We start from the raw sequence: 54,424 nt of genomic DNA on the forward strand, positions 1-54,424 counted from the left end.
GGCATCGGCATCGCCCTCCCCCTCAACGGCGTACTGGGCATGTCGGTGGCGGCGGCCGTCCTCGCCCTGGGCGCGGCCACGTCCGTACGGGGGCTGCTGGCCGCCGCGCGGCACGGCTCGCCGCACCCCCGCGTGGCGTGAGCGGGAGCGACCGATAGCCTTCGGCCCATGACCGTTGCGTTCTTCTCCGGTAAGGGCCGTCGAATCGGCGTCGCTCTTGGTGCCGTGTCCGCGGGACTCCTTGTCCTGTCCGCCTGCGACAAGCCGACGCCGCTCGCGACCGTAACGGTCGGCGGCAACTCGGTGAGCATCGAGGCGTCCTGCTACAACGACGGCAAGGCTCTCAAGGAGTCCGAGATCCAGGGCTGCCTCAACAAGAAGGCGGAGAAGTCCGTCGAGGTCGCGATGGACGACAAGGTCCGCTTCGGCGTCGACCCGGAGATCGCGGACAACGGCTGGACCCTGTTCATCAACGGCCAGCAGGCCGAGCAGGAGCCGTACAAGAAGACCTACCGGTCCATCCCCGGCAGCGCCTTCTTCTCCAGCCAGACCGGCGAGACCACGAGCAACAAGACGCAGATCAGCATCGTGGAGACCAAGGGCAAGAAGCTCACGGGCATCTGGCACTTCGAGCTCAAGAAGACTTCCTGATCCCCTCCTGCCCTCGGAGGATTCCCCCGTGCGTGTGCTCGTCGTGACCGCTGTCCCCGCCGAACGGGACGCGGTCACGCGTGCGTTCGGGGACGTGTCCGAGGTGGCGGGCGTTCAGGCCCACCGCGTGACCGGCCCCGGCGGCTCCGTCCTCGTCGATGTCCTCGCGGGCGGCGTCGGCCCGGCCGCCGCGGCGGCCGCGACGGCTTTCGGCCTCGCCGCGCAGCCGTACGACCTCGTTGTCTCGGCCGGGATCGGCGGCGGGTTCGCGCCCGTCGCCCCGGTCGGCTCGGTCGTCGTCGCGAGCGGCATCGTCGCCGCCGACCTGGGCGCCGAGACCCCCGAGGGCTTCGTCCCCGTCACCGGTCTGGGCTTCGGGCGCGACCGGTTCACGCCACCGCCCGCGCAGGTACGGGACGTGGCCGCCGCCACCGGCGCGCTCACCGGCGAGGTCCTCACCGTCTCGACCGTGACCGGCAGCGCCGCACGCGCCGCCGCCCTGCTCGCCACCCACCCCCGGGCCGCCGCCGAGGCCATGGAGGGCTTCGGGGTCGCCGAGGCCGCCGAGCGGGCGGGCGTACCGGTGCTGGAGATCCGGGCCGTCTCGAACACCGTCGGCCCGCGCGACCGGGACGCCTGGCGCATCGGCGACGCGCTGGCCGCGCTCACCGGGGCGTTCGGGAAGCTCGCACCCGCACTGGAAGGTTGGACCCACCATGACCGACACGACTCATGACCCGTCGAATCCGTTGCACATCGCCTTCTCGCCGTGCCCGAACGACACCTTCGTCTTCGACGCCTGGGCGCACGGAAGGGTCCCCGGCGCGCCCGCACTCGATGTCACCTTCGCGGACATCGACCTCACCAACGGCATGGCCGCGCGCGGCGAACTCGACGTGCTCAAGGTCTCGTACGCGGTACTGCCCTGGGTGCTCGACGAGTACGCGCTGCTGCCGTGCGGCGGGGCGCTGGGGCGGGGCTGCGGGCCGCTCGTCCTCACGAAGGAGCCGGGCACGGATCTGACGGGGAAGACCGTCGCCGTCCCGGGTGAGCGCTCCACGGCGTATCTGCTCTTCCGGCTCTGGGCGGCCGACGTGGTGCCGGGCGGGGTCGGCGAGATCGTCGTCCTGCCGTTCGACGAGATCATGCCCGCCGTCCGCGACGGGAAGGTGGACGCCGGTCTCGTCATCCACGAGGCCCGTTTCACGTACCAGAACTACGGGCTCCACAACCTCGCCGACATGGGCCGGCACTGGGAGGAGACGACCGGGCTGCCGATCCCGCTCGGCGCGATCATCGCCAAGCGGTCGCTGGGCGCGGCCACGCTGCGGCTGCTCGCCGATGCGGTGCGCACCTCGGTCCGGATGGCCTGGGACGACCCGGAGGCGTCACGCCCCTACGTGCTGGAGCATGCCCAGGAGATGGACCCGGCCGTGGCGGACCAGCACATCGGGCTGTACGTCAACGAGTTCACCGCGGACCTCGGCGAGGACGGCTACGCGGCGATCCGCGGACTGCTGACCCGCGCGGCGGCCGAGGGACTGGTGCCGCCCCTCGGCCCGGACGCGCTGTCGTTCGTCTGAGTTCTGCGCGGGTCACACGTCGAGCTGGTCGGCGACCGCGCGCAGCAGGCCGCCGATCTTCTTCCCGGCCGCCTTGTCGGGGTAGCGGCCGCGCTCCAGCATCGGCGTGATGTTCTCCAGCAGGGTGGTCAGGTCCTGCACGATGGACGCGAGCTCGTCCGGCTTGCGGCGCTGTGCGGCCGCGACGGACGGGGTCGGGTCCAGGATCGCCACCGAGAGCGCCTGGTCTCCGCGCTGACCTGCGACGACGCCGAATTCGACGCGCTGTCCGGGCTTGAGTGCGTCGACGCCGTCGGGAAGCACCGAGGAGTGCACGAAGACATCGCCGCCGTCATCGCGGGAGAGAAAGCCGAAGCCCTTCTCGCTGTTGAACCATTTGACCTTGCCAGTCGGCAAAGCACGCACCCCATCTCAACCCGTATGCCGGAACAAGCCTCAGCAGGTCAGGCTATCCAGTGGTGGTGCTCCCCTGCTGGCAGCAGCCTCCCCAGGTGAACTACCCCTCGTCAAGCCTGGTCATCCGGACTGCTGTCCAGAAACGGTGCCTGTGTGGCGCACCGTCGGCCGTGGGACGGGTCGCCGACACCGGGAACTACCCTGGCGGGGTGAGTACTACATCTTCTGGCGCCGGTGACCGGCTGGTCCGGATCGGCGCGATCGTCTTCTTCGTCGGAGCACTGGCCACACTGGCCACGATGGCCCCGCTGTTCCTGGGGACCCATCCGCTTCCGTCCATCGCGTGGTCGCTGTGCATGCTGATGGGCGTCGGCTTCCTGATCGCCGCGGCGGGCGTGGTGCGGTCGGTGCGGGCGGGGGCGCCGAAGCGGTAGGGCCGGGGCGTCCGGCGGCCCGTTCCGGCCTCGCACCGGACGGGCTCGGTCCTCGGCGCGGGCCCGGCTCCGGACGGGCTTGATCTCGCCCGGTCCGCACACCCGTAGCCCCGCGCCGGCCATCCGGGGGCGCCCCGGCAGCGGATGCTGGGAAACTACAAGCATGCCGATTGCCGAAGTCTCGCCCGGGGTGTCCATCGCGTACGAGACCTTCGGTGACCCCTCCGACGCACCTGTCCTCCTCGTGATGGGTTTCAGCGCTCAGATGATCGCCTGGCACGAGGACTTCTGCCGCGCACTCGCCAGTCGTGGCCGCTACGTGATCCGGTACGACAACCGCGACTGCGGGCTGTCCACCAAGTTCGACGATCATCCCGTCGATACGGGCCGGCTCATCGCCGCTGTGAGCTCGGGAGACATTCCGTCCGCCCTCGCGATGGTTCCCTACACGCTTCAGGACATGGCCGACGACGGCCTCGACCTGCTCACGGCGCTCGGGATCGAACGAGCTCACGTGGTCGGGTCCTCGATGGGCGGAATGCTCGCCCAGACGATGGCCATCAGCCGGCCGACGCGGGTGCTGACCCTGACCTCGATGATGTCCTCGACCGGCGAACCCGAATACGGCCGGTCCAGTCCCGAAGCCCAGGCGGTGGTCTCCGGTCCGAAGCCGGCGGACCGCGAGGGATACATCGCAGCGGCGGAAAAAGACCTCGTATGGGCCTCCAAGCGCTATGGCGACCCTGCGGCCCTTCGTGAGCTGGCTGCCGGCAGTTACGACCGCGCGTACTGCCCGGCCGGAGCCGGACGTCAACTCGGAGCGCTGATCCTCAGTGGTTCACGCGCACCTGCGCTCCGGGAGCTCCGGGTCCCGACCCTGGTGATCCATGGCCTGGACGACACGCTGATCGACCCCGGCGGAGGGGAACGCACCGCAGCTCTCGTGCCCGGAGCGAAGCTCTTGTTGATCCCCGGTATGGGTCACGACCGCCCCCGCGAACTCTGGCCCGAAATCAACGACGCCATCGAGGCGCACACCGACCGCGAATGAACCATTTCAGCGGCAGTCCCGCCACGGTCACGACGCTCCGTCGTAGAGCGCCCGGAAGTGCAGCAGCGCCTGATGGTCCGGGTCGGACTCCGTAAGCGTGCAGTCGACTCGGTCTGCCGGAACTCGGTCCATGGGCGTGAGCGTCAGCGGAAGGACAGGACGGCGGCCTCGCCGCCGAAACCGGCCACCAGCCGTCCATCCCGGCGCCACCGTCGCGGCATGCACCGGCGGGGGGAACACCAGCGGCGGGCCGACCTGTTGGCCGGCAGCCAGGCCCCATACCCGCACCCTGGCTCCAACTCCGCCTCGGCATCCGCCAGGACAGGGCCGTATGACTGATCCAGTGAAATCGTGCCGAGGCGGGACACCGAGCCGTATACGTACAGGATGGTCTCCCCCGGATCCGGGATGGGCGCCGATAGCGAACGGGATTACCTGGACAGTGATGTGCTCCCGCTCACTCTGCTCAACCAGATGTCGAAGCTGGCTCCTGGCGACGGCAGGGCCGCCGACTGGCACACGGAGTGCAGCTTCATGAATGACTGCCAGTACGCCGGCGGCATTGGTTGGTCATTGGTCAGGGGGCCTGGTGCTGGAGTCGGCGACTCACTCGGTGCTCGATGTCTGAGCGAGAGAACTCCGGCACGACCTGCCGGAAGATCTCGCGGGCATGGTCTGTGGTCCGGAGAAGACCCGGGACATGAGACGTATGGGCAGACCGTAGCCCGGTCGCGTGGTGCTCCAACTCCGCTTCGAGGCTGTCCGGCGTTTGAGGATGGAACCGGGGCGTGTTCGAGGCCAAGGAACAATCCCCCGTCTGCTCGACTCGCGCTCCGAGCCTTCACAGTCTCCCCTTATGCCGCGAACGCCATAAATCACCCCATCCCCAACCCTCAGAACTGCTACCTTTTCAAGTCAAATAGTAATTTCGCACGAACACGGATAACAAGCACTTCAAACAACGTTCCCCTGGTGCGACAAACCGCAAATCTCCTTGCCCGAAAAGAGGACATGATGAGAAGGTAAAGAAACATTCACCCAGGGGGAGGATCCATACATATGAACCCGAGGATCGTCGGTCTGCGACTCGGCTCAATAAGCGGAATAGCTGCTGCCGCATGTTTCGCAGTGACGCCTGTAGCCAACGCCGCCGAAGTAAGTGCAGCAACTGACTCCGGAGTCGTTCAGCCCTACAACTGGACCAGCAAACTAGGTGGCGTCCTGACTGGCTTCCAGTCACACACGTGGGTAGACGAGTCGTATTCTGAAGTCAGGTTCAAGGATTGCGACACCAGTAGTTCTTCCGTTTCAGAGAGCACCACGGTCGACCTTCGCTGGCGCCGTTCTTTGCAACCGGACAAGTCCTGGGGAACCAAGCGGTTCACGAATTGCTTCAAGGGATACGACAGTGTCAGCTCCGGAGAATGGACTGGCCTCTCCCACGGCGATCAATTCTTCCAGATCAAGTACATCAATGACAGCGATTTCGGAAACAGCCTCGACGTGCGCGTAGTTGCCATAGATACGACTCAGGCCGACTAGGCAAAAAGCTTCACAGTTGCGGCAGGGCGTCCAAAAAATGGGCGCCCTGCACGGCATTACAACTTACCGAAAGAATTCATGAAATTCACGACACGCCTTCGCGTCAGCAGTGCATTGTGGGTACTCCCTGTAGCAATCGGCTTGATGCTCTTGTATTTTTTCAAAAGTTTCGCGATTGATTACAAAGTACCCGAATACCAACCCAAGTACGCGCCATCTGTCACATCGTCCGCACTGTTGTCATTCTATGCACTCTCCTATGCGATTGCCTCCTCGCTCTCCGCATGGGAAAGCGGAAGGCTAAGAAGAAATCACGTTTGGGAACTCGCACCATCACGCTCCCGAATCGGAATCACCTTCCACGCTCTAGCTCCAGTGATAGCCCTTTCCTGGCTCATGTTGATTCTTCCTGTCGGGATGGCGCTGGCCAGGGAGGAGACAACCCCGACCCTAGGAATCCTCCCTCTGCTGATCATGGCACTGCTCGTGGCAACAGCGCATGCCGTAGTGGGATTTGGAATAGGCCTACGAATTTCGCATCTCATCGCAACTCCAGTCCTTGCCGTGGGCGTTTTTTTCTGTGTAGCAGCCGCCTGGTCCTACGAGCCGTTCTGGATTCGCCATGTATCGGGGCAATTCCCCGTCGACCTGATGTTCGCAGAATCTGCAAGCCTCGTGTCGCTCGTACCCCATGTCCTTTTCATCGGTTCTCTTGCCGCTGGGGTCGCGATACTTTCCATCCCTGTTTACGGCAGGCGGTCTCGCGTCTTCATTCCCGCACTGGCTTGCGTCATATCGATTTCCGGACTGCTTGCATCGTACGCCACGGTTAAAAACTGGGGCGCCAACCCACCGCTGTCGACTGGCAACGTCGCAATGGAATGTTCTGGGCAATCCCCAAAGGTTTGTCTACCTGCGGGTACTGATACTCAAGTAGCCGTGGTGCAGGCCGAGGTGGCAAGCGTCCTAAGGAAGTTGGAGAAAGCAGGAGTGGCCTTCGAACCACCCCGAAGCGTGGTCGACAGCATGGTGAACCGCCGCTACCCCATTGCCTCTACTCGTTCTCGCTGGCAACTTCCGTTGATTGCCAGTCAGCATGAGGGCACCACTGGGCTCCAGACTGTTCGAAAGGCCACCGAGCTTCCCTGCCGGCACCCGTCCGAAGGCATCTACACCCGGAGCATCCTGCTATGGTCGGCGGATATCGTCGGCCAGAGAAAAACCTACTTGCGCCAGCAGCGTGTGGAGCTGAGTCAGTTCAGGAATCACGAAGAGGTCATAGCCCTGACAGAGAAGCGCGTGGCTGAAGTCCATGCGATGCCGACTGCAGCCCAGCTGAAGTGGTACGAGGATGAACGTAAGCGGGCTTGCAATCCGAAGCAGCAGTCGGGAGCAAACTAATGTGGTGGTGGATCAAGTGTCGCCGGGCGCACACGCTACTGCCATCCGCCCTCGCCTGCTTCATTTCCATCATAGCGATCATGCAGGGGAAGACGCTTTCTTTGCCTTCCATTCTCTCCGGCACGAGCAATCAATTCTTGTTCACGCTGATCGCTCCAGTACCGCTCTGCGCCGCTCTGGCAGCATCGCTTGAGTCCCGGATCTTTTCACCAGAAGAGACCGGCCTGCGAAACATCCCGCTTCTCGACGCGGGGTTAACTTTGCTGTCCACTGCGGTCGCGGCAGCCTCAGCGCTTGGCGTGAGTACAGCATTGAACTCACCTGCAGCGAGCGCAGCCGGGCGTAACGCGGCTTTCCTGGTCGGCCTTACGCTCTTCTCTCGAAGCATAATCGGACGACCTGCAGTCATGGTGCCCGTGGCATGGATCTTCTGTGTCGTATTTTTCGGTTACCAAAATTCTCAGCAACCTTATTTTTGGACTATCCTCCCGGAAAGTTCCAGCAATCCATATGCTGCTGCAGTGGCAGTCGTCGCGCTCTCTGCGGGTCTCGCCGCTCAGATCTTCTGGCCGCCACAACCGAACGAGACGGGAGAAGCATGAATCTAACAATAAACTCTTGCACCTACGGTTACCGACCTTGGTCAAACCCTGTGGTAGCAGACCTTGATTACAAAATGCCTCATGGAACGAATATTCTCCTGGGCCCCAACGGTGCTGGAAAATCTACACTCCTCAAGCTTGCCGCATCTGTAATCCACCCACGCAAGGGAACTGTTAAGTTTGGTGAACTTTCTTCTCGCGAGCGCATCTACCGCAGTAAAGTAGCGTGGATGCCGCAGCGAATTGTCGCCATGTCCACGCTCACTGCGCGAGAGCAGGTCGCCTATGTAGGTTGGCTTAAGGGCATGAATCGGCGGGATGCATGGGACTCCTCAATCACCGCATTGTCTCGCGTAGATCTCAAAAAGCAAGCAGACACAAAGGCTGCGCGTCTTTCTGGAGGTCAACTACGCCGGGTCGGTGTCGCGTCCGCTCTGGTACACGATGCCAGCGTTCTGCTTCTAGACGAACCCACTGCTGGAATGGATCCGCGACAGCGGAGAGTTTTCCGGAGTCTCCTCCGCCCCTTGGCAGAAGAGAAAGACATATTGATTTCCACACACGACGTTTCTGACCTGGCTGAAGAATCGGATCACGTCACACTGCTGGAAGCCGGAAAAATCACATTCACGGGAAGTACTGAAGACTTTCTAGCGCATGCACCCGCAGATGTTGCTGCCGGCAGGAAAGCGGAAGCCGCCTACACTGCACTGAACAAGAGTGAATTTTAATTCATACGGATGTAGCTGCCGTCGACCAGGTGCTCGCCAGGGAGCAGACGGCGGCGAGCCAGGCGGGTGTGGATGTCAGGCAGGACCTGAGTGTCGTACGTGGTGGTCGGGGTGGTGGCCACGTCCGTGATCACGTTCGTTTCGTCGGGAGTATGGGTCTCGGTGAGGTGGGCGAGGAATCCCTTCCATCGGGTGGTCTGCCCCCGGCGTGCGTGGCGGACTGTCGGGTCGTAGGGGAGACGATCGTCAGGGACGAAGGTGGCAGTCCGCCGCCGTCGGCGGTGCGTCAGCGCATGCGGTTCGCCGCGTTGCGGCAGTGGCTCTGCACAGGGATCTGCCGCAGGGCCTGGAGACGCGGGCCGTACGCGCGGCCTGCCCCGCGCTCGCGCAGGTGCTCCAGCATCCGGACGGCGTTTCGCCCGCGCGACCCGCGCAGTTCAGAGAGGGAACCTGCTCACCGGAACGGGGACGAAGGGACAACGGACACCTCAACAACTACATCGATCTGCAGAACGGCCCCGAGCACGCCCGTTGATCACGCTGTCGCACGGGAAACCCCCGAGATCCCCGACAGAGTCAAGTGGGAGTCTCGTCGTCGATTCCGGCGAAGTGGTCGAACTCGCCGGCCATGACGCCCTTGGTGAAGGCCTCCCATTTCGTCGTGGTCGTCGTCACGACGTTCTCGGGGTCGCCGGTCTCCCGGAGGTGGACGAGCTCGTCCGGGCCGAAGGCGATCTCGATCCAGGGACCGGGGCCCTCCTCGCCCTCCGGGGCGGCACGGATCCAGGTGAGGTCGGCGGGGATGTCAGCCATGGGCGCGGTTCTCCTTGACGGTGCGCACGAGGGCCGCCCAGGCGGCGGGTGTGGTGCGGAGTATCGCCCCGGAGGGGTCGTCGCTCTCGGTGAGTTCGACCGTGCTGTCGCGCGCGGCGACGTGCATGCACGAGTCCCCCTGGGCGCAGTAGGACGACTTCTGCCAGCGGTCGTACGTGGGCATGAATGCTCCCCTCACAGGTGCTGACTGGTGTGGTGGATGAGATCCCGGGTGGCTTTCGGCGACAGCGCTGCGTCCTCGATCCTGCTGAACAGGGTCCGGTAGTTCTGGAGTTGCGTATCGGCGTCGAGGAATGCGAGGCCGTGGGACTGGTCGAGGTGGACGGTGTCCAGCTCGGGGACTGGGCCGTACGCGTAGTAGATGGACTGGCCCGAGCCGGGGACGGCACCTGCCTTGAACGGGATGACCTGGATGGTGATGTGATCCTGCTCGCTCATGTCGAGGAGGTGCTGCAACTGCGACCGTGCCGTCTTGGGGCCGCCGACCTCGGTACGCAGCGCCGCTTCGTGGATGAGGGCCTGGTACGGGGTCGGCTCCGCCCCGCACAGCACTGCCTGTCGCTTCGTTCGGAACGAGACACGGTGCTCGACGTCCGAGGGCGCAAGCTCCGGGACGTGCTGCCGGAAGATCTCCCGCGCATGGTCGGTGCTCTGGAGCAGCCCGGGAATGTGTGCCGTGATGGCGCCGCGCAGCCGTTCGGCATGGTGTTCCAGTTCCGCAAGGTCCAGGAGAGGTGTCGGCAGGAGCTCCTGGTAGTCGGACCACCAGCCGCCCTTCCGGTCCTTGACCATGTCGACCAGGGCTTCGATGAAGGCATGGTCGGAGCACTCGTAGTTCTGCGCCATGGCACGCAGCCGCTCGCCGCTCACTCCGAACCTGGCGGTCTCAATGTTGCTCAGCTGCCCCTGGCCGATGCCATGCAGTCGAGCGGCCTCGGTCGCCGTGAGGCCGGCGCGCTCACGCAATTTGCGCAGCTCGGTGGCGATTCGGATGCGCCGGCCGGTGGGGGCCGATCTGCCTGCCACGTAACTCCTCCTTGGCGGGGTTGAGTTCGACTCATCACTCACACGAGGGGATCTGCATGCAGTTTCATGAATGCAGTGCAAATAGAACTTGCAGAGACTCTAGTCTCTGACCAGGCCACCCGCCCGGAAGTACCCCGCTCGACGGAACGGCCTCGTCACCGGGCACCCGTAGCGCAACCTCCAACCCCCTCCGTGAACGGAGACTTCCATGGCCAGTGCCACGGTATCCCCGACCTGGGCGTACACCCTCCAACTTCCGCAGGATCCCCGCGCTCCCGGCGTGGCCCGTTCCACCCTCCGCACCGTCCTGCGCGTGCACGGCATGCGCGAACTCACCGAAATCGCCGAGCTGTTGGCGAGCGAGCTCGTCACCAACGCGTACCTGCACTCCTCGGGGGCGTACTCCCTGCGCCTGCGCGACGCCGGACGCAGCCGTGTCCGGCTGAGCGTCCGGGACACCAACCCGCACATCCCCGCCCCCTTCAAGTGGAGCGCCGAAGCACCGGAGGAGCTCGCCGAGCGCGGACGGGGGCTGTACCTCGTCACCCTCTACGCCGAGGGCTGGGGCGCCCACCCCATGGGGACCGGGCTGCCGGGGCAGGGCGGGAAGCTGCTCTGGGTCGAGTGCGCGGCCAAGACAGAGGAGCGGGCCCAGGACGGGTGGGGCGACGAACGTGGGTGACAGCACACGCTCCCGCCGGAAGGCCCACACCGCGTTCGAGCAGCAGGCGGTACTCGGCCAACTGGGCCTCCGCGTCGATGAACACGGGCCCGTGCGACTGGTCGAGCTGCGCGGTATCGAGCATGGGCACCGGTCCGCGTACGTAGTACACGGATTGGCCCGAGCCCGGACAGTACGCGGCCTCGAAGGGGATCACGCGGACGGTCGCGTGGGGGAGCTCGCTCATCCTGAGCAAGTGCTGGAGCTGTCCTCGGGCAATATTCGGGCCGCCGAACGTCGTGCGTGGTCCGCTCGACTTCGTTGCGGCGCCGGTAGCGCTCGCGGTTGAAGCCGGTGGGTCTGCCGCCCCCGCTGCCCCGACGTCGACGGTTGGCGCGCTGATCCCTGGGCTCCGGAATGGTGTGCTTGATGTGGCGTCTTCGCAGGTAGCAGCGGTTTCGGCGTGAGCTGTATGCCGTGTCACCGCTGACGTGGCCGGGCCGGGTCCGGGGCCGTCCGCCCAGCGGGCGGGGGCACCCGGATCCGATCCAGGACCTCGATCATCTGCGGGGCATCGCCCCACTGGCCCGGCGTGAGCAGAAGGGCCAAGGGCGGCAGCCGCCTTCACCGGCGAGGTGGATTTTGCTGGTCAGGCCGCCCCGCGACCGTCCGACTCCCTCGTCGGGGGGATCGCGAACGGGGGTGGGCCTACGGCCCCGTGACGTAGGCGCTCCAGATCCGGAGCGGGAAGACGTTGCCGCGCCCCGAATCGGGTCCGCCCACGCCCTGCATTCCCAGCAGTTGAGGGGTGCCCGGCTTGCTGCGGAACATCGTGACGGCCGTGGTCAGCCCCTTGCTGTGGCCGATGAACCAGGCCGACTTCATCCGGTCGTCCTCGCCGGTCGCGCCCGCCGAGAGGTCGTCGGCAGCCTTGGGCCTGGCGAACGCGGCGAACTTCCCGTCCCGGCGCAGCCGCGTCCAGGCCACCATCCCCAGGGTGTTGTTCACATCGTTGGCCACCGAGGCGTCCATCGCGCGCCGCAGCTCGGGCTTCCCGAAACCCTCGACCACCTCGCCGTCCCGGGTCACCCTGGTCACCGAGTAGGGATCGGCCCTCATACCGTCGTTGCTGAAGGCGGTGTACGCGTCCGCCATCCTGACCGCGCTCGGTGTGGACGTGCCGAGGGGAAAGGACTTGTCCAGGCGGGCCAGGCTCTCCTCGTGCAGCCCGGCCGATATCGCCAGTTCCTTCACCTTCTTCAGCCCGATGCCCTTGCCGAGCAGCACGAAGGTTGCGTTGGACGACTTGACCAGCGCATCGCGCAGGGGCGTCGGCGCCGTGACCATCACCTGGCCGGGACCGGCACCCGGCGAGGCGGGGAGCGCCGCGTAGGGACCGCCCTTGATCAGACGCCCCTCACTGTCGTAGCCGCTGTCCAGGGTGATCCCGTCGCCGTGCTGAAGGGCCGCTGCCAGCACGAAGGGCTTGAAGGCCGAGCCGACGGGGACGCCCGCGGTGTCGGCGTTGTTGGCGAAGTGGGTGACCGCGTCGGCTCCGCCGTACACCGCGACCACGGCCCCGTCGGGCCGCACGGATGCGGCGCCGACCTCGACGTACTTGTCCTCGGGGCGCTTCTTGGGGTCGAGGTCGCGCTCGCGCACGCTCCGCACGGCCCGTTCCAGCTGCCCCACCCTGGCCTTGTCGAAGGTGGTCTGCACCCGGTAGCCGCCCCGGAAGAGGTCCTTGTCGGTGAGGCCCGAGCGCTTCTTGATGTACTTGTTGGCGATGTCGACGAGATAGCCGGTCTGGCCGCCGAGGCTGGTCGGCTTGGCGGCCGGCCTCGGCTCGGGGAACTTCCGGTACGCGGCCCGCTCGGCCTTCGTCATCGTGCCGATCTCCACCTGCCGGTCGAGGATCCACTCCCAGCGGTCGACGGCGCGTTCGTGGTTGCCTTTGCCGCCTGCGGGGTCGTACTGCTCCGCCCCCTTGAGCAGGGACGCGAGCAGCGCCGCCTGGCTGGGGTCGAGGTCCTTCGCGGGAATTCCGTAGTACGCGTGCGCCGCTGCCTGGATGCCGTAGGCGCCGCGGCCGAACCAGCTGGTGTTCAGATATCCCTGGAGGATCTCCTCCTTGCTCTGCTTGTTGCTCAGCTTCAGCGAGATGAAGAACTCCTTGAACTTCCGGGTGGCCGACTGCTCCTGGCTGAGATAGGTGTTCTTCACGTACTGCTGGGTGATGGTGGAGCCGCCCTGGGTCTCACCGCCTTTGACCATGCTGACGGCCGCGCGGGCGATCCCCTTCGCCGATACCCCCGAGTCGGAGTAGAAGGTCTCGTTCTCGGCGGCGATGACCGCGTGCTCCACCGAATCGGGTATGTCGGCGAGCGTGACGTTCTGCCGATCGACCGCGCCCACGCTCACCATCTGGCTGCCGTCCGCCCAGTAGTAGACGGTGCCCTGCCTGCGCGCCTCGGCGTTCTCGTCCGGGATGTCGACGGATGCGTAGACCACGGCGAACAGCCCGGCCAGCGCTCCGGATCCGAGCAGGATCCCGCTCAGCGCCTGCCGCCACGAAGGGACCCAGCGGCGCCAGTTGCTTCTCCCCCGGCGGGGGTAGTCGACACGGAGCCCGCGAAGGCTGATCGGGCGGATGGGGCGTCGGACCATGCTCCGGCTCCTCGTTCACCGTCCCGCACCGGTGTGGTGCGGGCTTGCGGTAGGAGATGTTCCGGATCGCGATCAGGTTGTCTCAAAGCCCCGTCCGACATGGGTGGCGAACCGAGGACGAAGCACAACGGCCGTCGCCAGCCAGGTGGATCGGGGTCGTCTCAGGTGGATCGGGGTCGTCAGCCCGCCGCGGGAGCGTCCGGAGGCATGGTCGCCCGGCGCTCAGTGAATCCGCCCCCGCCGAAGGCCCTGCGCCGCATCCCCGTCCAGGTACCCGCCCAGCCATGCCGGGAACTCCGTCAGCGACGACAGCACGATGTCCGCGCCCGCCGCCCGGAGTTCCTCCGCGTCGCACGGGCCCGTGGTGACCGCCACCGACAGCGCCCCGGCCGTGCGGGCGCCCCGGACGTCCCCGGTGTGGTCGCCCACGTACACATGCGCCCCGTGCTCGCGCAGCGCCTGCCCCTTGGCCTCCGCCCACAGGCCGCCGATCACCGCGTCGGGCTCGATCCCGAGGTGGGCCAGGTGGAGCTCGGCGCTCGGCCGGTGCTTGGCGGTGACGACTATCGCCCGGCCGCCCCGCTCACGGAGCGCCGCGACCGACTCCCGCGCACCCGGCAGCGCGAGGCTCGGGGCGATGGCGTGTGTGGGATAGATCTCCCGGTAGCGGTCGGCGGTGGCGGCCACCGCATCGGCCGGAAACCAGTTCCGCAGCTCCTCGTCGACCGGCGGCCCGAGCCTGCTCACCACCAGGTCCGCGTCGATCGGCGTGCCCGTCTCGGCCGAAAGCGCCAGGTAGGCGGCCTTGATTCCGGGCCGGGTGTCGATGAGCGTCATGTCGAGGTCGAAGCCGACCGTCAGGGGGTACGAGGGCATGGAGTCCATTGTCGCGGGGCCGGACACGGAACCGGAACGTCGCGCCCGTCCCGGTACGGGCCTCGGGCCCGAAATCGACGGTGCTTAGACTTAGCCAAGCCTAACTTTGCTCCGCTTTCGATTGGGTCCGATGTCAGCCGCCGCACCACGCCGCTCCAGACGCGCACTCGCGACGGCGGCGGCCGTCGCGGCGCTGCTGGTGGCGGTCCTCCTCAGCCTTGCCGTCGGGGCCCGTTCCATACCCCCGTCCGAGGTGATCGACGCCCTGCTGCACGGCGGGCACTCCGACGCCGCCGAAGTCATCCGGAACATGCGGGTGCCCCGCACCCTGATCGGGCTGATGGTCGGCGCGGCACTGGCCCTCGCGGGCACGGTGCTCCAGGGCATCACCCGCAACCCCATCGCCGACCCCGGCATCCTCGGCATCAGCCAGGGCGCCACGGTGGGCGTGGTGCTGGCCATCGCGTACGCCGGAATCCACACCCTGACGGGGTATGTGTGGTTCGCCTTCGCAGGGGCCGCGATCGCCTCCGTCGCCGTGTACGCCATCGCTTCCGGCGGCCGCGGGGGTGCCACCCCCGTGAAACTCGCCCTGGGCGGCGCCGCGATCAACGCGCTGCTGGTGTCGGTGACGACGGCGGTGCTGACGACCAAGGCGTCCGCGCTGGACGAGTTCCGCTTCTGGCAGGTCGGCTCGATCGCCGGGCGCGAGGCCGACGTGGCGCAGCAGATCTGGCCGTTCATGCTGGTCGGGACCGTGCTCGTGCTGTCCGTCGCGCGCGGGCTCGACGCGCTGGCGCTCGGCGAGGACGTGGCGAAGGGCCTCGGCCAGAAGGTCGCGACGGTGCGGATCGTCGGCGGGATCGGGGCCACGGTGCTGACCGGTGTCGGCGTCGCCGCGGCGGGCCCGATCGCGTTCATCGGGCTCGCCGTCCCGCACATCGCCCGCGCGGTCGTCGGCAGCGACCACCGCTGGGTGCTGCCGATGGCGGCGCTGATCGGGCCCGTCATGCTGCTCGTCTCCGATGTCGTCGGCCGCATCGTCTTCCCGCCGAGCGAGGTCCCGGCGGGCGTGATGACGGCGCTGATCGGCGTTCCGTTCCTGGTCACCCTGGTACGCCGGAAGGCGGTGCCCGCATGAGCGACACCACGGTCCGGGTACGGCCCGCCGGGTACCGCGTCGTACGGATCGGGGCGCGGGGCAGGTTCCTGCTGCACCGGCGGGCGGCCGTCGTCGCCGCCGCCCTCGTCGTCCTGCTGGCCGCCGTCTGCGTCGCGTACCTCTGTGTCGGCGAGAGCTTCGTCGCGCCCGGCGAGGTCGTGAAGGTGATCCTGGGGCAGCCGTCCCCCGACGAACTGGTCGTCGGCACGCTGCGGCTGCCGCGGATGGTCGTGGGGCTGCTGGTCGGTACGGCGTTCGGGGTGGCCGGTGCGCTGATCCAGACCGTCGCCCGCAATCCACTGGCCAGCCCCGACATCATCGGCATCAGCCAGGGCGCCGCCGTGCTCACGGTCGGCGCGATGACTTTCGGCGTCACCTCGTACACCGTGCTGCCGTATCTGTCCGTCGTCGGCGGGGTGGCCGCGGCGGCCCTCGTGTACGTCTTCGCCTGGCGCGGCGGGCTGCACGCCACCCGCTTCGTCCTCATCGGCATCGGCTTCGCCATCGCGCTGCGCTCGCTCACGACCCTGTTCCTGACGAAGGGCGACTATCTGGTCGCCCAGCAGGCGCAGATCTGGATGACCGGCTCGCTCAACGGCCGCGGCTGGTCCGAGGCCGCGCCGATCGGCTGGACGCTGCTGGTCCTGCTGCCGGCCGTCCTGTGGGCCGCCCGCGCCCAGCGCACCGTCTCGATGGACGACGACACCGCGACGGCCCTCGGCGTGCGTCTGGGACGGGTACGGCTGGGGCTCGTCGCCCTCGGCGTGGTCCTGGCGGCCGTGGCGACCGGGACGGCCGGCCCGGTCGACTTCGTGGCACTGCTCGCCCCGCAGATCGCCCGCCGGATGACCCGGACCGCGCAGATCCCGCTGTTCTGCTCGGCGCTGCTCGGTGCGGTGATCGTGGTGTTCGGGGACCTGCTGGCGCGCAGGCTCTTCTCGCCCACCGAACTGCCGGTGGGCGTACTGACGGCGGCGGTCGGCGCCCCGTATCTGATCTGGCTGATCGTCCGCGGCCAGGGCGGCCGCCGCGGCCGTAGTGGAGGCACCGCATGAGCTCGACCCATACGTCCGGCACGTCCGGCGCCACGACGGCCCCGGCCGCGACCGGCCGGCTCACCGTGCGGGAGCTGACGCTCGCGTACGAGGACCGCACCGTCGTCCACGAGCTGGACCTCGCCGTTCCCGACGGCCGGGTCACCGTCATCGTCGGCCCGAACGCCTGCGGCAAGTCGACCACCCTGCGCGCGCTGGGCCGCCTCCTCAAGCCGCGCGGCGGAGCCGTGCTCCTCGACGGCACCGAGCTGTCGAAGATCCCGACGCGGAAGATCGCCCAGTCGATCGGGCTGCTGCCGCAGACCCCGGTGGCCCCCGAGGCGATCACCGTCTCCGACCTCGTCGCCCGCGGCCGCCAGCCGCATCAGCACTGGTGGCAGCAGTGGTCGGAGGAGGACGAGCGGGCGGTGACGGACGCCATGGAGCGTACGGACATCATCGCGCTCGGCGACCGGTCGGTGGACGAGCTGTCCGGCGGGCAGCGCCAGCGGGTCTGGATCGCGATGGCGCTCGCCCAGGAGACGGATCTGCTGCTCCTCGACGAGCCGACCACGTACCTCGACATCGCGCACCAGGTGGAGGTCCTGGACCTGGTGCGCCGGCTCACCGCCCCGGCGGCGGACGGCACCCGCGGCCGGACCGTCGTCACCGTGCTCCACGACCTCAACCAGGCCGCCCGCTACGCCGACCACCTGGTCGCCATGAAGGCGGGCCGGATCATCGCCGAGGGCCGCCCGGAGGACATCGTCACCGCCGGCCTCGTACGCGAGGTCTTCGGCCTGGACGCGGTGATCGTCCCGGACCCGGTGACGGGTTCGCCGCTCGTGGTGCCGGGGGCTCCTTGGCAGGCCGCTCCGGCGTCGTGAACCCGCGCCGCGCCTCCGCCCGGCCCGGTCGGCCGCCGTCCCGCCCGTGACCGACCACCGCAACCCCGACGAAAGGCAGGCCATGCCCCCCTTCACCCGCCGCGGCCTCACCCTCGGCGCCCTCGCCCTGACGGGCGCGCTCGCGCTCTCCGCCTGCGGATTCTCGGAGTCCGGCGGCAGCGCCAGCGGCTCCGGCTCCGACTCCGGAAAGGCCACGACACACACCGTCAAGACGGCCATGGGAGACGTCGAGGCCCCCGTGGACCCCCAGCGCGTCGTGGTCCTCGACTCCGGTGAGCTGGACTCCGCGCTCACCCTCGGCGTGCGGCCCGTCGGCGCGACGCACTCGGCGACGGAGGACAGTTTCCCCTCCTACCTGCCCGAGAGCCGGACGAAGGGCATCAAGGCGGTCGGCGAGATCGCCAACCCCAGCATGGAGACCGTCGCCTCGCTGAAGCCGGACCTGATCCTCACCAGCAAGGTCCGTGACGGCGACCGTTACGAGCAGCTCAGCGCGATCGCCCCCACCGTGATGACCGAGTCCACCGGAACCGCCTGGAAGGAGAACTTCCAGCTGCACGCGGACGCGCTCGGCAAGCAGGCGGAGGCGGAGAAGGTCGTCGCCGCGTACGACGCCCACGTCGCGGCCGTGACCAAGGCGATCGGCGGCAAGGAGAAGGCGGCCGCCACGGACGTCAGCTTCGTCCGCTTCGTCGAGGGCGCCGACATCCGCATCTACGGCAAGCAGAACTACATCGGCTCGATCCTCGCCGACCTCGGCGTGGGCCGCCCCGCGATCACCGACAAGGCCAAGGACGGCTTCTCGTACGACGTGTCCCCCGAGAAGATCGACCTCGCGGACGCGGATGTCGTCTTCACGTCCACGTACGGCGACCCGGACAAGGCGGGGGCGACGAAGACGATGAACGGCGGGCTGTGGAAGGGGCTGACGGCGTCCAGGAACGGAAAGGTCTTCAAGGTCGACGACCGCCTGTGGATCGCGGGCATCGGATACACGGCCGCGGACAAGATCCTCGACGAGTTCCAGGCGAAGATGACCGGCTGACACCCGGCCGTCAGGACCGTGGCCTCCGCGCCCGCCACACCAGGTAGAGCGCGGAGGCGACGGCCGCCCCCCGTACCACCCACGGCCACGTCTGGCCGATCGCCTCGCCCATCCGCCCGTCCCCGATGGGCTCGCCCCACCGGCCGTCGCTCCTGCCCCACAGCCAGACCAGGGCGCCCGCCGCGACCACGCCCGGCAGGCCCATCGCGGCCCACTTCGCCTCCGCGCGCGACAACTTGCGTGAGCCGTACGCGAGCAGCCAGCCGCCCGCCAGGGCCGGCCAGGAACCCAGCACGGCGCCCGCGACCAGCAGCGCGGCGGCGAGCAGCAGCAGCGGGTGGGAGAAACCGCGGCCCGTCGACTCGCGCGCGGCGCGGCGGCGCAGGCCCGGGAGCCGTCGGCGCCGCGGGGCGGCCTCCTCGGCACCGGCGTCCCCGGCCGGGCCACCGGACTCCTCGTCATCGTCCGGCGCGTCGTCCACCGGGTCGCCCGCTCGCGGGCGGGGCACGGCGTCCCCGGCCGACGGCGGCCGCATCATGGCCGGGATCTCGACACCGCCGACGAACCCCGGCACGTCCACCCCGTCGCCGAACGGTACCGGCTCGATCCGCCACCAGTCGGGCTCGCTCCCGGACGGCCCCAGCTCGTCCGTACCGGCCATGTGCGGCGGCGAAGGCACCCGCCCGGCGGCTGCTTCCGGAGCCGCCGCGCCCACCGGGCCCGCCGAACCCGCCACGCCCGCCGAGTCCATCGAACCCGCCGCGCCCGCCGAACCCGCCGAACCCGCCGAGTCCATCGAACCCGCCGAACCCGCCGCGCCCGTCGGGGGATCCGCCTCCTCCGGCTCCCCGGCCGATGCCCGCGCAGCCCGCGACGCGCCCTTGCCGGAACTGTCTTTCCTGAGCATCCCCCTGCGTGGACGGGGGATGCCGCTCTCCTCCCCCGCGGCGGGTTCCGGCCGCTGGGGCAGCTCCACCGTCCCGTCCGCCGACGCGGCCGCGGCGGCGACGAGTTCGTCGGGGGTGCCGAGCCTCCCGATGATGCGGCGGACCGCCGCCGGGCTGTCCGCGGGCTGCTTTCCGCGCTGCCGGTCGATCTCGCCCCGGAGGGTCGAAACGAGCCTCATCCGGGCGCCCGAGGACAGCTGTTGCTGCTGCGCCAGGTCCCCGACCCGGCTCAGATAGTCGTAGACGAGCTGGTCGCTCTCGATCCCCACGCGATGGTTCCCCTCTACCGCCCTGCCCCGACGGTAGCGCCCTCGGGCCCGTCCGGAGCGACTACCGTGGGACGGATGGGGATGACCACACCACCGCGGACGCTCGCCGAAGCTCTCCGCGCCCGGGACGACGAGTCGTTGGCGGGGCTGCTGCGCGCCCGCCCCGACCTCCTCACCCCCGTGCCGGGCGACATCACCCAGCTCGCGACGAGAGCCGGCACACGTGCCTCCGTCGTACGCGCGCTGGAGCACCTCGACCGGTTCTCCCTGCAGACCGCCGAGGCACTCGCCGTGGCCCCCGACCCCGCCCCGTACGAGACACTGCTCGGCCTCCTCACCGGCGACGGCCGGGACGACGGCGCGCACCGCGGCGACGCGGACACGGCGATCGTGGACACGCTGCCCGCCGCCCTGGCCACCCTGCGCGAACAGGCCCTCGTCTGGGGCGAGGACGACCGGCTGCGGCTGGTGCGCACCGCGCGCGAACTCCTCGCGCCGTCCCCGCAGCACCCGTCCCCCACCGGTCTGGGCCCGACCGTCGCGGAGGCCACCGCCGGAATGTCGCCGGGCCGGCTCCAGGAGATCCTGGCGGCCGTCGAACTGCCCGCCACCCATGACCCGGTCTCCGCCGTGGCGGCCCTGTCCGCGCTCTTCACCGACCGGGCCCGCATGGGCGAGCTGCTGGACACCGCCCCCGCCGAGGCCCTGGCCGTGCTGGACCGGCTGGTGTGGGGGCCGCCGTACGGGGAAGTGACCCCGAACCCCACGCCGCCGGTGAAATGGCTGCGCGACCACGGACTGCTGCTGCCCGTGTCGACCCGCACCGTGGTGCTGCCCCGCGAGGCCGCCCTGCATCTGCGGGCCGGACGCGCCCACCGTGTACCGGAGCCCCGGCCGCCCGCCGTGGAGGCGGTCGCGGTCCGTGATCCCCAGGCTGTGGACAGCGCCGCGGCCGGTCAGGCGTTCCTGGCGGTGACCACCGTCGAGGAGCTGCTGAAGAGCTGGAACGGCGGCGGCCCCGCGATACTGCGCGCCGGCGGACTCAGTGTCCGCGAGCTGAAGAAGACCGCCGCCACCCTCGACGTCTCCGAGCCCGTCGCCGCGTTCTGGGTCGAACTCGCCTACGCGGCCGGGCTGCTGGCCTCCGACGGAGAGGCCGACGAACGGTACGCGCCGACGCCCGCGTACGACGACTGGGCCGAACTCCCCGCCCAGGACCGCTGGGTGCGCCTCGCCACCGCCTGGCTCGCCGCCACCCGCACCGCCGGACTGGTCGGCGGCCAGGACGCCAAGGGCCGGGCCCTGTCCACCCTCGGCCCCGACCTCGACCGCTCCGCCGCCCCCGAGGTACGCCACCGGGTCCTCGCCCTCCTCGCCGCCCTGGAACCGGGCACCGCCCCCGACCCGGAGACCGTGCTCGCCCGCCTCCGCTGGGAACGTCCCCTGCGCGGCGCATCCGCCTCCGCCGGGGACACCACCGACCTGCGGTCCCGGGTCGCCCTGTGGACGCTCAACGAGTCCGAACTCCTCGGCATCACCGGGCGCGGCGCGCTCGCCTCGCCCACCCGCGCCCTGCTCGGCCCCGGGCCCGCCGACGCCGCCGCGCTGCTCGCGCCCCTCATCCCGGAGCCACTGGACCACGTCCTGCTCCAGGCCGACCTGACGGCCGTCGCCCCCGGCCCGCTGGAGCGCCCCCTGGCGGACACGCTCTCCGTCCTCGCGGACGTCGAGTCGAAGGGCGGCGCCACGGTCTACCGGTTCACCCCCGGGTCCGTCCGCCGCGCCCTGGACGCCGGACGGTCCGCGGCCGATCTGCACGCGTTCCTCGCCACCCACAGCCGCACGCCGGTGCCGCAGCCGCTCAGCTACCTCATCGACGACGTGGCCCGCCGCCACGGCCATCTGCGGATCGGCGCCGCCTCCTCGTACGTACGCTGCGACGACGAGGCCGTGCTGAACGAGATCCTCGCCGACAAGCGCTCGGCCACCCTGCGCCTGCGCCGCCTCGCACCGACGGCCCTGGCCGCCCAGGTCGACCCGGCCTCCCTGCTCGACGGGCTGCGCGAGATGGGCTACGCCCCGGCCGCGGAGTCCGCCGAGGGCGACGTCCTGATCACCCGCGCGGGCACCCGCCGCACCCCGCCCCGCACGGCCCCCGCCCCCGTGCCCGAGGGCCCTCCGGTCCCGGACGCCACCCTGCTCGGTGCGGCGGTACGGGCGATCCGCGCCGGGGACACGGCCGCCACGGTGGCCCGCAAGGACCCGGCCGACGCCCCCGCCGCCGCGGCCGGTTCCCTGCCCCGTACGGCCCCGGCCGAGACCCTCGCCACCGTCCAGGCCGCCGCGATGACCGGCTCGGCGCTCTGGATCGGCTACGTCAACGCGGACGGGGCGGCCAGCCAGCGCGTCATCGCCCCGGTCCGGGTCGAGGGCGGCTTCGTCACGGCGTACGACCACACGGCGGACGAGGTCCGCACGTACCCGCTGCACCGGATCACCGGCGTCGCCGAACTGGCGGACGACGCCACGGCGTAACCCTCGTCGCATCCCCATCCCCTCCCCATCGGCCACCGCCGGGCGCGGCAGTGCGTGCGAATCGGGGATGGGCCGGCCGGTGAAAGGGCACACTCTGACGTGTCCACGACGCTGGGAGGGGGAGGTCATGCGGCGCACCGAAGCGGCCAGACAGCTGGGGGGTTTCGTCCGCGAGCACCGTACCGACGGGGGCAGACGGCTGCGGCAGGCCGGAATCATGCTCGTCGTCGGAGCGGTGGGCACGGCTTTCGGGGTGCCGGTGGCCGTCGCTTCGATCGGCACCACCCACGGGGCTCCGGAGCTGGCCGGCCTGCTGCTCGGCGTCGGGCTGGTGGGGCTGGGCCTGGGGATCTGGCGGCTGGTCCAGGGGTTCCGTACCCGTGAGCAGTGCTTCGACGTCCACGAGCGGGGGCTGACCCACCGCGTGGCGGGCACCGCCACCCTGATCCCGTGGCAGGACATCGCGTCCGTCGGCGCGCACGGCGAGGACGGCCGGCCCCTGTCCGAGGCCCGCGGCATGGGCTTCACCTGCGACATCACTCTGACCGACGGACGCAGGATCCGCGTCGACTCCTTCACCGAGGACGTCCGGCTACTGGCAGGGACCGCCCACCGCGCCGTGCACCTGGGGCAGCTCCCCGAGGGACGGGGCGGCCGCCGGGCGGGCTGACCGGCGGGTCGGGCCGCGCCCCGGCACCACCGCGCCCGCATGCGGCACACTGGACGTTTGGCCGTTCCGGCCGTCTCCGCAGCAGAAAGGGCCGAAGCGCGTGACCGGACCCCTCATCGTCCAGAGCGACAAGACGCTACTTCTGGAAGTCGACCACGACCAGGCCGATGCCTGCCGTCGTGCGATCGCGCCCTTCGCCGAACTGGAGCGCGCACCCGAGCACATCCACACCTACCGGCTGACCCCGCTCGGGCTGTGGAACGCGCGCGCCGCCGGACACGACGCCGAGCAGGTCGTCGACGCGCTCGTGCAGTACTCGCGCTACCCCGTTCCGCACGCGCTGCTCGTCGACATCGCCGAGACGATGGCCAGGTACGGCCGCCTCACCCTCTCCAAGCACCCGGTGCACGGTCTGGTGCTGACCTCGACCGACCGGCCCGTGCTGGAGGAGATCCTCCGCTCGAAGAAGGTCCAGCCGCTGGTCGGGGCGCGGATCGACCCGGACACCGTGGCCGTGCACCCGTCCGAGCGCGGGCAGATCAAGCAGACACTGCTGAAGCTGGGCTGGCCCGCCGAGGACCTCGCGGGGTACGTCGACGGCGAGGCGCATCCCATCGATCTCGCGGAGGACGGCTGGGCGCTGCGGCCGTACCAGAAGCAGGCGGTCGAGGGGTTCTGGCACGGCGGCTCGGGTGTGGTCGTGCTGCCCTGTGGTGCGGGGAAGACGCTGGTCGGGGCCGGTGCGATGGCCCAGGCCAGAGCGACCACGCTGATCCTGGTGACGAACACCGTCTCGGCCCGGCAGTGGAAGCACGAGCTGGTGAAGCGGACCTCGCTGACCGAGGACGAGATCGGCGAGTACAGCGGTACCCGCAAGGAGATCCGGCCGGTCACCATCGCGACGTACCAGGTGCTGACGACCCGCCGCAAGGGCGTCTACCCGCACCTGGAGCTGTTCGACTCCCGCGACTGGGGTCTGGTGATCTACGACGAGGTGCACCTGCTGCCCGCGCCCGTCTTCAAGTTCACCGCCGACCTCCAGGCCCGGCGGCGGCTCGGCCTCACCGCGACGCTGGTGCGCGAGGACGGCCGCGAGTCGGACGTCTTCTCGCTGATCGGGCCCAAGCGGTTCGACGCCCCGTGGAAGGAGATCGAGGCGCAGGGCTACATCGCGCCCGCCGACTGCGTCGAGGTGCGGGTCAATCTGACGGACTCGGAGCGGCTCGCGTACGCGACCGCGGAGACCGAGGAGAAGTACCGGTTCTGCGCGACGACGGCGACGAAGCGGAAGGTGACGGAGGCGCTGGTGCGCAAGCACCGGGGCGAGCAGACCCTCGTCATCGGGCAGTACATCGACCAGCTCGACGAGCTGGGTGAGCATCTGAACGCCCCGGTGATCAAGGGCGAGACGAGCAACGCCCAGCGCGAGAAGCTCTTCGACGCGTTCCGGCAGGGCGAACTCAGCGTCCTCGTGGTGTCGAAGGTCGCGAACTTCTCCATCGACCTGCCGGAGGCGACCGTGGCCATCCAGGTGTCGGGGACGTTCGGCTCGCGCCAGGAGGAGGCGCAGCGGCTCGGCCGGGTGCTGCGGCCGAAGGCCGACGGGCACGAGGCGCGGTTCTACTCGGTGGTCGCCCGCGACACGATCGACCAGGACTTCGCGGCGCACCGCCAGCGGTTCCTGGCCGAGCAGGGGTACGCGTACCGGATCGTGGACGCGGACGAGCTGCTGACCGACAACTGAGGCCGGTGACCGACCCGCGTACGGCGGTCAGTCACTGAAGATCAGCAGCGGCAGCAGGTCGGCCGCGATCACCGCGTGCGGCAGCAGCGCGAAGGCCGCGGCCCGTCGACGGGCCGCGGTCCAGCGCGAGCGCCATGGCAGAACCCAGGTGACGAACAGGCCCGCAGGTGTCACGTACGGAATCGCTCGGGCGGCGCTCCACACGATGTTCCGGGTGGCCCTGGTGCCCCAGGAGCAGGCCGCCTGCGCGTCACAGCTGCCGGGCCCCATGAGGGCGAAGAGCACGATCGTCAGGGCGGCGCAGGAAAGGATCACCGCGGCCGCGGTGACGATGGCGGGGGCGATCCAGGCGTTCGGGCTGTGTGCAACGGCGGTGGGACCAGCGGCGACAGGACCGGCAGCGACAGGACCGGCGGGGGCGGGACCGGCGGGGGCGGGACGCATCACATGAACGTGGCTGTTCTCCATGCCGCTGCCCCATCGCGGGGCAGGGCCGGGACACCCCCGGTCGGATACTCACACCGGGGAGGTTCTGCGTACTCAGTGCTCGCGGTGGTGAACGCCTCGGTGGACGCCTCGGTGGACGCCGGCCTCTTCGGCGTACTCGCCGAGGACGACCACGCCGAACGCGGCGCGGACGTAGACCTTGGCGGCGCGCAGGGCGTCGCCGACGGGGTGGCTGTGCCGGTGACCGGTGGCCGCGGTCGCGCCGTGCGCGGGGCCGGTCCTGCGGGGGTTCAGACTGACGGTGCTCATGTAATCCATGGTCCTGCGCCCGCCCCGTGAAGGCATCGGCCCGCGGGCGGAATCCGGGAGCGGTGCGCGTAGGTCTCCGGTCGCATGCCGTCCCCTACGGGACGGACCCGGTGACGCACCGGCCCTGCACCGGCGTCGGACCGGCATCAAAACCGTTCGCCCCCGATGAAAGCGGTCGGTACAATCGCCGGTCTGCCCGCCTCCCGCACCGTGGTACCGGCCGTCGCCGGCAGCCGGGGGAGCGCCGCCGACCGGACGGAAACCGGCCGACAGCTGTACGTATCACCTGCGTACGTACCCAGTGATCGATCCCCGAGCGGACCGCATCGCCCCGAGCAGTGGCCGGGGGCGAGGTGCGGTCCGCCGTCCTGCGTTGAAAAGCCGGAGGCAACACCGTGCCCGCGCACGAACACGAAAGCGACACCACCACCACCGATCCCCTGGCTCGTGAACGCGCCCATCTCACCGCGTCCCGTTCCGCCTTGCGCGCCATGCGGGAGGACGCCCAGGCGCTCGACATCCGCGACGTCACCGCGAACTGGGTCAACGCGGCCGTGCTGCAGGCCCAGATCGACGAGCGCATCAAGTCCCTCGCCGATCTCGCCCACACCCCGCTCTTCTTCGGGCGGCTGGACTATCTGCACCACGTCGGTGCGGAGCAGGCCGAGGGTGCCGAGGGAGAGCAGTTCTACATCGGGCGCCGTCACGTCCACGACGCCGACGGCGACCCGATGGTGATCGACTGGCGCGCGCCCGTCTCGCAGCCGTTCTACCGGGCCTCCAGGAAGGATCCCCAGGACGTCGGGCAGCGCCGCCGCTTCGGCTACACCGGCGGTGAGCTGACCGCGTACGAGGACGAGCACCTCACCGACCCCACCGAGGCCGCGCAGACCAGCAAGCTCCTCCAGGCGGAGATCGAGCGGCCGCGTGTCGGTCCGATGCGTGACATCGTCGCGACGATCCAGCCCGAGCAGGACGAGATCGTCCGCAGCGGGCTCGGCGGGACGGTCTGCGTGCAGGGCGGGCCCGGTACCGGCAAGACGGCCGTCGGCCTGCACCGTGTCGCGTATCTGCTGTACGCGCACCGGGAGCGGCTCGCCCGTACCGGCACGCTGGTCATCGGGCCGAACCGTTCCTTCCTCCACTACATCGAGCAGGTGCTCCCGGCCCTCGGTGAGCTGGAGGTGAAGCAGGCGACCGTCGACGATCTGGTGACGGCGGGCATCGAGGTGCGCGGCGCGGACGCGGCGGCCGCGGCGGTCGTCAAGGGCGACGCCAGGATGGCGGAGGTGCTGCGGCGGGCGATCCGTTCGCACGTGACGCCGCCGACGGAGCCGGTGATGGTGGTGCGCGGCTCGCGGCGGTGGCGGGTGCCCGTGTACGAGCTGGAGGAGATCGTCGCCGAGCTCCTGGCCCGGGACATGCGGTACGGGGCCGCCCACGAGGCGCTTCCGCAGCGGATCGCGCACTCCGTCCTGGTCCGGATGGAGGAGGCGGGGGAGGCGCCCGACGACCGGGTGCAGAACGCGGTGGCCCGTACCCCCGCCGTGAAGGCGGCCGTGAAGGCGATCTGGCCGGCCGTCGATCCGGCCAAGCTGGTGCTGCGGCTGCTGTCGGACGCGGAGTTCCTGGCCGCGCATGCTGAGGGGCTGCTCACCGAGGACGAGCAGAAGACGATCCTGTGGACCAGGCCGGCCCGCAGCGTGAAGTCCGCGAAGTGGTCGGTGGCGGACGCGGTGCTGATCGACGAGGCGAGCGATCTGGTGGCGCGTACGCACTCGCTCGGCCATGTCGTGCTCGACGAGGCGCAGGACCTGTCCCCCATGCAGTACCGGGCGGTGGGCCGCCGCTGCACGACGGGCTCGGCGACGGTCCTCGGCGACCTCGCGCAGGGCACGACGCCGTGGTCGACGGAGAGCTGGTCGCAGGCGCTTCACCACCTGGGCAAGTCGGACGCGGTGGTGGAGGAGCTGACGGCGGGCTTCCGCGTACCGCGCGAGGTGATCGCGTACGCGTCACGGCTGCTCCCGGTGATCTCGCCGGGCCTCGCGGCGGTGGAGTCGGTGCGTGAGTCGCCGGGTTCGCTGGAGGTACGGGGGGTGGCCGGTCCGGCGGACCTGGACGCGGCGGTCCTGGAGGCGTGCGAGGAGTCGCTGACGCGGGAGGGGTCGATCGGCCTGATCGCGGCGGACGCGCGGATTCCGGCGCTGGCGGACGCGCTGACCGCCGCGGGGCACACGTATCTCTCCCCCGGTGAGGAGACGACCGCGGAGTCCCGGCTGACCCTGGTCCCGGCGTCGCTGGCGAAGGGCCTTGAGTACGACTACGTGGTACTGGACGAGCCGGCCGCGGTGGTGGACGGCGAGCCCGACGAGCGCACGGGGCTCCGGCGGCTGTACGTGGCGCTGACGCGTGCGGTCTCGGGGCTGACGGTGGTCCACGCGGCGGAGCTGCCGGGCGAGCTGGTGTAGCGGCGGGGGCGGGCAGGGGCGGGGGCGGCCAAGCGCGAGTGGGGGCGGGGCGGGTGGGGGCGGGCAAGGGGCACGGGGCGGGTGTGCACCCGCGGCGGGCCCGTTCTCTGCCCCGCCCTCCCCGAACCGGGGCTCCGCCCCGGTCACCGCACCCGGCAGCACCGGGCCCGTCCGGCGTTCGAGGACAACGCGGCCGGGGCGGGCCCGGCAAACCACTCCGCCCCGCCCCGTGTCGCCCCGACCCGCTACGCGTCGAGCACCGTCCGCCATTCCCGTACCGCCTCCACGTCCACCGGCCCCGACCATCCGTGCGGGCGCGCGGCGCCGCCGATGTGGACCGCGTCGATGCCCGCGTCCAGCAGCTCCGGGAGGTGGTCCAGGCGGAGCCCGCCGCCGACCAGGATCCGCGGTTCGTACCCGGGCTCTCCCTTGCGCGCCGACTCGACGAGCAGCGTCGGGATGCCGTCGTCGACGCCCTTCGGCGAACCCGCCGTGAGGTACGTGTCCAGGCCGGGCATGTCCGCCAGCTGCTTGCGCAGGGCGTCCCGGTCGGCGGCCCGGTCGATCGCGCGGTGGAAGGTCCAGCGGCAGCCGTCCAGCTCGGCGACGAGCCGTTCGACGGCGACCAGGTCCGGATGGCCCCCGGCGTCCAGGAAGCCCATGACGAACTCCTCGGCGCCCTCCGCCCGCAGCTCGCGCGCCTTGGCGACGAGCGCGTCGATGTCGCCCGCGGCGAAGCCGTCCTCCAGCCTGAGCATCACGCGCAGCGGGATGTCCACCGCCGCCCGGATCTCCGCGAAGGTCGCGCAGGACGGGGTCAGGCCGTCCGCCGCCATGTCGGTGACCAGCTCAAGCCGGTCCGCACCACCCGCCTGGGCAGCGACCGCGTCCTCCGCGTCGAGAGCGATCACCTCCAGGACTGCACGGTTGCTCATGGGATCCCAATCCTCCAGGAAGCGGCAATAGGTCTAGTCCAATGACCAGCCTACGGGGCGGTAGGCCGGAGGCGCAGCCTCCATGCGACGTGAAGATACGTGAGGTCAGACGCACTCCCGATGACCGGACGCACGCACTCCGAATCCCGGCGGCATATTCGCCCTTGCGTTTCATAGGGGTGGGGGGTATACCTGAACTTGCAACGCATACCCCCTAGGGGTATGAAACATCTCCGCCAGGGAGGACATCGTGTCCGCGCACACCGCCACAACCGGAACCGGCACCGGTCCCGGCACAGCCGTCGGCGCCACCGCAGAGGTCGAGCTCGCGATCGGCGGCATGACCTGCGCCTCCTGCGCGGCCCGTATCGAGAAGAAGCTCAACCGGATGGACGGCGTCGAGGCCACCGTCAACTACGCCACCGAGAAGGCCAAGGTCAGCTACCGGGGCGAGGACATCTCCGTACAGGACCTGATCGCCACCGTCGAGAAGACCGGCTACACCGCGCAGGAGCCCGCGCCCGCGGTGGTCGCCGAGGACGGCGGTCCCGAGGCCGCGGAGGCCGACGAGCTGCGGCCCCTGCGGCAGCGGCTGCTCACCGCCGTGGCGCTCGCCGTACCGGTGATCGCGATGGCGATGGTCCCGGCGCTCCAGTTCGACTACTGGCAGTGGCTCTCGCTGACCCTGGCGGCGCCCGTCGTCACGTACGCCGCCTGGCCGTTCCACCGCGCCGCCTGGACCAACGCCCGGCACGGCGCGGCGACGATGGACACGCTGATCTCGGTCGGCACCTCGGCCGCGTTCCTGTGGTCGGTGTGGGCGCTGTTCTTCGGCACCGCCGGGATGACCGGCATGACACACCCCTTCGAGCTGACCATCGGGCGGAGTGACGGCGCGGGGAACATCTATCTGGAGGCCGCCGCCGGAGTCACCGCGTTCATCCTCGCCGGGCGCTACTTCGAAGCCCGCTCCAAGCGGAAGGCGGGCGCCGCGCTCAAGGCGCTCCTCGAACTCGGCGCCAAGGAGGTGACCGTGCTGCGCGGTGGCCGCGAGGTGACCGTGCCGACCGCCGATCTCCAGGTCGGGGACCGGTTCCTGGTCCGTCCCGGCGAGAAGATCGCCACCGACGGCACCGTCGTGGAAGGCGCGTCGGCCGTGGACGCGTCGATGCTCACCGGTGAGTCCGTACCCGTGGAGGTCGGCGTCGGCGACGCTGTCACCGGGGCCACGCTGAACGCGGGCGGCCGGCTCGTCGTCGAAGCGACCCGGATCGGCGCCGACACCCAGCTGGCCCGGATGGCCAAGCTCGTCGAGGACGCGCAGAACGGCAAGGCGGCGGCCCAGCGCCTCGCCGACCGGATTTCGGCCGTCTTCGTCCCCGTCGTCATCGCGCTGGCTCTCGGCACGCTCGGCTTCTGGCTCGGCAACGGCGCGGGGCTGACGGCCGCGTTCACCGCCGCCGTCGCCGTACTGATCATCGCCTGCCCCTGCGCCCTGGGCCTCGCCACCCCGACCGCCCTCATGGTCGGTACGGGACGCGGCGCCCAGCTCGGCATCCTGATCAAGGGCCCGGAGGTCCTGGAGACCACCCGCCGCGTCGACACGATCGTCCTCGACAAGACCGGCACCGTCACCACCGGCCGGATGACCCTGCTGGACGTCCACACCGCGGACGGTACGGACGAGGACGACGTGCTGCGGCTCGCGGGCGCCCTGGAGCACTCCTCGGAGCACCCCATCGCACAGGCCGTCGCCGCCGGAGCCGTCGAGCGCACCGGCACCGCCCTGCCCACGCCCGAGGACTTCGCCAACATCGCGGGCCTCGGCGTCCAGGGGGTCGTCGAGGGCCACGCCGTCCTCGTCGGCCGCGAGCAGCTGCTCGGCGAGTGGGAGATCCACCTGCCGGTGGAGCTGGCCCGGCGCAAGGCCGACGCGGAGGCCGCCGGGCGGACGGCCGTCGCGGTCGCCTGGGACGGGGAGGCACGGGCGGTCCTCGAAGTCGCCGACGCGGTGAAGGACACCAGCGCGGAGGCCATCGAGCGGCTGCGGGCCCTCGGTCTGACCCCGATCCTGCTCACCGGCGACAACCGGGCGGTGGCCGAGGCCGTCGCGGCCGAGGTCGGGATCGAGAAGGTGTACGCGGAGGTCATGCCGGAGGACAAGGTCGGCGTCGTCAAGGACCTCCAGGCCCAGGGCCGTTCGGTCGCCATGGTCGGCGACGGGGTCAACGACGCGGCCGCCCTCGCCCAGGCCGACCTGGGTCTGGCGATGGGAACCGGCACGGACGCCGCGATCGAGGCCGGTGACCTGACCCTGGTCCGCGGAGACCTGCGCGCGGCGGCGGACGCGATCCGGCTCTCCCGCAGGACGCTCGGAACCATCCGTACGAACCTGTTCTGGGCCTTCGCCTACAACGTGGCCGCTCTCCCGCTCGCCGCGGCCGGGCTGCTCAACCCGATGATCGCGGGCGCGGCGATGGCGTTCTCGTCGGTCTTCGTGGTCGGCAACTCGCTGCGGCTGCGGGGGTTCAGGGCCGCGGCGTGACACCGGTCACCGATCCGCCCGCACGAACCGCACCCGGGTTCCCGGCACCGCCTGTGCCGCGCCCGCGAGTGCGGTTTCGCGCACGACGCCGACGACCGGGTGGCCCCCGGTCGTCGGATGGTCGTTGAGGAACACCACCGGGCGCCCGTCCGGCGGCACCTGGAGCGCGCCGAGGACCATTCCCTCGCTGGGCAGTTCGCCCTCGCGGGCCCGCGTCAGGGCCGGCCCCTCCGTACGCAGGCCGATCCGGTTGCCCATCGAGCAGATGAACGGCAACGCGCCTGCGGTCCTCGCGATCGGCATGCTCTGCGGCTTCTGCGGCACCCTGGTCACGCCGATGGCCGCCAACTTCAATCCGGTCCCCGCCGCTCTCCTCGAACTCAAGGACCAGTACGGCCCCATCAAGGCCCAACTCCCCACGGCGGCGGCCCTGCTGGTCCGCAACATCGCGATCATGGCCCTCTTCGCCTTCTGACCCGGGCCGCCCCGACCCGCCCCGACCCGCCCGCGGCCGCCCCCGAGCCACCCCCCGAGCCGCCCCGAACCCTTTGACCCGCGCCGCCACCCTTTGACCCGAGCGGCTCGTCCACCCCGTCTGGAGTGACCCCGATGTCCCCCGCGCTCCCCGCCCCGTACGCCGTCCCGTTCGCGGAGCTGGCCCTGGCCAATGTCGTACGCGAATACCCCAACGCCCCGGCCCATCTGTACACGGGCCCCGGGGAACTGATCGCGCCCCGCACACTGCACCCCGCGTTCTACGGGGCGTACGACTGGCACTCCACCGTGCACATGCACTGGCTGCTCGTCCGCCTGCTGCGCCGCTTCTCCACCACCGGCGACCTCCCTGCCGGTGTCACCACGCGCGTCCACGAGGTGCTGAACTCCCATCTCACCCCTGAGAACCTCGCGGTGGAAGCGGCCTACCTCCGCGACCGGCCGCACTTCGAACGCCCCTACGGCTGGGCGTGGCTGGTGGCGTTGGCGGCGGAGTGCCGGGCGCTCGCCACCCCCGAGGGCGACCGCTGGGCCGATGCCCTCGCCCCGGCCGTGGACACGGTCGGCGAACTCCTCACCGGCTGGCTGCCCAGGGCGACGTACCCGATCCGGCACGGGATCCACCCCAACAGCGCGTTCGGCCTGGGCCTGATCCTGGACGCGGGGGAACGCGCCGGGCTGCGCGGCTCGGTCCTCGGCTCGGTGGCGGACCGGCTGCGCACCTGGTTCGCCACGGACCACGACGCCCCCGTCCACTGGGAGCCGTCCGGCCAGGACTTCCTCTCCCCCGCCCTGACCGAGGCGGACGCGATGCGCCGGGTGCTGCCCGTCGCCGAGTTCCGTGCCTGGCTGGCCACGTTCCTGCCGGGCCTGACGGACTCCCCGTTGCTCGCCCCGCCCGTGATCTCCGACCACTCGGATCCGCAGATCGGCCATCTCCTGGGCCTCACGCTGAGCCGGGCGGCCGCTCTCCGCACAATCGCCGAGGCCCTGGGCGAGGGCCCCGCCCGCACCGTCCTGACCACGTCGGCCGAGGCCCATCTCGCCGTCGGCCTGCCCGCGGTCTCCTCCGGCGACTTCCATACGGATCACTGGCTGGCCACCTTCGCCGCACTGGCCCTGGACACACCGCCCGGCCACTGAATCCGCCCTTCCCCGCCGGAGCGGCGCCGGACCCCGCCCCGGTCACGGCGCCCGCCCCACCGGACGGCCATCGCCGCCCACACGACTCCCGTGCCCAGCCACGAAGACACCCCATCGCAAAAACGTGACACCAAGGCCCCGAAGTGTCACGTTCACCACCACCCCCACCCCGCCGGAGCGGCGCCGGCCCCCGCCCCGGCCGCGGCGCCCGCCCCACCGGACGGCCATCGCCGCCCACACGACTCCCGTGCCCCGCCGCGAAGACACCCCCATCGCAAAAACGTGACACCAAGGACCCGAAGTGTCACGTTCACCACCACCCCCACCCCGCCGGAGCGGCGCCGGACCCCGCCCCGGTCACGGCGCCCGCCCCACCGGACGGCCATCGCCGCCCACACAACCCCCGTATCCAGCCACGAAGACACCCCCATCGCAAAAACGTGACACCAAGGACCCGAAGTGTCACGTTCACCACCACCCCCACCCCGCCGCCCCCGCGACAGCCCCGGCCCGAGGACCCCCCGGGCCGTCCGGTCCCCGGCTACGGTCGTCCCATGACCGACAGTTCGCGCGAAAACCCTGCCCCCGGGACGGGCGGCGTTCACGAAGCGGGCGCTACCGCCGATGTCCTCCGGGACCGCTGGCACACCGCCCTCGTCGCCGTCCGGGGCGGCGCGCCCTCCCCCGATCCGCGGCCGTACGCCGACAACCTCCTGGCACGCTGGGCCGAGCCGCAGCGGCGGTACCACACCACCGCGCACCTGGTCGCGGTGCTCGACCGCATCGACACGCTCGCCGGGTACGCGGCCGACGCGCAGGCCGTGCGACTGGCCGCCTGGTTCCACGACGCGGTCTACCGGCCCGACCGGTCCGAGAACGAGGAACGCAGCGCCGCCCTCGCCGAACGCGCCCTTCCGGAGGCCGGCGTACCGGCCGACGCCACGGCCGAGGTCGCCCGGCTCGTCCGGCTCACCGTCACCCACGATCCGGCGGACGGCGACGCCAACGGCGAGGTGCTGTGCGACGCGGACCTGGCGATCCTGGCTGCGGCCCCGAAGGAGTACGCGGCGTACGCGGCGCAGGTGCGGGAGGAGTACGGCTTCGTGCCCGACGACGCGTTCCGGGAGGGGCGGGCGACGGTGCTGCGCCAGCTGCTCGGGCTGCCGCGGCTGTTCCGTACTCCGCACGGGGCGGACCGGTGGGAACCCCGGGCGCGGCAGAACCTGTCGACCGAGCTGGAGCTGCTCAGCCACTGAACGCCCGGTGCCTCCGCGGGGCGGTGGTCGACCGGGCGCCGGCCGACCGGGCGGCGGCCGGAACACGTCGGTGGCGGGAATGCGGCGGCCCGGCCCACTGTTGGCAGCTGTCATGCCCGACTCTGCCGCTCGACGCTCACGTATGCCCCTTGCCGTCTACATTCTGGGGCTCTCGGTCTTCGCCCTGGGGACCAGCGAATTCATGCTCTCCGGGCTGCTGCCGCCCATCGCCGACGACATGAACGTGTCCATCCCGCGGGCCGGACTCCTCATATCCGCCTTCGCGATCGGCATGGTGATCGGCGCCCCGCTGCTCGCCGTGGCCACACTCCGGCTCCCGCGCCGCACCACACTCATCGCCCTGATCTCCGTCTTCGGCCTCGGCCAGGTGGCGGGCGCGCTGGCTCCGACGTACGAGGTGCTCTTCGCGTCCCGTGTCGTGAGTGCCTTCGCCTGCGCGGGGTTCTGGGCGGTGGGGGCGGCGGTCGCCATCGCGATGGTGCCGGTGAACGCCCGGGCCCGTGCCATGGCCGTGATGATCGGCGGTCTGTCGATCGCCAATGTGCTGGGCGTGCCCCTGGGCGCCTTCCTGGGTGAGAACCTCGGCTGGCGGTCGGCGTTCTGGGCCGTGGGTGCGGCGTCCGCCGTGGCGCTGATCGGAGTGGCAACGCTGATCCCGCGCATTCCGCTGCCGGAGCAGAAGCCGCGGATCAAGCGGGAGATGAGCATCTACCGGGACCGGCAGGTGTGGCTGTCGATCGTGATCACGGCACTCGCGGCGGGCGGTGTCTTCTGCGCGTTCAGCTATCTGTCCCCGCTGCTGACGGATGTCGCCGGGCTGGACTCCGGCTGGGTGCCGACGGTGCTCGCGCTGTTCGGGATCGGTGCGCTGGTCGGTACGACGATCGGCGGCCGGGTCGCTGACGCGCATCTCTTCGGAGTGCTGATGAGCGGCACCGCGGCCTCGACGGTCTTCCTGGTCGCGCTGGCCCTGTTCGCGTCGAACCAGGCCGCCGCGGTCGTGCTCTCGTTCCTGCTGGGAGTGTCGGCGTTCTACACGGCCCCGGCGCTGAACGCCCGGATGTTCAACGTCGCGGGCGCCGCCCCGACGCTGGCCGGGGCGACGACGACGGCCGCGTTCAACCTCGGCAACACGGGCGGCCCCTGGTTGGGCGGCACGGTGATCGACGCCGACTTCGGTTTCGCGGCGACCGCGTGGGCGGGGGCGGCGATGACAGTCCTGGCGCTGGTGGCCGTGGTTTTCTCGCTGCGGCTGCACAGCGGTGGCGGCGGCCGGTCGCGGCGGGTGACCGGGTCGCCCGCCACGGCGTCGTCGGGAACGTCCGACGAGGTGTCGGGAGCCTCCACGGGGGCGATCGCGGGGGCGGGTACCTCCGCGGTCTGAGCCGCGCCCGCACGCGTACTTCCCGTATCCCCCACTCCGTACCCCTTACGTCCTACTCGCTCCGGAGTCCGGAGCACCTCCGCGATCGTCAGCCGCGCGGCCGACCCGGCCGGGATCAGCGCCCCGGCCGGGATCAGCGCCCCGGCCGGCACGAGGCCCACCCCCGTCAGCCGCCGGAAAGCGGACGGCTGCCGGGGGCCGGCCGCCCCTTGGGCCGCCGCAGACCGGCCTCCGTGATCCGGCGGACGAGCTCCTTCGAGCCGATCTGCCGCGCCCCGGCCCGTACCGCGTCCTCGTACCGCGATTCCGGTACGTCGTAGTGGTCCCGCTCGAACGCGCGGGGCGGACAGCCGATGGCTGCCGCGAAGACGTGCAGTTCCTCGAAGGAGACGTCGCTGACCAGGTGCGACCAGAACCGCCCGTGCCCCGGCCAGTCCGGCGGGTCGATATAGACCGTCACCGCCGTGGTATCCCGCCCAGCGAACCGACCGGCGCGACGGCCACGGCGGCCTTGGTGCAGACCCAGTGCGGGTCCGGGCCCAGTTCCGGTTCGACGTCCAGGGCGTGCGGGTCGCCCGCGTCGCAGACCGGGCAGAGCGGCCAGCGTCCGTACCGTTCGAGGAGCGCGTCCTGCACATCCTGGGCGACGAGGCCGACGACGAACGAGGCACCGTCGGGCCATTGTTCGACCCACCAGCGGCGGTGGGTCACCGCGTCCTCGACCAGCGAGACGATCCCGGCATCGGCGACGTCACCTGCGGCCAGATCGGCCATGACCAGCGCACGGGCCGTGTGCAACGCCTGTTCCAGGGGGTTCATCTCCATGGCCCCATTGTCACCCCGCCCGCACATCCGCTTCCCGTGCCCGCCCCTGCCGTTTCCGCGCTGTCAGAGGTAGGGACCAAAGGGGGGTTGACGGGCAACCGGGTTGAAAATATCTTTCAAATGTGACCAATGACGTGAAGGAAAGTTTCAGCGCTGATTCCCCGCCCGCCCCGGCGGCTCTCGCGGCCAAGGTGCGTACGCTCGCGCCGTCCATGACCCGCTCCATGCAGCGCGTCGCCGAGGCCGTCGCCGGTGATCCCGCCGCCTGCGCAGCCCTCACGGTCACCGGTCTCGCCGAGCTCACCGGCACCAGCGAGGCAACGGTGGTCCGCACGGCCCGCCTCCTCGGCTACCCCGGCTATCGCGATCTGCGCCTCGCTCTCGCCGGGCTCGCCGCGCACCAGCAGTCGGGCCGGGCCCCCTCCGTCACCGCCGACATAGCGGTCGACGACCCGATCGCCGATGTGGTCGCCAAGCTGGCCTACGACGAGCAGCAGACCCTCGCCGACACGGCCGCGGGGCTCGACACCGTCCAGCTCGGTGCCGCGGTGGCCGCCGCCGCCACCGCCCGGCGCATCGACATCTACGGCGTGGGTGCCTCCTCCCTCGTCGGCCAGGATCTGGCGCAGAAGCTGGCCCGTATCGGCCTGATCGCGCACTCCCACACCGACCCGCACCTCGCCGTGACCAACGCCGTGCAGCTCCGCTCCGGCGATGTGGCCATCGCGATCACGCACTCCGGCTCCACCGTCGATGTCATCGAGCCGCTGCGGGTCGCCTTCGACCGCGGTGCGACCACGATCGCGATCACCGGCCGCCCCGACGGTCCCGTGACGCAGTACGCCGACCATGTGCTGACCACGTCCACCGCCCGGGAGAGCGAGCTGCGGCCCGCCGCCATGTCGAGCCGTACGAGCCAGCTGCTCGTCGTCGACTGCCTGTTCATAGGCGTCGCGCAGCGCACGTACGAAACGGCCGCACCGGCGCTCGCCGCCTCCTACGAGGCGCTGGCCCACCGCCACACCCCGCGCCCCCGCTGACCCGCCCCGAACAACCGGCCTCCCTCCCCTGTACCCGGCCTCACCCCCGCACTCAACGACCCGCACTCCCGCACCCGACCCTCACTCCCGCACCCGCGCCCGCTGAACCGCACGAGATCGAGAAAGCAGAGCTGCTCTCCATGACCTCCACCACCGACGCCGACACCACCCCCGACGGATACGGGGAACTGCGCGCCCAGCTCGAAACGCTCACCACCGAGGCGTTCCGGCCCGAGCTCGCCGAGATCGACCGCCTGGACACCCTTGAGATAGCCCGGATCATGAACGGCGAGGACCGGTCCGTCCCGGCCGCGGTCGGCGCCCGGCTGCCCGAGATCGCCGCCGCGATCGACGGCACCGCCGAGCGCATGGCCCGCGGCGGCCGGCTGATCTACGCGGGCGCGGGCACCGCGGGCCGGCTCGGCGTCCTGGACGCCAGCGAGTGCCCGCCCACCTTCAACACCGACCCCTCCGAGGTCATCGGCCTGATCGCGGGCGGCCCGTCGGCGATGGTCAAGGCCGTCGAAGGCGCCGAGGACAGCAAGGAGCTGGCCGCCACCGACCTCGACGCCCTGGACCTCACCGCCGACGACACCGTGGTCGGCATCTCCGCCTCCGGCCGTACGCCGTACGCGATCGGCGCCGTCGAACACGCCCGTGCCCAGGGTGCGCTGACCATCGGTCTGTCCTGCAACGCGGACTCCGCACTGGGCGCCGCGGCCGAGCACGGCATCGAGGTCGTCGTCGGCCCGGAGCTGCTCACCGGCTCCACCCGGCTCAAGGCGGGTACGGCCCAGAAGCTCGTCCTCAACATGCTCTCGACGATCACGATGATCCGGCTCGGCAAGACGTACGGGAACCTGATGGTCGACGTCCGCGCCTCCAACGAGAAGCTGCGCGCCCGTTCCCGCCGGATCGTCTCGCTCGCCACCGGAGCGTCCGACGAGGAGATCGAGGCCGCCCTCGCCGCGACCGACGGCGAAGTGAAGAACGCCATCCTCACCATCCTCGGCCGGGTCGACGGCCCCACCGCCGCCACCCTGCTGACCGCGTCCGGCGGCCACCTCCGCGAGGCCCTCGCCGCGACCCCCCGCACCACCTGACCCACCAGCTCCACCCCCGCACCCCCGCACAGCAAGGCACCACGCACCATGGCAACAGAAGACAAGAACCGCGCCACCGCCGCCGCGATCCTTCCGCTCGTCGGTGGCGCCGCGAACGTCAGCTCCATCGCCCACTGCATGACCCGGCTCCGGCTGGGCCTGCACGACCGCTCGCTCGTCGACGACGAGGCCCTGAAGGCGGTGCCCGCCGTCATGGGCGTGGTCGAGGACGACACGTACCAGATCGTCCTCGGCCCAGGCACCGTCGCCCGGGTCACGCCGGAGTTCGAACAGCTGGTGGAGGAGGGCAGGGCTGCGGCCCAGGAACCGGCCGCAGCGACGGCCGCCACCGCGACCGCAGCCGAAACCATGCCCACCGCCTCCACCTCCGCCGCTTCCGTCTCCGCTTCCGTCTCCGCGGCCGAACTAGCCGCTCAGGGCGCAGCGATAAAGGCGGCGCGGAAGGCGAAGAACGCCACCCCGTTCAAGCTGTTCCTGCGCCGGATCGCGAACATCTTCGTCCCGCTGATCCCGGCACTCATCGGCTGCGGCATCATCGCCGGTCTCAACGGCCTGCTGGTGAACCTCGGCTGGCTGACGTCGGTCACACCCGCGCTGGCCGCGATGGCGTCCGGCTTCATGGCGCTGATCGCCGTGTTCGTCGGCTTCAACACGGCGAAGGAGTTCGGCGGTACGCCGATCCTGGGCGGTGCGGTCGCCGCGATCATCGTCTTCCCGGGCGTCGCGAACATCGAGGCGTTCGGCCAGAAGCTCTCCCCCGGCCAAGGCGGTGTACTGGGTGCGCTGGGCGCGGCGGTGCTGGCGGTGTACGTGGAGAAGTGGTGCCGCCGCCGGGTGCCCGAGGCCCTGGACGTACTGGTCACCCCGACCCTCACGGTCCTGGTCTCCGGCCTGGTGACGATCTTCGGTCTGATGTACGTGGCCGGCGAGGTCTCCACGGCCATCGGTACGTTCGCCGACTGGCTGCTCTCCAACGGTGGCGCGGGCGCGGGCTTCGTGCTCGGCGGTCTCTTCCTCCCCCTGGTGATGCTGGGCCTGCACCAGGCACTCATCCCGATCCACACCACCCTGATCGAGCAGCAGGGCTACACCGTCCTGCTGCCGATCCTCGCGATGGCGGGCGCCGGCCAGGTCGGCGCGGCCGCGGCGGTCTACTTCCGCCTCCCCCGCAACGAGTCGATCCGCCGGACGATCAAGTCCGCGCTCCCGGCCGGTCTGCTGGGTGTCGGCGAACCGCTGATCTACGGCGTCAGCCTCCCGCTCGGCCGCCCGTTCGTCACGGCGTGCGTGGGCGGTGCGTTCGGCGGCGGCTTCATCGGCCTGTTCAACCAGCTCGGCGACAAGGTCGGTTCCACGGCCATCGGCCCGTCCGGCTGGGCCCTGTTCCCCCTCCTCGACGGCAACCACGGCCTGGGCACCACGATCGCGATCTACGCGGGCGGCCTGCTGGTCGGCTATCTCGCCGGATTCCTCGCGACGTACTTCTTCGGCTTCAGCAAGGACCTGCTGGCGGAGTTCAACGTCTCCCGGGAACCGGCAGCCCCCGCGGTCGCGGCAACGGGCGGCCCGACGGCCCCGACGGCCGGCCCCGACAGCCCGGCGAAGGAACCGGCCGGCGTCTGACCCCTGACGTGGATGAGGGGCGGCACCACCCGATGCCCGGGATGGTGCCGCCCCTCGGCGCACCGTCCCTCGGGCACATCCAGTTCACGCCACGGGTGCGGCAGGTAGAACCGTCAGGAGTGGTAGGACAACGGCTTCTGAGACCGCCGTGCTCCCTCTCTGCGAGAACGGCCGCGACCGGGCTGTCGCCGGTCACAGGGGTCAAGGGGCTTGACGGGGCCGAACCACAGCACCTGAACGCGCTGGGGTGCCCGGCACGGGCCGGGGCATACTGGCCCGGTGACCGCTGCACGCATTCTCGTCGTCGAGGACGACCACGGCCTGCGCGATGTCCTGGCCCGTGGCCTGCGCGACGAGGACTTCGACGTCGTGACCGCCGTGGACGGCGCCACCGCCCTGAGGACCGTCGACGAGACGGTGCACGCGGTCGTGCTCGATGTGGGGCTGCCGGACTCCGACGGGCGCGATGTGTGCCAGGCGATGCGCGGGGCGGGTTTCACCGCTCCGGTGATCTTCCTGACCGCACACGGCAATCTCACCGACCGGCTCTCCGGCTTCGCCTCGGGCGGCGACGACTACCTGGTGAAGCCGTTCCACCTCAGCGAGCTCGCGGCCCGTGTCCGCGCGGTCCTGAACCGCACCGGTCACCACGGCAGCACGCTCGCCGACAGCGCGGGCGCCATGCGGCTGAACCCGATGAAGCACGAGCTGACAGTCCACGACCGGCCCGTGGCCCTGACGCCGACCGAGTTCCGCCTGCTGGCGTGCCTGATGTCCGGCCCCGGGAGCGTGGTGCGCCGCCGGTCCCTGCTGCGGGCGGGCTGGCCGGAGGGGGCGCAGGTCAGCGACAACACCCTGGACCAGTACCTGGCCCGCCTGCGGCGCAAGCTCCGCGAGGCGGACAGCCCCCAGACCATCGGCACCGTCCGCGGCATCGGCTACCGCTTCGGCTGAGGGCCGGAAGGGCAACCCCTCCGCCGCGTCCGCCCCGAAGGCCCCGAAGAAGGCCCCGATGAACCGCTGCCTCACACCCCGCACCCTCCGCGGCCGCCTCGCCCTGATGGCCCTCGCCACCAGCGCCCTGTGGATCGGCGTCCTGACCACCGTCTTCAACATCGCCCTCGACGACCGGCTCCACGGACAGGCCGACGACGTCCTGCGCACCCGCGCCGAGGCCGTGGCGGCGACGGTGGACGTGCGCCCGGACGGCCGACTCGTCGTCCGGGAGCCGGCCGAGGACCGGGCCCTGGACGCAGGGGTCTGGATCTTCCAGGGCGGCACGGTGGTCGAGAAGCCCCCCAGCGCACCCGTCGGCCTGGAGGCGCAGGCGGCACGGCTCGCGGGACGGCGCGAGACGTTCGCCGGCACCGAGGGCCCCGGGTCATGGCGGTTGTACGCGTTCCCCGTCGACACCCCCGCCCGGCAGGGGCACCCACCCACCCAGGCCGGCACCGTCGTCAGCTCCGTGAGCCTCGACCCGTACCGCAGCACGGCGGACACCGCCCTGGTCGGTTCGATCGCACTGGCCGTACTCCTGCTGGCCACCATCTATCTGCTGACCCGCCTCGTCGTACGACGGGCCCTGCGCCCCGTCGCCGCGATGAGTGAGCAGGCCACCCGGTGGAGCGCCGCGGGCGCCCCTGAACGGTTCGGTGCCGAGGGCCGGCCCGCCGAACTCGCCGCGTTCGCGACCAGCCTGGACGCCCTGCTGGACCGGCTGGCCGCCGTCCTGCGCCACGAGCAGCAGCAGGCCGCCGAGCTCTCCCACGAACTACGCACCCCGCTCGCCCGCATCACCGCCGAAACCGAGTGGCTGACCGGCCGCCCGCGCAGTACGGAGGAGCGGGAAAGCTCCCTGGAGGCCATCGCGGGCGCCGCCGCGACCATGCGGCAGATCTGTGACTCGCTGCTGTCGGAGGTCCGGGCCCGCAACGCGCAGACCCCCGGCCGCTCCCGTTTCGCCGACGTCGCGCACCGCCTGGCAGAACGCAGCGCGGCCCTGTTTCCCGACGCCCCGCCGATGACCGTCGTGGCGGACGGCAGCACACCCGACGTGAGCATCGGCGTCTCGCCGGACGTCGCCGAGCGCGTCCTGACGCCGCTCCTGGACAACGCCCGCCGCTACGCCACCCACTCGATCACCCTCACCTGCGCGGCGAGCGCGGGCGAGGTCACGGTGTACGTCTGCGACGACGGCCCCGGTGTCCCCGAGGACTTCGTCGCCTCGCTCTTCGAACCCGGCCGCCGTGCCCGCCCCGAGGACGGGCACGACGGCGCGGGGCTCGGCCTGGCCCTGGCCCGCCGACTGGCCAGGGCCGCGGGCGGCGACATCACGCTGGACACCGCGGCCCCCGGCGCACGCTTCGTCGTCACCCTTCCCGCGGGCTGACGTCCCGTGCACCGGCCGTCTCGACGGCACCGTCCTGCGCCACATCGCGCCGGGTCCGGGTCAGGAAGACGACCAGGCCGAGGATGACGACGAGGAACAGGACGCTGGTGCCGACCGTGCCCAGCCCCAGCCCGCCGTCCGCGGTGGGCTGCGACAGGTAGTCGCCCAGCGAGGCGCCGAGCGGCCTGGTCAGGACGTACGCGATCCAGAACGACCACACCGCGTTGAAATCCAGCGTGCGGTGCGCGAGGGCCACGGCCGCGATCAGCGCGGCGAACACGACCGCGGAGAGCCAGTACCCCAGGTTCAGCTTCTCCGCCGTGAGGTCCCCTGCGGACGTGCCCAGCGCGAACGTGAACAGGATCGCCAGCCAGTAGAACGTCTCGCGGCGCGTCGTCCGGATCGAGTGGATCGACAGGGTCCGCTCACTCGCATACCAGGCGAAGAACGTGACGGCGAGCGCCACGGCGAACACCACTGTCGTGGTCTGGAGCGGAACACCGAGGTTGTCGGTCAGGTTGTCGCTGATCAGCGTGCCGACCACGCTGATCAGGACCACGGACAGCCAGTACAGGCTCGGCACGTAGGCGCGCGCCCGGAACTGGAAGACCAGGGTGACGACCAGCAGCGCACTCATCAGGTACGAGGTATTGGTCAGCCCCATGCCCAGGTTGTCGTTGAGCAGATCGGCCGCGGTCTCTCCCACAGTGGTGCACAGCACCTTGATCACCCAGAAGTAGATGGTCACTTCCGGGACCTTGTTCAGCATCTGCCGCGCCCGGGAACGCGTGCCGGGCGCATACGTGTCGGTCATGTCGGTTGTCATGGGACGGCACGCTGGCAGGGCCTTCCTGAACTTTTCCTGACCGCGCCGGCGCCGCGCTCTCAGTGCTTCAGGTAATGGTCCGCGACGGCGGTGAACGCGGCCTTGGGTTCCCACGGCAGGTCGGGGCAGGTGGTTCCGAGGCCGACGCCCCCCTCCCGCCCGGCCTCGTCGCCCCCCGGACTTCACCGCTCGTACGTGAAGTCCCCGCCTGGTGCGGCAAGTTGAACCAACTCACCGACCCGGCCGAAGGGCGGCACCCGCCCAGGGCGTCGCCCTTCCGTACATCCGCCGCCGTGCCGTACCTACCCGGCCGGCACCGTCACGGCAGCCGCCCCTCCCGGTTGACCTCCCTGACCCGGGCCCGCAGCACCTCCCCGAGCGGGGCCGGGCGCACCGACTCCGGCGGACACTCCCACTCCGCCCCACCGCCCGGCGCCCGCAGCTGCACGTACGGTCCGACGCACCCCATCACGCGCCCCACCCGCCCGTCCCGGGTGTCCACCGCGAACGACCCGGGCTCCGGCCCGCACCGCTCCGACCCCTCACCCGTCATGACCGGCCAGCCCCTGCGCCTCCAGCACCACACTCAGCCGCAGCGCCGTGTCGAGGTTGCACCGGCCGAGGTCGACCAGCGGCGTCATCGGTTCGTCCCCCGCACACGTCACCGGGTCGATCCGCAGCGACGGCAACGTGATGCCCACCCCCGAGAACCCTTCCTTGAGCCGCGTCACCGCGTCCTCGGCCGCCCGCACTCTGCCCTCTGCCGCCCTGCGCCGTTCCTTGATCGTCATGACCCATCCCTTTCCACGCTGAGTAATGACAATGCATACCCAGCGTGTCCAACGCGCGGCTCGCCCGGAAGAGGCGCAGAACCGGCAACCGCACGAGTGTCACAGGGAGTTGTCATGCCTGGCGCCAAAAGCCTGGAGTCCGGTCGACGTGGCCGACAAGGCGGCGGACAGAGCGACGAACAGGGCGGCAGACGGAGCGGCGAACAGGGCGGCGAACAGGGCGGCGAACGGGGCGGCGGAGCCGCTACGGCTTCAGCTTGTCGGCCTCCCGGACTTCGTGGAGGTGGATGAGGACGTCGAAGGACTTGGCGATCGCGGTGTCGCGCGGCTTCTCGGGGAACTGCGTACCGACGTTGAGCGTGGGCCGGGCGACGTTCAGCCAGGCGCGCGCCGCTGCCGGGGCCTTGCGGACGTCGAGGTAGAAGTCCCGGTAGCGGACCTGGTCGAGGGTGTACTCGTTCCTGCCGGGCTCGGCGGCGTCCACGGTGAACTTCTTCCAGTCACCGCCGAGGGCGCCGTCCTTCGACAGGAAGGAGCCCTGGTTGAAGGTGAAGCCGATGGGGAGGTAGTTCTTGCCCATCGTGTCCCGCAGGAACGACCCCTGTGTCTTGGAATACATCTCGGGATCGCCGGCGACGTAGCCGACGTGGTCGTTCTGCGCCGACAGCAGGATCTTGTCGCCGGTGTGCTCCTGCCACCAGGCGACGTTCTGGGCCATCACCTCGTCGCGGAAGCGCTCAAGGGTGTTCAGGGACTCCGGGTCGTCGGGGTTCAAGGTGAGGAACTTGGCGGTCTGGGCGATGGAGCGGGCGTTCTGCTCGGCCCAGTCGAAGGCGTCTCCGCCGGAGCCCTTCCGGCTGCTGACCAGTTCCAGGGCCTTCTGCGCCCTGGCGGCGAGCTGCTGCCGTTCCGCGAGCGGCTTGCCCAGGTAGGCGAAGACGTCGTCGATGGGTCGCAGGCCGGTGTAGAGCTCGTCGAGCCGCGCCAAGTCGTCCGGGTGGTTCTGCCGCACGTAGCCGGTCACCCGGCCGAAGAACGCGTCGTTCAGCGAGGGGGCGCCGATGTCGTCACCCATGAAGTGGACGGGGCGGTCGGGGTGGTGGCGGTTGTAGTCGCGCATCCACTCGATGAGGCTCACGAACTCCTCGCGCTCCCACGGGGAGTTGGTCAGCGTCTCCTTGGCGATCTTGCGGGCGTCGCCCTTGCCGGTCTGGAGGTAGTCGTCGATCTGGAGCCCCGCGGACCAGCTCAGCTCCAGGGCGAAGGTGGTGAAGCCCTTCTTCTCGACGAGGTGGCGGAAGACCCGCTCCTTCATGGTGAAGAACTCGTGGGAGCCGTGGGTGGCCTCGCCGAGGCCGACCACGTCGGCGTCGCCGATCATCGCGTCCAGGGCTCGCAGGTCGGCCGTGTTCCCGCCCGGCTCGGTCGAACGCAGCGGGTGGGCCGCCCGCTCCAGTGCGCGTACCGGGTTCTGCTTCCCGACGACCGCGGTCGGCACGGCCGCACCGGCCGTGCCGGCCGTGCCGACTTCGGCCGCCTGGACCGCCACAGGGGCGAGGACCGCTCCCATCGCGACCGCCGCCGTCGCCAGCAGTACCCGCCGGCTGATGTGCTTCCGATGCCTTGCCATGCTTTTCTGCCCCTCGCCTTGCCTTTTGCAGCTTGAGAAGGATCATCGTCTGCGAATCCATTGCCGCGCACTGGGGGAAGCCGCCGAACACCTTCGGGGGATACCCCCCGCACGGAGGGGAGCAGGGTGGTTGGTGAACAAGAACAGCAACCGTCGCCGCTGAGCCCAGGGGAAAGCGCGTGCGATCGCGCCACGGTGCGTATCCGCGCGCGCACTCGATCGGGTGGAGGTTTCCGGCCATAGATGCGGTTTGAGTGAGAAATGCTCTCCCCGGACGCGATCATTCGGCGGTGATCTCATCGAACCGGACGGCTCACCGTCCCAAGTCCCTGCTCCCGGCCGGGCTCGGCGCACTTGCCGTACTGACTCTGCTCCCGGCGATCCCGGCCAACGCCGCGCCCACGCCCGCGACCGCCCCCGCGAAGGAGTCCTCGTCGCGGGTCGCCACGTACGCGTCACCCCGCGCGGTGACCGCCGCCGAGCGCAGGACCTCCGCCTACCTCCGCTCGCTGCGCAACAGCCCCGAGAGGCAGAAGTCCTTCTTCAAGTCGCTGCCCAAGGGGGGCGACCTCCACAACCACCTCTCCGGTGCGGTCAGGACCGAGTATCTGATCAAGCTCGCGGCCGAGGGCGGCCTGTGCATCGACGCGACGATGAAGGCGGTCGCACCGCCGTGCGGACCGGGTACGAGGCCCGCCGCCGACGCACGGAGGGACGCCACCTTCAAGCAGGAGATCATCCGGGCCTGGTCCATGCAGGACTTCCCGGCCGATCAGTCCGGGCACGACCACTTCTTCGACACGTTCGACAAGTTCGGCATGGCGACCTGGTACACCCGCGGCAAGATGCTCGCCAACGTGGCCAACACCGTTGCCGAACAGAACCAGTTCTATCTGGAGACCATGGTCTCCCCCGCGTCGGACAGCGCCAAGCAGCTTGCCGAGTCCGTGGGTTACGACGCCGACCTGGCGGCGTTCCACCGCAAGCTCGTGGCCGGCGGAAAGCTCGACCGGGTCGTGGACGAGGCGGTCAAGGAGGCCGACGACACCGACGTCCAGTTCCGGAAGGCCGCGCACTGCGACACCGCGCGCCCCGACCCGGGCTGTCGGCTTCCCGTGAAGTGGATCTCCCAGGTCTCCCGGGGCAGCTCCCCGGCACGGGTGTTCACGCAGATGGCACTCGGCATGCGGCTGGCCGAGCGCGACCCGAGGTTCGTCGCCGTCAACCTCGTCCAGCCCGAGGACTGGGACAGCTCGCTGGCCAACTACAGCCTCCAGATGCGGATGCTGAAGTACTTGCGCGGCCAGTACCCGGGCGCCCACCTCACCCTGCACGCCGGTGAACTGGCCCCCGGCCTGGTCAAGCCCGAGGACCTGACGTTCCACATCCGCGAGGCCGTACTCGTCGCCGGAGCCGAACGCATCGGGCACGGTGTGGACCTGGTCCACGAGGACGACTGGCGCGGCCTCGCCCGGACGATGGCCCGGCGCAAGGTCGCGGTCGAGGTGCCGTTCTCCAGCAACAAGCAGATCCTCGGCATCGCGGGCAACGACCACCCGTTCAACGCCTACCGCCGCTACGGCGTCCCGGTGGTCCTGTCCACGGACGACCCGGGGGTCTCACGGATCGACATCAGCCACGAGTACCGGTACGCCGCCAAGACGTACGACCTCGGCTACGTCGAACTGAAGGACCTGGCGCGCGCCTCGCTGGAGTACGCGTTCCGCAACGGCCGCAGCCTGTGGGCCACCGGCTCCGCCCCCTCCGGCTACCGCCTGGTCGCCGCCTGCTCCGGCAACCGGCCGGGCACCGAGCACCCGAGCACGCGCTGCGCCCGCTACCTCGCCGACAACCCGAAGGCGGCGACCGAGTGGCGCCAGGAGACGGCCTTCGCCACCTTCGAGGCCCGTCACCGGTAACCGCGCACAGCACCCGGCACATCCGGGCCCCGGGCCTTGAGCGCCGGGGCCCGGACGCGTCCCCCGGGCCTGACTCCCCCACCCGACTCCCCCACCCAGCTCCCGGACCTGACCCCCAGGTCCGGCCCCCGGACCCGACTCCCAGCCCCGACTCTCCGACCCGGCTCTACTCCTGCTGGTCCGGCGCCGACCAGAGATGGCTGAGCGTGCCGAGCACGAGGCGGCACACCTCGTCCGGTTCGGCACCGGCCAGCGGCTCGCGCGCGACGACCGTCCGCATCAGGCCGATGCCGAGGAGCCACGCCATGGCGAGATCCGCACGCAGCGCGCCGTCCCGGGCGTCGGAGAGCCCGGCCAGCGCGCTCTGGTACTCCTCGCCCAACTCCCGCAAGGTTCCGGCCGCTTCGTCGCCCCGCCCGATGGATCGCAGATACACCTCCAGCGAGCGGTCCCCGGCTCCGCCCGCCGCGCTGCGGGTCAGCATCGAACGCAGGGCGGTCTCGAAGAGTTCCTCGGGCGGCGTCGCCCGCAACTGTTCGAGGCCGCCCTGCGCGAGGACCTCCGTGAGCAGCCCCTGCTTGGACCCGAAGTACCGGAAGAGCAGGGCCTGGTTGGCTCCGGCCCGTTCCGCGATGCTCCGGACCGTCGTCCCTTCGTAACCCCGTTCCGCGAACAGGTCACGGGCCGCCTCCAGCAGCCGGCGGCGGGTCGCCGCGGCATCCCGGCGGCGCGTGGCCGCGGCATCGCGGCGGCGCTCTCCGGACGACGGTGCGGGGGCGGGCTCCATGTCGGCCTTCCTCTCGGAGCGGCCCGTCAGGATAACGGCCGTAAAGCATCGTTGACCGCCCGCGAAGCCACTCCTACCGTTGTAAGCAGCTGCTTACATTTGGGAGGCCGCAGTGACCACAGCAGACATCGCACCCCTCGCCTACCCCTTCAACACCGCCGAGGGTCTGCAGCTCGCCGAGGAGTACGAGCGCGTACGCGACCAGCCGGGCCTGTTACGGGTCCAGATGGCGTACGGCGAACCGGCCTGGCTCGCCACCCGTTACGCCGATGCCCGGCTCGTCCTGGGCGACCAGCGGTTCAGCCGGGCCGCGGCCGCGTCGCACGACGAGCCCCGGCAGTCCGAGGGGAAGCGCGACGGCGGCATCCTCGGCATGGACCCGCCCGACCACACCCGGCTGCGCTCCCTGGTCGCCAAGGCGTTCACGGTCCGCCAGGTGGAGAAGTTGCGGCCGCAGGTACGGGAGCTGACCGCGACCCTCCTCGACGACATGGAGGCGGCCGGACAACCCGCGGACCTGGTGGACCTGTTCGCGCTGCCGCTGCCGGTCGCGGTGATCTGCCGGATGCTGGGCGTACCCACCGAGGACCGCCCGCGCTTCCGGGTGTGGAGCGACGACGCGCTGTCGACCAGTTCCCTCACCGCGGCGGAGTTCGACGCCAGCCGGGAGGAACTGCGCGCCTACATGCGGGGATTGATCGAGCAGCACCGCCGGGAACCGCAGGACGACCTGATGACGGCGTTGATCGAGGCACGCGACGGCGGCGACCGGCTCTCCGAGCTCGAACTCGTCGATCTGTGCGTCGGCATCCTGGTGGCGGGACACGAGACGACGGCGTCCCAGATCCCCAACTTCGTCCTCACGCTGCTGGATCACCCGGACCAGTTGGCCAGGCTCAGGGCCGAGCCCGAGCTCGTTCCGAACGCGGTGGAGGAACTGCTGCGCTTCGTGCCGCTGGGCAGCGGCGCGGGCCAGCCCCGATACGCCACCGAGGACATCGAGGTCGGTGGAACCCTCGTCCGGGCCGGCAGTCCGGTCCTGGTCGCGGTGGGCGCCGCCAACCGCGACGCGCTGCGGTTCACCGCCCCGGGCGTGCTGGACATCGCCCGCGCGGGCAATCAGCACCTCGGATTCGGCCACGGGGTCCACCACTGCCTGGGCGCTCCGCTGGCCCGGCTGGAACTCCAGGAAGCGCTGGGCGCACTGATCGCCCGCTTCCCGGGGCTGAAACTGGCGGGTGACGTGACGTGGAAGTCCGAGATGCTGGTGCGCGGTCCGCGCGTCATGCCGGTCGGGTGGTGACCGGGATGACCTGGAACGTACGCGTCGATCCGGAGCTCTGCCAGGCGTCCGGCATGTGCGCCGGGACCATCCCCGAGGTGTTCGCCCTGGACGGGGAGCACGCCCGGGTGAAGGCGGACGGGATCGAGCCGGACGAGCGGGTGCTGGACGCCGCCGACATCTGCCCGGCCCAGGCGATCACCGTGCACGACGGGACGTCGGTCATCGGTCCCCGCCGCGACTGAGCCCCCCACGGAGAGACCGCCCCGTGCCGGGAAGGACGATCTCGGCACGGGGCGGTCGGGGTAAGGGTGACGGGGCGGGTTCTAGCCGAGCCGCTCCAGGATCCACTGGGGGCGGCCCTCGGGGCTGAGGATCACGCGGCTGCCCTCCGTGGTCAGGTTGCCCAGCTCACCGCGGCCGAGGGAAATGACGACCGGCGCCCCGTCGTCCGGGGTCTGGATCGTCCACTGGTCGGGCTGGCGGCCGCACTCGTCCACCCACACCGCCGGCGGGTAGATCCGGACCGGCGAGAGTGCCAGGCAGCGGTTCTCCCCGCGCGTCTCGCGGATCTGGGCCAGGCCGTTGCCCTGGTTGCGGATCTCCCACACGGTGCCCGGGTTGCAGGGCTCGATGTGACCGCCCAGCGGACCTTCACCGCCCGCCAGACACGCGCCGGTGCGCGCATCCCGGATGAAGTACGCCCCGTTGGCGGCGTCGGCGGCCTGGGCGGGGGTGGCCAGCGCCGTGGCGGCGACGGCGGACACGGCGAGAGAGAGGATCGAACGAATACGCACGGGACTCCTCGTACGAGAGGGAAACACGGGAAGACGGGCCGCGTCGGCGGCGGCCCGGAGCTCCCAAGGTCACAAATATGTGCGACCGTTCGCACGCCGCCACGGGCGTGCGGCCCGATTTTCCACTCCAACGGCAGCGGCGCACGCGCATCACGCACGGCGCGCTCGCATCACTGTCGCGCCCCCTGTGACCAGGCGCATTCCCCCCGGAGCTCAAGCCTCGAAGTCCGAGCGCTCTTTCCGAGGAAAGGGAGGCGGGCCACTTCCCACCCACCCTCCCTGCCCGGTGAGTTGACTTCCCGTGACCGGCTTGCCACGGATGGTGGCCAAGCCTTAGCGTTCCGAATAACGAACAACCCCCGCCGAGTGCACTAACACCTGACGGGGGTCTAACCACCTCGATCGTTAGGAGCGATCCGATGGCTGTCAGTCAGCATAGTCCCACCCCGTGCGCCCCGCACGTATCCCTGTCCGCACTGCCGCACCCGATGGCCAATCCGGGCTACGGCAAGCGTTCCGCACCCTCACAACTCCCCCGCACCGACCGCGATTTCGCGCATCTGCCACCTCGCGAGGCGTCCATCGCCGCGTACCTCGACCAACTGCCCGACGGCGCCGACATCTCCGTGAAGACGCTGGCCAAGGTCCTGCCGTACGGGCAGTGCGCGCTGCGGACCGCCCTCAACCGGCTCCAGGACGCCGGGCATCTGCGGCGCGGCAGCGAGTGCGTGGCCAACGACGAGGTCCTGCTCTGGGTGACCCGCACGTTCTTCTCCCGCACGGCGCGGGACGACACCTGGTGGGCGGCGTTCACCCGGGGCGACGTACCGCCGGAGCGGCACCAACGCCCCACCCGCACACGGGCGTTCGTCCTGCTGGCCGCGCTGGGCCGCACCGCACCCGCGCTCACCCTGTCGGCGGCGGACTGCGCGGCGCTGGAACCGCGGGTCACCGACTGGTTCTCGCGCGGCGCCACGGAGGCGGAAGTGCTCCACGCCCTCACCGACGGCCTGCCCACCCCCGTCCACCACGCGGCAGCCCTCGTCCGCAGGCGACTGGCCGACAAGATGCCACCCGAACGGGTCGCTCCGGCACCACAGCGGACGCTGTTGCGCACCCTCGAATGCGGCGAGTGCCGCGCACCCGGCAGTCCGGAAGCCCTGATCGGCGGCCGCTGCGGACCGTGCCGGGGCAACCCCGCCGACGCTCCCGCAGGCCCGGCCGGAACCGTCCCGGCCACCGGTGTGCGCAGCCGCATGAGCGAGGTCCGGGCGGCGATGACGCCACGCTCCGAGCGAACCGGCCGCCCGACCCGATCCCGCCTCCCGTGATCACGGGTGTCCGAAACCGGCTCCCACCTGGGAGTGGTTTGATCCGCTTCCCCTCCCTGATCGCTACTTTGCGTGTTCCTCTTGGCGCGCTGTAACGAACCGACCCAAAGGGGAACGAACCATGTCCGAACCGACCCACGAGCAGATCGTCTCGGAACTTCACAGCAAGCCCCCCATCACCCTGGCCCCCGGCCCCCGTCTGGACGCCGAGCCGCACGGTGCCCTGCCGCTGCCGCCCAGCACCGTGTGGGATCTGCCGGGCGGCACCGCCTGGGTCTACTACGGCGAAGGGAACCCGGGCCTGGTACGCCCCGTGATCTTCGCCGACGGGTTCAACACCGGGCCGAGCAGCCTGGACTTCTCCTGGGAGATCATGGAGTTCGGCGACTACGCGCTCATCAGCGAGCTGCGCCGCCGGGGACACGACGTCATCCTTCTCGGCTTCCATGAGCGCAGTGCGTCAATTCTGGACAACTCCAAGACCGCGCAGGCCGCGATCATGCAGGCCGTCGCGGAGCGGCAGGGCGACACACCGCTGGCCGTCGGCGGATTCAGCATGGGCGGGCTCGTCACCCGGCACGCACTGGCCAAGATGGAGAGCCAGGACATCGACCACCAGACCGCTCTGTACTTCTCGTACGACAGCCCCCACCGCGGCGCCTGGATCCCGATCGCGCTCCAGGCGTTCGCGCACTACATCAAGGATCTCGACAGCCGGTTCTCCGACCAGATCAACAGCCCGGCCGCGCGCCAGCTGCTGTGGCGGCACATCGAGAAGTGGGACGGGACGCCGGACCGGAGCGACGAGCGCGCCGCGTTCCTCGCCGAGATGCAGGCCGTCGGCGAGTGGCCGCGCCGGCCGCGGCTGATCGGCGTCGCCAACGGCACGGGCGACGGCGTCGGCACCGACGTCCGTCCGGGCGAACTGGCTCTGGAGGGCAAGGGGCTCTCGGTCCTGGGCACCAAGCTCTACACCCAGACGCCGGGCGACAACGAACTCGTCGCGAAACTGCGGGTGGTGACGCTGAAGACCAACGAGGTGCACAGGTCCGGACTTCCGTCCATCGACGGTGCGCCCGGCGGCTCGCTGGAAGGCTTCGGCATCCTCGCCGACGCCTTCAACGCCCTCAGCCCCGTCCTCGGGTTCAAGACCGACGTACGGATCCGCTCGCACTGCTTCGTGCCGGCCGTCAGCGCGGTCGACATCCGCGGTCTGGAGACGGACGAGGAGCTGTACGCGAACATCTCCGCACTCCCGCAGGAGGACAGCGGGCTGGACGAGTTCAGGCTCGCGTCCCGCAACGAGGGGCACACCCTCGTGACGCAGGAGCTCTGCACCTGGCTTCTCGACCGGCTCCCGTAGGGCCTTCCGCACGGCGCCCGGCGCCCCACCGGACCGGGGAGCCCGGGAGCCGGGAAGTCGGGAAGTCGGGCGCGCGTACGAAGGCGGGCCGCGGTATCACGCGCCCACGGTGCTCCGGCGGGCACCGTGGGCGCGCCGTGCCGCGGCCCGCCGGGGAGCCCCGTCCGAGGATGCCGTCCGGGAGTGTCGGCCCGAAGCGCCGACCGGGACGGAAACGACATCGCCCCCGGGACCTGATGGTCCCGGGGGCGATGCGGCAAAGCTGTACAGGAACTACCGATCCGTCAGGATCAGAAGTCCATGTCACCGCCCGGCATGCCGCCCGGAGCGGCCGCGGCGGCCTTCTCCGGCTTGTCGGCGATGACGGCCTCGGTGGTGAGGAACAGCGCGGCGATGGACGCGGCGTTCTGCAGGGCGGAACGCGTGACCTTCGCCGGGTCGAGGATGCCCTCGGCGATCATGTCGACGTACTCGCCGGTCGCGGCGTTCAGACCGTGGCCGACGGCCAGGTTGCGCACCTTCTCGACGACGACGCCGCCCTCGAGACCACCGTTGACGGCGATCTGCTTGAGCGGGGCCTCCAGCGCCAGCTTGACGGCGTTGGCGCCGGTCGCCTCGTCACCCGAGAGCTCCAGCTTCTCGAAGACGGCCGAGGCCTGGAGCAGAGCCACGCCACCACCGGCGACGATGCCCTCCTCGACGGCGGCCTTGGCGTTGCGCACCGCGTCCTCGATGCGGTGCTTGCGCTCCTTGAGCTCGACCTCGGTCGCGGCACCGGCCTTGATGACGGCCACGCCGCCGGCCAGCTTCGCGAGGCGCTCCTGAAGCTTCTCGCGGTCGTAGTCCGAGTCGGAGTTCTCGATCTCGGCACGGATCTGGTTGACGCGACCCTGAACCTGGTCGCTGTCACCGGCACCGTCGA

General features: G+C 70.6%; 55 protein-coding genes and 5 pseudogenes (2 of these 60 only partly in view). 35 read left to right on the top strand and 25 right to left on the bottom strand.

Going from position 1 to position 54,424, the window contains the following annotated elements:
* The 4 genes in view from ACIOMQ_RS04225 to ACIOMQ_RS04240 are tightly spaced (at most 28 nt apart) and all read left to right on the top strand, a layout consistent with a single transcriptional unit that may run on beyond the window.
* Nucleotides 1-141: the end of an MFS transporter gene (locus tag ACIOMQ_RS04225; RefSeq protein WP_362195277.1), read on the top strand. The gene continues 1,272 nt to the left of window position 1, outside the view; 141 of the gene's 1,413 nt are visible here — the last part of the coding sequence; the start codon falls outside the window, past its left edge; the stop codon is at nt 139-141.
* Nucleotides 142-168: 27 nt separating this feature from the next.
* Complete coding sequence (locus ACIOMQ_RS04230; protein ID WP_362195275.1) at nt 169-651, top strand: DUF2771 domain-containing protein; 483 nt, start codon at nt 169-171, stop codon at nt 649-651.
* Nucleotides 652-679: 28 nt separating this feature from the next.
* Nucleotides 680-1,387 carry a futalosine hydrolase gene (locus ACIOMQ_RS04235; RefSeq protein ID WP_401753717.1) on the top strand — a complete coding sequence of 236 codons (708 nt, stop codon included), beginning with the start codon at nt 680-682 and terminating at the stop codon, nt 1,385-1,387.
* Nucleotides 1,368-2,234 (top strand): 1,4-dihydroxy-6-naphthoate synthase, encoded by an 867-nt coding sequence (locus ACIOMQ_RS04240; protein ID WP_362195269.1) that lies wholly within the window; start codon nt 1,368-1,370, stop codon nt 2,232-2,234. The genes ACIOMQ_RS04235 and ACIOMQ_RS04240 overlap by 20 nt, the downstream gene beginning before the upstream one ends.
* A gap of 12 nt (nt 2,235-2,246) precedes the next feature.
* Here ACIOMQ_RS04240 and ACIOMQ_RS04245 read toward each other — a convergent pair whose 3' ends face one another.
* Nucleotides 2,247-2,630 carry a cold-shock protein gene (locus ACIOMQ_RS04245; protein WP_072485776.1) on the bottom strand — a complete coding sequence of 128 codons (384 nt, stop codon included), beginning with the start codon at nt 2,628-2,630 and terminating at the stop codon, nt 2,247-2,249.
* 209 nt (nt 2,631-2,839) lie between these two features.
* On the opposite strand from ACIOMQ_RS04245, the gene ACIOMQ_RS04250 reads away from it, so the two are divergent.
* Nucleotides 2,840-3,064 (top strand): hypothetical protein, encoded by a 225-nt coding sequence (locus tag ACIOMQ_RS04250; protein WP_362195266.1) that lies wholly within the window; start codon nt 2,840-2,842, stop codon nt 3,062-3,064.
* Between the two features lie 163 nt (nt 3,065-3,227).
* Nucleotides 3,228-4,115: an alpha/beta fold hydrolase gene (locus tag ACIOMQ_RS04255; RefSeq protein WP_401263016.1), complete on the top strand. Its 888-nt coding sequence runs from the start codon at nt 3,228-3,230 to the stop codon at nt 4,113-4,115.
* A 450-nt stretch (nt 4,116-4,565) separates the two neighbouring features.
* Here the strand turns inward: ACIOMQ_RS04255 and ACIOMQ_RS04260 are convergent.
* Nucleotides 4,566-4,634, bottom strand: a pseudogene (locus ACIOMQ_RS04260) (hypothetical protein); the annotation flags it as partial.
* A 58-nt stretch (nt 4,635-4,692) separates the two neighbouring features.
* Nucleotides 4,693-4,917, bottom strand: a complete 225-nt coding sequence (locus ACIOMQ_RS04265; RefSeq protein ID WP_402187796.1) for a Scr1 family TA system antitoxin-like transcriptional regulator — start codon at nt 4,915-4,917, stop codon at nt 4,693-4,695.
* Between the two features lie 257 nt (nt 4,918-5,174).
* Between ACIOMQ_RS04265 and ACIOMQ_RS04270 the strand changes: the two genes are divergently transcribed.
* The 4 genes from ACIOMQ_RS04270 to ACIOMQ_RS04285 all read left to right on the top strand — a co-directional run bounded on the left by ACIOMQ_RS04270 (nt 5,175) and on the right by ACIOMQ_RS04285 (nt 8,391).
* Nucleotides 5,175-5,657: a hypothetical protein gene (locus ACIOMQ_RS04270; protein WP_362195260.1), complete on the top strand. Its 483-nt coding sequence runs from the start codon at nt 5,175-5,177 to the stop codon at nt 5,655-5,657.
* A 78-nt stretch (nt 5,658-5,735) separates the two neighbouring features.
* A complete protein-coding gene (locus tag ACIOMQ_RS04275) occupies nt 5,736-7,058 on the top strand; it encodes a hypothetical protein (RefSeq protein WP_402187798.1) in 1,323 nt (440 codons plus the stop codon).
* Nucleotides 7,059-7,138: 80 nt separating this feature from the next.
* Nucleotides 7,139-7,660, top strand: a complete 522-nt coding sequence (locus ACIOMQ_RS04280; protein WP_402187800.1) for a hypothetical protein — start codon at nt 7,139-7,141, stop codon at nt 7,658-7,660.
* Nucleotides 7,657-8,391: an ATP-binding cassette domain-containing protein gene (locus tag ACIOMQ_RS04285; RefSeq protein WP_402187802.1), complete on the top strand. Its 735-nt coding sequence runs from the start codon at nt 7,657-7,659 to the stop codon at nt 8,389-8,391. The genes ACIOMQ_RS04280 and ACIOMQ_RS04285 overlap by 4 nt, the downstream gene beginning before the upstream one ends.
* On the opposite strand, the gene ACIOMQ_RS04290 is transcribed toward ACIOMQ_RS04285, so the two are convergent.
* Nucleotides 8,388-8,525, bottom strand: a complete 138-nt coding sequence (locus tag ACIOMQ_RS04290; protein ID WP_402187804.1) for a hypothetical protein — start codon at nt 8,523-8,525, stop codon at nt 8,388-8,390. The genes ACIOMQ_RS04285 and ACIOMQ_RS04290 overlap by 4 nt on opposite strands.
* A gap of 182 nt (nt 8,526-8,707) precedes the next feature.
* Here ACIOMQ_RS04290 and ACIOMQ_RS04295 point away from each other — a divergent pair, with 182 nt between their 5' ends.
* On the top strand, nt 8,708-8,926 hold the full coding sequence (locus ACIOMQ_RS04295; RefSeq protein ID WP_401263006.1) for a hypothetical protein: 219 nt from the start codon (nt 8,708-8,710) through the stop codon (nt 8,924-8,926).
* A gap of 41 nt (nt 8,927-8,967) precedes the next feature.
* Here the strand turns inward: ACIOMQ_RS04295 and ACIOMQ_RS04300 are convergent, their stop codons facing one another.
* From ACIOMQ_RS04300 to ACIOMQ_RS04310, 3 genes are read right to left on the bottom strand one after another with little or no spacing between them, the layout of a single operon-like run.
* Nucleotides 8,968-9,204, bottom strand: coding sequence for a DUF397 domain-containing protein (locus ACIOMQ_RS04300; RefSeq protein WP_362195242.1), 237 nt, complete (start codon nt 9,202-9,204; stop codon nt 8,968-8,970).
* Entirely contained in the window at nt 9,197-9,388 is a 192-nt protein-coding gene (locus ACIOMQ_RS04305) for a DUF397 domain-containing protein (RefSeq protein ID WP_401753729.1), read from the bottom strand. Before ACIOMQ_RS04305 ends, ACIOMQ_RS04300 begins: the two co-directional genes overlap by 8 nt.
* A gap of 11 nt (nt 9,389-9,399) precedes the next feature.
* Nucleotides 9,400-10,251, bottom strand: a complete 852-nt coding sequence (locus tag ACIOMQ_RS04310; RefSeq protein WP_362195236.1) for a helix-turn-helix transcriptional regulator — start codon at nt 10,249-10,251, stop codon at nt 9,400-9,402.
* A gap of 208 nt (nt 10,252-10,459) precedes the next feature.
* Between ACIOMQ_RS04310 and ACIOMQ_RS04315 the strand changes: the two genes are divergently transcribed.
* Nucleotides 10,460-10,933 carry an ATP-binding protein gene (locus ACIOMQ_RS04315; protein WP_401263003.1) on the top strand — a complete coding sequence of 158 codons (474 nt, stop codon included), beginning with the start codon at nt 10,460-10,462 and terminating at the stop codon, nt 10,931-10,933.
* 91 nt (nt 10,934-11,024) lie between these two features.
* Here the strand turns inward: ACIOMQ_RS04315 and ACIOMQ_RS04320 are convergent.
* The 4 genes and pseudogenes from ACIOMQ_RS04320 to ACIOMQ_RS04335 all read right to left on the bottom strand — a co-directional run.
* Nucleotides 11,025-11,159, bottom strand: a pseudogene (locus ACIOMQ_RS04320) (transcriptional regulator); the annotation flags it as partial.
* A 43-nt stretch (nt 11,160-11,202) separates the two neighbouring features.
* A pseudogene (locus ACIOMQ_RS04325) lies at nt 11,203-11,670 on the bottom strand (transposase); the annotation flags it as partial.
* Nucleotides 11,621-13,579 (bottom strand): transglycosylase domain-containing protein, encoded by a 1,959-nt coding sequence (locus ACIOMQ_RS04330; RefSeq protein ID WP_401753732.1) that lies wholly within the window; start codon nt 13,577-13,579, stop codon nt 11,621-11,623. The pseudogene ACIOMQ_RS04325 and the gene ACIOMQ_RS04330, both read right to left, overlap by 50 nt.
* 222 nt (nt 13,580-13,801) lie before the next feature.
* Nucleotides 13,802-14,464: an HAD family hydrolase gene (locus tag ACIOMQ_RS04335; RefSeq protein ID WP_401937505.1), complete on the bottom strand. Its 663-nt coding sequence runs from the start codon at nt 14,462-14,464 to the stop codon at nt 13,802-13,804.
* Between the two features lie 121 nt (nt 14,465-14,585).
* Between ACIOMQ_RS04335 and ACIOMQ_RS04340 the strand changes: the two genes are divergently transcribed.
* From ACIOMQ_RS04340 to ACIOMQ_RS04355, 4 genes are all read left to right on the top strand, one after another.
* On the top strand, nt 14,586-15,596 hold the full coding sequence (locus ACIOMQ_RS04340) for an iron ABC transporter permease (protein WP_362195230.1): 1,011 nt from the start codon (nt 14,586-14,588) through the stop codon (nt 15,594-15,596).
* Nucleotides 15,593-16,672, top strand: a complete 1,080-nt coding sequence (locus tag ACIOMQ_RS04345; RefSeq protein ID WP_401262998.1) for a FecCD family ABC transporter permease — start codon at nt 15,593-15,595, stop codon at nt 16,670-16,672. Before ACIOMQ_RS04340 ends, ACIOMQ_RS04345 begins: the two co-directional genes overlap by 4 nt.
* Nucleotides 16,669-17,538 (top strand): ABC transporter ATP-binding protein, encoded by an 870-nt coding sequence (locus ACIOMQ_RS04350; protein ID WP_401262996.1) that lies wholly within the window; start codon nt 16,669-16,671, stop codon nt 17,536-17,538. Before ACIOMQ_RS04345 ends, ACIOMQ_RS04350 begins: the two co-directional genes overlap by 4 nt.
* Nucleotides 17,539-17,620: 82 nt before the next feature.
* A complete protein-coding gene (locus ACIOMQ_RS04355; protein ID WP_402187939.1) occupies nt 17,621-18,604 on the top strand; it encodes an ABC transporter substrate-binding protein in 984 nt (327 codons plus the stop codon).
* Between the two features lie 10 nt (nt 18,605-18,614).
* Here the strand turns inward: ACIOMQ_RS04355 and ACIOMQ_RS04360 are convergent, their stop codons facing one another.
* Entirely contained in the window at nt 18,615-19,820 is a 1,206-nt protein-coding gene (locus ACIOMQ_RS04360) for a hypothetical protein (RefSeq protein WP_402187806.1), read from the bottom strand.
* A gap of 75 nt (nt 19,821-19,895) precedes the next feature.
* Here ACIOMQ_RS04360 and ACIOMQ_RS04365 point away from each other — a divergent pair, with 75 nt between their 5' ends.
* From ACIOMQ_RS04365 to ACIOMQ_RS04375, 3 genes are all read left to right on the top strand, one after another.
* The gene (locus ACIOMQ_RS04365; protein ID WP_401262993.1) at nt 19,896-22,355 is read left to right on the top strand and encodes a helicase-associated domain-containing protein; all 2,460 of its coding nucleotides are present in this window, start codon (nt 19,896-19,898) and stop codon (nt 22,353-22,355) included.
* A gap of 127 nt (nt 22,356-22,482) precedes the next feature.
* On the top strand, nt 22,483-23,025 hold the full coding sequence (locus ACIOMQ_RS04370) for a hypothetical protein (protein ID WP_402187808.1): 543 nt from the start codon (nt 22,483-22,485) through the stop codon (nt 23,023-23,025).
* 100 nt (nt 23,026-23,125) lie between these two features.
* Entirely contained in the window at nt 23,126-24,769 is a 1,644-nt protein-coding gene (locus tag ACIOMQ_RS04375; protein ID WP_362195212.1) for a DNA repair helicase XPB, read from the top strand.
* A gap of 27 nt (nt 24,770-24,796) precedes the next feature.
* Here ACIOMQ_RS04375 and ACIOMQ_RS04380 read toward each other — a convergent pair whose 3' ends face one another.
* Nucleotides 24,797-25,237 (bottom strand): hypothetical protein, encoded by a 441-nt coding sequence (locus tag ACIOMQ_RS04380; RefSeq protein WP_362195209.1) that lies wholly within the window; start codon nt 25,235-25,237, stop codon nt 24,797-24,799.
* A 72-nt stretch (nt 25,238-25,309) separates the two neighbouring features.
* The gene (locus ACIOMQ_RS04385; protein WP_362195206.1) at nt 25,310-25,525 is read right to left on the bottom strand and encodes a hypothetical protein; all 216 of its coding nucleotides are present in this window, start codon (nt 25,523-25,525) and stop codon (nt 25,310-25,312) included.
* Between the two features lie 395 nt (nt 25,526-25,920).
* Here ACIOMQ_RS04385 and ACIOMQ_RS04390 point away from each other — a divergent pair, with 395 nt between their 5' ends.
* Nucleotides 25,921-27,996, top strand: coding sequence for a HelD family protein (locus ACIOMQ_RS04390; protein WP_402187811.1), 2,076 nt, complete (start codon nt 25,921-25,923; stop codon nt 27,994-27,996).
* A gap of 245 nt (nt 27,997-28,241) precedes the next feature.
* On the opposite strand, the gene ACIOMQ_RS04395 is transcribed toward ACIOMQ_RS04390, so the two are convergent.
* A complete protein-coding gene (locus ACIOMQ_RS04395) occupies nt 28,242-28,931 on the bottom strand; it encodes a copper homeostasis protein CutC (RefSeq protein WP_362195199.1) in 690 nt (229 codons plus the stop codon).
* Between the two features lie 250 nt (nt 28,932-29,181).
* Here ACIOMQ_RS04395 and ACIOMQ_RS04400 point away from each other — a divergent pair, with 250 nt between their 5' ends.
* A complete protein-coding gene (locus ACIOMQ_RS04400; RefSeq protein WP_401936929.1) occupies nt 29,182-31,476 on the top strand; it encodes a heavy metal translocating P-type ATPase in 2,295 nt (764 codons plus the stop codon).
* Nucleotides 31,477-31,482: 6 nt separating this feature from the next.
* On the opposite strand, the pseudogene ACIOMQ_RS04405 reads toward ACIOMQ_RS04400, so the two are convergent.
* Nucleotides 31,483-31,728 (bottom strand): annotated as a pseudogene (locus tag ACIOMQ_RS04405) (allophanate hydrolase subunit 2 family protein); the annotation flags it as partial.
* Between the two features lie 4 nt (nt 31,729-31,732).
* Here ACIOMQ_RS04405 and ACIOMQ_RS04410 point away from each other — a divergent pair.
* The 4 genes and pseudogenes from ACIOMQ_RS04410 to ACIOMQ_RS04425 all read left to right on the top strand — a co-directional run.
* Nucleotides 31,733-31,951: pseudogene (locus ACIOMQ_RS04410) on the top strand (5-oxoproline transporter, DUF979 family subunit); the annotation flags it as partial.
* Nucleotides 31,952-32,085: 134 nt separating this feature from the next.
* On the top strand, nt 32,086-33,114 hold the full coding sequence (locus ACIOMQ_RS04415; RefSeq protein ID WP_401936926.1) for a DUF2891 domain-containing protein: 1,029 nt from the start codon (nt 32,086-32,088) through the stop codon (nt 33,112-33,114).
* 554 nt (nt 33,115-33,668) lie between these two features.
* Nucleotides 33,669-34,370, top strand: coding sequence for a hypothetical protein (locus tag ACIOMQ_RS04420; RefSeq protein ID WP_362195189.1), 702 nt, complete (start codon nt 33,669-33,671; stop codon nt 34,368-34,370).
* Nucleotides 34,371-34,512: 142 nt separating this feature from the next.
* Nucleotides 34,513-35,775, top strand: a complete 1,263-nt coding sequence (locus ACIOMQ_RS04425; RefSeq protein WP_362195186.1) for a Cmx/CmrA family chloramphenicol efflux MFS transporter — start codon at nt 34,513-34,515, stop codon at nt 35,773-35,775.
* Between the two features lie 166 nt (nt 35,776-35,941).
* On the opposite strand, the gene ACIOMQ_RS04430 is transcribed toward ACIOMQ_RS04425, so the two are convergent.
* Both ACIOMQ_RS04430 and ACIOMQ_RS04435 read right to left on the bottom strand, forming a co-directional pair.
* Complete coding sequence (locus ACIOMQ_RS04430; RefSeq protein ID WP_362195183.1) at nt 35,942-36,235, bottom strand: DUF4031 domain-containing protein; 294 nt, start codon at nt 36,233-36,235, stop codon at nt 35,942-35,944.
* A complete protein-coding gene (locus tag ACIOMQ_RS04435; protein WP_362195180.1) occupies nt 36,232-36,600 on the bottom strand; it encodes a hypothetical protein in 369 nt (122 codons plus the stop codon). Before ACIOMQ_RS04435 ends, ACIOMQ_RS04430 begins: the two co-directional genes overlap by 4 nt.
* Nucleotides 36,601-36,722: 122 nt before the next feature.
* On the opposite strand from ACIOMQ_RS04435, the gene ACIOMQ_RS04440 reads away from it, so the two are divergent.
* The 5 genes from ACIOMQ_RS04440 (at nt 36,723) to ACIOMQ_RS04460 (ending at nt 42,776) form a co-directional block, all read left to right on the top strand.
* A complete protein-coding gene (locus ACIOMQ_RS04440; RefSeq protein WP_362195178.1) occupies nt 36,723-37,640 on the top strand; it encodes a MurR/RpiR family transcriptional regulator in 918 nt (305 codons plus the stop codon).
* A gap of 140 nt (nt 37,641-37,780) precedes the next feature.
* Entirely contained in the window at nt 37,781-38,743 is a 963-nt protein-coding gene (murQ, locus tag ACIOMQ_RS04445) for an N-acetylmuramic acid 6-phosphate etherase (RefSeq protein ID WP_362195175.1), read from the top strand.
* A 48-nt stretch (nt 38,744-38,791) separates the two neighbouring features.
* A complete protein-coding gene (locus ACIOMQ_RS04450; protein WP_402187813.1) occupies nt 38,792-40,387 on the top strand; it encodes a PTS transporter subunit EIIC in 1,596 nt (531 codons plus the stop codon).
* Between the two features lie 279 nt (nt 40,388-40,666).
* The gene (locus ACIOMQ_RS04455) at nt 40,667-41,341 is read left to right on the top strand and encodes a response regulator transcription factor (RefSeq protein ID WP_401758847.1); all 675 of its coding nucleotides are present in this window, start codon (nt 40,667-40,669) and stop codon (nt 41,339-41,341) included.
* Nucleotides 41,342-41,399: 58 nt separating this feature from the next.
* Nucleotides 41,400-42,776, top strand: coding sequence for an ATP-binding protein (locus tag ACIOMQ_RS04460; RefSeq protein WP_362195166.1), 1,377 nt, complete (start codon nt 41,400-41,402; stop codon nt 42,774-42,776).
* Here ACIOMQ_RS04460 and ACIOMQ_RS04465 read toward each other — a convergent pair.
* The 4 genes from ACIOMQ_RS04465 to ACIOMQ_RS04480 form a co-directional block, all read right to left on the bottom strand.
* Nucleotides 42,757-43,602: a hypothetical protein gene (locus ACIOMQ_RS04465; RefSeq protein WP_401262974.1), complete on the bottom strand. Its 846-nt coding sequence runs from the start codon at nt 43,600-43,602 to the stop codon at nt 42,757-42,759. The two genes, ACIOMQ_RS04460 and ACIOMQ_RS04465, sit on opposite strands and share 20 nt — an antisense overlap.
* A gap of 319 nt (nt 43,603-43,921) precedes the next feature.
* Nucleotides 43,922-44,155: a hypothetical protein gene (locus ACIOMQ_RS04470; RefSeq protein WP_362195163.1), complete on the bottom strand. Its 234-nt coding sequence runs from the start codon at nt 44,153-44,155 to the stop codon at nt 43,922-43,924.
* Entirely contained in the window at nt 44,145-44,393 is a 249-nt protein-coding gene (locus tag ACIOMQ_RS04475) for a hypothetical protein (RefSeq protein WP_362195160.1), read from the bottom strand. Before ACIOMQ_RS04475 ends, ACIOMQ_RS04470 begins: the two co-directional genes overlap by 11 nt.
* Before the next feature lie 244 nt (nt 44,394-44,637).
* On the bottom strand, nt 44,638-46,023 hold the full coding sequence (locus ACIOMQ_RS04480; protein WP_401936909.1) for an erythromycin esterase family protein: 1,386 nt from the start codon (nt 46,021-46,023) through the stop codon (nt 44,638-44,640).
* Nucleotides 46,024-46,313: 290 nt separating this feature from the next.
* On the opposite strand from ACIOMQ_RS04480, the gene ACIOMQ_RS04485 reads away from it, so the two are divergent.
* Nucleotides 46,314-47,942, top strand: a complete 1,629-nt coding sequence (locus ACIOMQ_RS04485; RefSeq protein WP_402187816.1) for an adenosine deaminase — start codon at nt 46,314-46,316, stop codon at nt 47,940-47,942.
* A 166-nt stretch (nt 47,943-48,108) separates the two neighbouring features.
* On the opposite strand, the gene ACIOMQ_RS04490 is transcribed toward ACIOMQ_RS04485, so the two are convergent.
* Nucleotides 48,109-48,729 (bottom strand): TetR family transcriptional regulator, encoded by a 621-nt coding sequence (locus tag ACIOMQ_RS04490; RefSeq protein ID WP_362195151.1) that lies wholly within the window; start codon nt 48,727-48,729, stop codon nt 48,109-48,111.
* Nucleotides 48,730-48,841: 112 nt separating this feature from the next.
* Here ACIOMQ_RS04490 and ACIOMQ_RS04495 point away from each other — a divergent pair, with 112 nt between their 5' ends.
* Nucleotides 48,842-50,032, top strand: coding sequence for a cytochrome P450 (locus ACIOMQ_RS04495; RefSeq protein ID WP_362195148.1), 1,191 nt, complete (start codon nt 48,842-48,844; stop codon nt 50,030-50,032).
* 5 nt (nt 50,033-50,037) lie between these two features.
* Nucleotides 50,038-50,256 (top strand): ferredoxin, encoded by a 219-nt coding sequence (locus ACIOMQ_RS04500; protein ID WP_362195145.1) that lies wholly within the window; start codon nt 50,038-50,040, stop codon nt 50,254-50,256.
* 81 nt (nt 50,257-50,337) lie between these two features.
* Here the strand turns inward: ACIOMQ_RS04500 and ACIOMQ_RS04505 are convergent, their stop codons facing one another.
* A complete protein-coding gene (locus tag ACIOMQ_RS04505; RefSeq protein ID WP_401262971.1) occupies nt 50,338-50,808 on the bottom strand; it encodes a hypothetical protein in 471 nt (156 codons plus the stop codon).
* A gap of 488 nt (nt 50,809-51,296) precedes the next feature.
* Here ACIOMQ_RS04505 and ACIOMQ_RS04510 point away from each other — a divergent pair, with 488 nt between their 5' ends.
* Together ACIOMQ_RS04510 and ACIOMQ_RS04515 are read left to right on the top strand one after the other, a co-directional pair.
* The gene (locus ACIOMQ_RS04510; protein WP_362196015.1) at nt 51,297-52,139 is read left to right on the top strand and encodes a hypothetical protein; all 843 of its coding nucleotides are present in this window, start codon (nt 51,297-51,299) and stop codon (nt 52,137-52,139) included.
* A gap of 121 nt (nt 52,140-52,260) precedes the next feature.
* On the top strand, nt 52,261-53,502 hold the full coding sequence (locus tag ACIOMQ_RS04515; protein ID WP_401262969.1) for an esterase/lipase family protein: 1,242 nt from the start codon (nt 52,261-52,263) through the stop codon (nt 53,500-53,502).
* 290 nt (nt 53,503-53,792) lie between these two features.
* On the opposite strand, the gene groL is transcribed toward ACIOMQ_RS04515, so the two are convergent.
* Nucleotides 53,793-54,424 carry the final stretch of a chaperonin GroEL gene (gene groL, locus ACIOMQ_RS04520; protein WP_072487928.1) on the bottom strand. It continues 991 nt past the right edge of the window, so only the last 632 of its 1,623 coding nucleotides appear in the window; its start codon lies off the right edge, out of view — the gene reads right to left on this strand; its stop codon occupies nt 53,793-53,795.

This window comes from Streptomyces sp. NPDC087845, assembly GCF_044742755.1.
In the GTDB taxonomy this organism is placed as follows: domain Bacteria; phylum Actinomycetota; class Actinomycetes; order Streptomycetales; family Streptomycetaceae; genus Streptomyces.

Excerpts from the sequence above, each read along its gene's own strand:
- ACIOMQ_RS04300 (WP_362195242.1), bottom strand. The coding sequence starts at position 9,204 with ATGGCTGACATCCCCGCCGACCTCACCTGGATCCGTGCCGCCCCGGAG.
- ACIOMQ_RS04255 (WP_401263016.1), top strand. The coding sequence starts at position 3,228 with ATGCCGATTGCCGAAGTCTCGCCCGGGGTGTCCATCGCGTACGAGACC.
- ACIOMQ_RS04315 (WP_401263003.1), top strand. The coding sequence starts at position 10,460 with ATGGCCAGTGCCACGGTATCCCCGACCTGGGCGTACACCCTCCAACTT.
- ACIOMQ_RS04365 (WP_401262993.1), top strand. The coding sequence starts at position 19,896 with ATGGGGATGACCACACCACCGCGGACGCTCGCCGAAGCTCTCCGCGCC.
- ACIOMQ_RS04460 (WP_362195166.1), top strand. The coding sequence starts at position 41,400 with ATGAACCGCTGCCTCACACCCCGCACCCTCCGCGGCCGCCTCGCCCTG.
- ACIOMQ_RS04425 (WP_362195186.1), top strand. The coding sequence starts at position 34,513 with ATGCCCCTTGCCGTCTACATTCTGGGGCTCTCGGTCTTCGCCCTGGGG.
- ACIOMQ_RS04465 (WP_401262974.1), bottom strand. The coding sequence starts at position 43,602 with ATGACAACCGACATGACCGACACGTATGCGCCCGGCACGCGTTCCCGG.
- ACIOMQ_RS04500 (WP_362195145.1), top strand. The coding sequence starts at position 50,038 with ATGACCTGGAACGTACGCGTCGATCCGGAGCTCTGCCAGGCGTCCGGC.
- ACIOMQ_RS04395 (WP_362195199.1), bottom strand. The coding sequence starts at position 28,931 with ATGAGCAACCGTGCAGTCCTGGAGGTGATCGCTCTCGACGCGGAGGAC.
- ACIOMQ_RS04370 (WP_402187808.1), top strand. The coding sequence starts at position 22,483 with ATGCGGCGCACCGAAGCGGCCAGACAGCTGGGGGGTTTCGTCCGCGAG.
- ACIOMQ_RS04350 (WP_401262996.1), top strand. The coding sequence starts at position 16,669 with ATGAGCTCGACCCATACGTCCGGCACGTCCGGCGCCACGACGGCCCCG.
- ACIOMQ_RS04385 (WP_362195206.1), bottom strand. The coding sequence starts at position 25,525 with ATGAGCACCGTCAGTCTGAACCCCCGCAGGACCGGCCCCGCGCACGGC.
- ACIOMQ_RS04240 (WP_362195269.1), top strand. The coding sequence starts at position 1,368 with ATGACCGACACGACTCATGACCCGTCGAATCCGTTGCACATCGCCTTC.
- ACIOMQ_RS04435 (WP_362195180.1), bottom strand. The coding sequence starts at position 36,600 with ATGGAGATGAACCCCCTGGAACAGGCGTTGCACACGGCCCGTGCGCTG.
- ACIOMQ_RS04380 (WP_362195209.1), bottom strand. The coding sequence starts at position 25,237 with ATGGAGAACAGCCACGTTCATGTGATGCGTCCCGCCCCCGCCGGTCCC.
- ACIOMQ_RS04475 (WP_362195160.1), bottom strand. The coding sequence starts at position 44,393 with ATGACGATCAAGGAACGGCGCAGGGCGGCAGAGGGCAGAGTGCGGGCG.
- ACIOMQ_RS04275 (WP_402187798.1), top strand. The coding sequence starts at position 5,736 with ATGAAATTCACGACACGCCTTCGCGTCAGCAGTGCATTGTGGGTACTC.
- ACIOMQ_RS04335 (WP_401937505.1), bottom strand. The coding sequence starts at position 14,464 with ATGGACTCCATGCCCTCGTACCCCCTGACGGTCGGCTTCGACCTCGAC.
- ACIOMQ_RS04510 (WP_362196015.1), top strand. The coding sequence starts at position 51,297 with ATGGCCAATCCGGGCTACGGCAAGCGTTCCGCACCCTCACAACTCCCC.
- ACIOMQ_RS04305 (WP_401753729.1), bottom strand. The coding sequence starts at position 9,388 with ATGCCCACGTACGACCGCTGGCAGAAGTCGTCCTACTGCGCCCAGGGG.
- ACIOMQ_RS04345 (WP_401262998.1), top strand. The coding sequence starts at position 15,593 with ATGAGCGACACCACGGTCCGGGTACGGCCCGCCGGGTACCGCGTCGTA.
- ACIOMQ_RS04450 (WP_402187813.1), top strand. The coding sequence starts at position 38,792 with ATGGCAACAGAAGACAAGAACCGCGCCACCGCCGCCGCGATCCTTCCG.
- ACIOMQ_RS04340 (WP_362195230.1), top strand. The coding sequence starts at position 14,586 with ATGTCAGCCGCCGCACCACGCCGCTCCAGACGCGCACTCGCGACGGCG.
- ACIOMQ_RS04470 (WP_362195163.1), bottom strand. The coding sequence starts at position 44,155 with ATGACGGGTGAGGGGTCGGAGCGGTGCGGGCCGGAGCCCGGGTCGTTC.
- ACIOMQ_RS04270 (WP_362195260.1), top strand. The coding sequence starts at position 5,175 with ATGAACCCGAGGATCGTCGGTCTGCGACTCGGCTCAATAAGCGGAATA.
- ACIOMQ_RS04230 (WP_362195275.1), top strand. The coding sequence starts at position 169 with ATGACCGTTGCGTTCTTCTCCGGTAAGGGCCGTCGAATCGGCGTCGCT.
- ACIOMQ_RS04330 (WP_401753732.1), bottom strand. The coding sequence starts at position 13,579 with ATGGTCCGACGCCCCATCCGCCCGATCAGCCTTCGCGGGCTCCGTGTC.
- ACIOMQ_RS04280 (WP_402187800.1), top strand. The coding sequence starts at position 7,139 with ATGCAGGGGAAGACGCTTTCTTTGCCTTCCATTCTCTCCGGCACGAGC.
- ACIOMQ_RS04515 (WP_401262969.1), top strand. The coding sequence starts at position 52,261 with ATGTCCGAACCGACCCACGAGCAGATCGTCTCGGAACTTCACAGCAAG.
- murQ (WP_362195175.1), top strand. The coding sequence starts at position 37,781 with ATGACCTCCACCACCGACGCCGACACCACCCCCGACGGATACGGGGAA.
- ACIOMQ_RS04420 (WP_362195189.1), top strand. The coding sequence starts at position 33,669 with ATGACCGACAGTTCGCGCGAAAACCCTGCCCCCGGGACGGGCGGCGTT.
- ACIOMQ_RS04355 (WP_402187939.1), top strand. The coding sequence starts at position 17,621 with ATGCCCCCCTTCACCCGCCGCGGCCTCACCCTCGGCGCCCTCGCCCTG.
- ACIOMQ_RS04480 (WP_401936909.1), bottom strand. The coding sequence starts at position 46,023 with ATGGCAAGGCATCGGAAGCACATCAGCCGGCGGGTACTGCTGGCGACG.
- ACIOMQ_RS04285 (WP_402187802.1), top strand. The coding sequence starts at position 7,657 with ATGAATCTAACAATAAACTCTTGCACCTACGGTTACCGACCTTGGTCA.
- ACIOMQ_RS04490 (WP_362195151.1), bottom strand. The coding sequence starts at position 48,729 with ATGGAGCCCGCCCCCGCACCGTCGTCCGGAGAGCGCCGCCGCGATGCC.
- ACIOMQ_RS04415 (WP_401936926.1), top strand. The coding sequence starts at position 32,086 with ATGTCCCCCGCGCTCCCCGCCCCGTACGCCGTCCCGTTCGCGGAGCTG.